Origin of the sequence: Fodinibius salsisoli, assembly GCF_026229185.1 — a bacterium.
Classification (GTDB): Bacteria; Bacteroidota; Rhodothermia; order Balneolales; family Balneolaceae; genus Fodinibius; species Fodinibius salsisoli.
In genome coordinates this window covers 230685-288355 of sequence record NZ_JAGGJA010000008.1, presented here as the reverse complement: position 1 = coordinate 288355, position 57671 = coordinate 230685, and the positions used below count along the sequence as shown (strand labels likewise).

Genomic DNA, 57671 nt, shown 5'->3' with positions numbered 1-57671 from the left:
AAAGATTTAGCTGAACAATTAGTCAATTTAACAGTAAAAGAAGCAAACGAACTCGCTAACGTTCTTGAAGAAGAATATGACATCAAGCCTGCGGCAGGACCTGCTGTTGTTGCTGGTGGCGGCGAAGGCGGTGGCGAAGAAGAACAAACGGAATTCGACGTTATTCTTAATGGCCCCGGCGACAAGAAGATTGCCGTTATTAAAGAAGTTCGAAGCATCACAGGACTTGGTCTCAAAGAAGCCAAAGAACTTGTTGACAATGCACCAAATCCCGTTAAGGAAGGTGTTGACAAGGCTGAAGCAGAAGACCTGAAGTCTAAGCTTGAAGATGCCGGTGCTGAAGTTGAGCTTAAGTAATTAGGTATCAACAAACACAATTTGTCATTAGCCAATATCGTATTAACGGTATTGGCTATTGGCGTCTATTTGCATGCTACCTCCACTTTGTAAAAAGTGAGTTTTAGAAGCGGCAAATTTGGCTCATCACCATCTAATTAATTTTAAAGGAGAGGTTCCTTTGAGTACACAAAGTAACATGGAGAAAATCCCTTTCACCGACCGCTTAACATTTGCCAGCACGGAACATGTACTTGACTATCCTGATTTTTTAGATATTCAGTTACAGTCATTTAATGATTTTACCCAGCTGGATATAGCTCCTGAAGACCGAAAGGTACAAGGGCTGCAAAAGATATTTAAAGACAATTTCCCAATCCAGGATTCTCGTGAGACCCATATTCTGGAATTTTTGTATTACAGCGTAGACACTCCAAAATATAGCATGAAGGAGTGCCAGGATCGTGGTCTATCCTATGCTGTCCCCCTGAAAGCCAAGATCCGCCTTTCCGCTGTTGATGACGATGATGAAACAACGGAAACCATTGAGCAGGAAGTCTTTTTAGGGGACCTTCCCTGGATGACCGAACGCGGTACATTCATTATTAATGGGGCTGAACGGGTTATCGTAAGTCAGCTGCACCGTTCACCAGGAGCTTTCTTTGGTCAGAACGTACACCCTAATGGCACACAGCTGTATAATGCGCGTGTCATTCCATTTAAAGGATCCTGGATCGAGTTTTCTACGGATATTCGCGATGTATTGTGGGCCTATATCGATCGTAAAAAGAAGGTTCCCTTTACAACCTTACTGCGTGCCCTCGGTTATTCAACGGATGAAGAGTTATACAGCCTCTTTGAACTCTCCGAGAAGGTTAAGGTTGGTTCGAAGAAAAACTATAACGACAATATCGTTGGTGAGCGCCTTGCTGTCGATATTATCGAAGAAAAAATGGAAGAAGTAGTCGATGATGAGACCGGCGAAGTAACAGAGGCTCTGAGCAGAAATGTACTGTTAGAGATTGACCATGAGCTCACAGAAGATGATTACGGTCTGTTGCAAGAAGCTGAAGTAGAAGAAGTTCGTATTCAGCAAATGTCGCCGGAAGACTCCGAGCGGGATGTGTTTATGAATACACTCCGTAAAGATCCAACGCACGATGAGGAATCTGCCTTGGGCGAAATTTATCAGCAGATTCGTACTGGTGAAATGCCTGACCCAGAAACAGCCCGTCAGGTATTAGAACGGCTGTTCTTCAGTGACAAAAAGTACGATCTCGGTGAAGTTGGTCGATATCGGCTTAACAAGCGGTTGAAGATCGATGTCGATATGGACACCCGATATCTCGTGAAAGAAGATATTGTGGCCATTATTAAAGAGGTGATTCGCCTTAAGAATATGAAGTCTCAGGTGGATGATATTGATCACCTCAGCAATCGTCGTGTGCGTACTATCGGTGAACAGTTGGGTCAGCAGTTTTCTATTGGCCTAGCGCGTATGTCGCGTACCATTAAAGAGCGAATGAACTCTCGCGATGCTGAACAGTTGACGCCACAAGATCTGGTGAATGCACGGACCATCTCATCCGTCATTAACACTTTCTTTGGTACGAATCAGCTGTCACAGTTTATGGATCAGACCAATCCGATTGCGGAACTGACCCACAAGCGTCGTATGTCGGCATTAGGGCCTGGAGGCCTGACCCGTGAACGAGCCGGTTTTGAGGTTCGTGACGTCCACTATACGCACTATGGCCGTCTCTGTCCAATTGAAACTCCTGAGGGGCCAAATATTGGTTTGATTACCTCACTCTGTGTGCATGCCAAGGTGAACGATTTCGGATTCCTCGAAACGCCTTATCGTAAAATTGAAGAAGGTAAAGCCACAGAGGAAATTGAATACCTTTCTGCCGAGCAAGAGGATGAGACCATTATTGCTCAGGCTAATGCGCCTCTTGAAAAAAGCGGTGTGTTTAAGAATGACAATATTTTCTCTCGTTTCCGTGATGGAGAAGTTGGTTTGGCCAAGCCGGAACAGGTTGAGTATATGGATGTTTCTACCAACCAGTTGACTTCGGTTGCCGCTGCTTTGATTCCGTTTATTGAGCACAACGATGCAAACCGTGCTTTGATGGGATCTAACATGCAGCGTCAGGCGGTACCACTGCTTCGACCTGAAGCCCCTGTAGTAGGAACAGGTCTTGAATATCGCGCAGCAAAAGACTCCCGTGCGATCATCACCGCAGAGAAAGATGGCGAAGTAGTTTATGTAAGTTCCAAAGAAATCCACGTACAATATGAACGTACGGAAATGGAGCAAAACTGCTACTTTGATGAAGGTGTTAAAAAGTATGACCTGACCAAATTTGAGCGGACTAACCAAAGTACCACGATCAACCAGAAGCCTATTGTAGAAGTAGGTGATAAGGTTGTTAAAGGTCAGACACTGGCTGATGGTTGTGCTACGGATCAAGGGGAACTTGCCCTTGGACGTAACCTGTTGGTTGGTTTCATGCCTTGGAGAGGTTATAACTTTGAAGATGCCATTGTGGTTAGTGAGCGGGTAGTACAGGATGATATGTACACCTCTATCCACATTGAAGAATTTGAACAGGAAGTTCGCGACACCAAGCGTGGTGAAGAAGAGCTGACCCGCGAGATTCCCAATGTAAGTGAAGATGCTACCAGAAATCTTGACGAGCATGGAATCATCCGAACGGGTGCTAAGATTAATCCGGGTGACATTCTGGTCGGTAAAATTACGCCTAAAGGCGAAACGGATCCGACGCCGGAAGAGAAACTGCTCCGTGCTATTTTCGGTGACAAAGCCGGCGATGTTAAAGATGCTTCATTGAAAGTACCACCGGGTGTTTCCGGAACGGTAATCGATACCAAGCTCTTTAGCCGTAAGCGTGATGAGCAGATTTCCCGAAAAGAGGAGAAGAAACAGGTTGAGCTGGAGAATGAGCGTCATGCCGAAAAGGTGGACGAACTAAACAGCAAAATGGTTGATAACCTTTACAGCCTGCTCCGCGATAAAACTTCGCCGGGTGTCTACGACTTTAACGGCGTGGAATTGATTCCGAAAGGAGAAAAATACCGAAAGTCTGATTTTGAAGAGCTTGATCCCGTACGAATTAATGAAAACATTCAATGGGCTACCGATGATGAATTGGTAGAACATGTACGTCTGCTCTTTAGTAATTATCGAGATCTGCGAAGAGAAATCGATACTGAAGCCAAGCGACGTAAGTATCAGATCCAGGTTGGAGACGATCTGCCACCTGGCATTATCCAGAAAGCTAAAGTCTATGTAGCCAAGAAGCGTAAGCTTCAGGTTGGTGATAAGATGGCCGGCCGACACGGTAATAAGGGTGTGATCGCCAAAGTGGTTCCGGTTGAGGATATGCCGTATATGAAAGACGGTACTCCTGTTGATATTTGCCTGAACCCACTGGGTGTACCATCACGAATGAACCTTGGCCAGATTTATGAGACCATCCTGGGATGGGCTGCGAAGAAGATGGGTGTGAAGTTTGCTTCCCCCATTTTTGATGGCGCTACTCAGGAACAGGTTCAAGAGCAGCTTGTAAAAGCTGGTCTGCCTAAAGATGGCCGGGTCAGACTTTATGATGGCCGTACTGGTGAGCAAATGGACCAAAAGACCACCGTGGGTTATATCTACATGCTGAAGCTCAACCACCTGATTGAGGATAAGATGCATGCACGATCCATTGGACCATATTCACTTATTACGCAACAGCCGCTGGGTGGTAAAGCTCAGTTCGGTGGTCAGCGTCTCGGTGAGATGGAGGTATGGGCACTGTATGCTTACGGTGCATCCAGCATCCTCAAAGAGATGCTCACTGTTAAAAGTGATGACGTTAAAGGCCGATCACGCGTGTATGAAGCCATTGTCAAAGGCGAGAACTTGCCTGAGGGCGATGTACCTGAATCATTTAAGGTACTGCTGCGCGAGATGATGGGTCTTGGCCTTGAAATACACATAGACTAATTAGAACAACAGAATTTATACTGTTAAATAAAGTCAATCCGGAGGTACTTCCTTGCCGACTACTAACACATTAACAGTTTCGAAAGACTTCGATAACATTGGAATTTCTCTTGCGTCCCCGGAGACTATTCTCTCCCGGTCGCATGGCGAAGTCTTAACGCCCGAAACAATTAACTATCGTACCTTTAAACCGGAAATGGACGGTCTTTTCTGTGAAAAGATTTTTGGTCCGGTTAAAGATTATGAATGCCATTGTGGTAAATACAAGCGAATCCGTTACAAAGGGATTATTTGTGATCGTTGTGGTGTTGAGGTAACCAGAAAAGCGGTACGCCGTGAACGTATGGGACACATTTCCCTGACGGTGCCCGTTGTTCATATCTGGTACTTTAAGTCATTACCCAATAAACTGGCATATTTGCTCGGATATTCTTCCAAAAATCTTGAGAAGATTGTTTATTACGAGACCTATGTCATTATGAATCCCGGTGTTGCCCGTGATCTTGGTTACAAGAAAGGCGACCTGATATCCGAAGAAGAGTATTACGATATCCAGGAACAGTTGCCCGAAGATCAGTGGGAGATGGATGATGAAGATGCCGATAAATTCCGTGCCAAAGAAGGGGCGGATGCTATCGAAGAACTGCTGGCTACACTGGATCTGGATTCGCTGGCTTACCGACTGCGATACGAAGCGCGCAATGAAACATCGCAGATGCGTAAGAAGAAAAAACTGAAGCGACTGCAGGTTATTGAATCTTTCCGTGCAGCAAACCAGCACACTGAGAATCGTCCCGAATGGATGGTGCAAAGTGTTATTCCGGTCATTCCACCGGAACTGCGTCCACTGGTACCACTGGAGGGTGGTCGATTTGCAACATCTGACCTTAATGACTTGTATCGTCGTGTTATCATCCGGAACAACCGGTTAAAGCGATTGATTGATATCAAGGCTCCGGATGTGATTCTCCGTAATGAAAAGCGGATGCTTCAGGAAGCGGTCGATTCGCTTTATGACAACTCACGTAAATCCAACGCTGTACGGAATAATAACCGTCCTCTGAAGTCTCTCAGCGATATGCTGAAAGGAAAGAGCGGTCGATTCCGTCAGAACTTGCTGGGTAAGCGTGTTGACTATTCCGGTCGTTCTGTAATTGTGGTAGGTCCGGAACTGAAGCTCCACGAGTGCGGCTTGCCGAAAGAAATGGCTGTGGAGCTGTACAAGCCATTTATTATCCGCCGATTGATTGAGCGTGGATATGTGAAAACGGTTAAGTCGGCAAAGAAGGTTGTTGACCGACGCGATCAGGTCGTTTGGGAAGTCCTTGAGAATGTCATTGACGGACATCCAATTATGCTGAACCGTGCTCCAACGCTTCACCGTTTGGGTATACAAGCTTACCAGCCGGTTCTTATTGAGGAAAAGGCCGTACGCCTGCACCCACTATCTTGTACAGCTTTTAACGCTGACTTTGATGGTGACCAGATGGCCGTTCACGTCCCTTTAAGTCACGATGCGGTCTTAGAGGCTTCGGTCTTAATGCTCGGATCACATAACATATTGAGCCCTGCAAATGGTGGACCTATTGCGGTACCATCACAGGATATGGTCTTGGGTATTTACTATCTGACCAAGATGGCCGGAGATCAGAAGGGCGAAGGTAAAACGTTCGCCAATGCCGATGAGGTTTTGATTGCGTACGATCGAGATCGTCTCGATATGCATGCCAAGATTAACCTCCGGATTCCAAAAGAAGATGAGGAAGGACATGAAATTATAAAGACCACTACCGGTCGGGTTATCTTTAACCGTATTCTCCCACCGGAGATGGGCTATATCAATAGAACGCTTGGCAAGAAAGAGCTGCGTTCGCTGATTAGTGATATCCATTACAAAGTGGGTACAGCCCGAACTGCCGAATTCCTTGATGAAATGAAGAAATTAGGTTTCGAGCAGGCAACTACAGGTGGGCTTTCGTTTAGCCTTGAGGATATTGTTATCCCGGATGAGAAAGAAAAACTTATCCAGAACGCCCAGAATGAAGTAGCTGAAATAACCGACCGCTACGAAATGGGTTTCATTACCGATAATGAGCGATACAATCAGGTTATTGACAAATGGACCAGCACGACCAATCGTGTTTCTGAGTCGCTTTTCAGTGCACTGACAGCCGACCGGGAAGGGTTTAACCCGGTATTTATGATGGCTGATTCCGGTGCTCGTGGTTCGAAAGAACAGATTCGCCAGCTTGGTGGTATGCGTGGACTGATGGCTAAGCCTCAAAAGAGTTCCATGCAGGAAGGTAATGAGGTTATTGAGAATCCCATTCTTTCTTCTTTTAAGGAGGGATTGACGGTTCTTGAATACTTTATTTCAACACACGGTGCTCGTAAGGGGCTGGCTGATACCGCTCTTAAAACGGCTGATGCTGGTTATTTGACGCGTCGTCTGGTAGATGTTTCTCAGGATATTATTATCAATGAGAAAGACTGTGGAACGCTTCGCGGAATTAAGATGAAAGCTCTGAAGGACAATGAAGACGTTATCGAAAGTCTGGAAGATCGTATTTTAGGTCGTGTATCACTGCACGATATTTACGATCCGCTGAATGATGAGCTAATCTGTGAAGCAAACCAGATGATCGATGAAAATGTTGCAAAAAGTATTGCAGAGACATCCATCGAGGAAGTTGAAATTCGATCGGTGCTTACTTGCGAAACCGAACGTGGTGTATGTTCTAAATGTTACGGTCGCGACTTGTCGCGTGGTACGATGGTTCAGGTTGGTGAGGCTGTGGGTGTTATTGCAGCTCAATCCATTGGTGAGCCAGGTACTCAGCTTACGCTTCGAACATTCCACGTAGGGGGTACAGCTTCTCGCATGGAGTCTGAATCGCAACACAAGGCGAAGTTCGAAGGCACAATTGAATTTGAAAATATCCGGGTCGTTGAATATGACGATGGCGAAGAGATCCACGATGTGGTATTGAGCCGTGCCGGAGAAATCAAGATTGTTGATGAAGAGGGCAAAGTACTGACGACGTACAATATCCCTTATGGATCTGAGCTGCTGGTTGAAGAAGGCGATGAAATTCCAAAAGGAGTGCCTATTTGTAGCTGGGACCCTTATAATGCGAATATTTACGCGGAAATCGACGGTACGGTTGAATACAAAGATATCCTCGAAGATATTACCTTCTCTGAAGAGACGGATTCCCAAACCGGTCACCGTGAAAAAGTTGTTATCGATTCTAAGGATCGCTCGCTGGTACCAACGCTGTTGGTTAAAGGCAGTGATGATCGTATCCGTGAGAAAACATTGCCCGTTGATACGCACATCGTTATTGAAGACGGTGAGGATGTATCGGCAGGAAAAGTGCTTGCCAAGATTCCTCGAACTACGGGGCAATCGAAAGATATTACAGCGGGTCTGCCGCGTGTAACGGAGCTTTTTGAGGCTCGTTCACCAAGTGATCCTGCTGCTGTATCCGAAATTGACGGTATCGTTAGTATGGGCGGACGTAAGCGTGGTAAGCAAGAGGTCATTGTAGAAAGTAAGGATGGTCAGACCGAGAAGACTTATCTTATCTCCTTGTCTAAGCACATTCTTGTACAGGAGAATGATTATGTGGAAGCTGGTCAGCAGCTTTCTGATGGTACTATCCCGGCTGAAGAAATCCTTAATATTCTCGGACCATTTGCGGTACAATCGTATCTCGTTAATGAAATCCAGGAGGTTTACCGACTGCAGGGTGTACAGATCAATGACAAGCACATTGAAACGATCGTACGCACTATGATGCAGAAAGTAGAAGTTACCGATTCCGGTGATACGATGTTCCTTGAAGGGGACAAAGTTGACCGATTTGAGCTCAATAACAGAAATGATGAGCTGATTGGTAAATATGTTGTCACTGAAACCGGTGGAAGTGATCTGAAGCAGGGCACCATTCTTGATCGTCGTGAAGTTCGTGATCTTAATAACGAGCTTATTAGAGCAGGCGAAGAAGAAATTGAAACACGTGAAGCAGAGCCGGCTATCTCGAAGCCGATCTTGCTCGGAATTACACGTGCGGCCTTGTCAACAGAAAGCTGGTTATCGGCTGCATCCTTCCAGGAAACCACAAAGGTACTGACACAGGCATCAATTGAAGCCAAGAAGGATCACCTGCTTGGACTGAAAGAAAATGTCATTGTTGGACATAAAGTACCTGCAGGTACCGGATTGCGTAAGTACGACGATCTTATCGTCGGCAGAAAACAAGAGCTGGATGAAGATGAGCAAGAAGTAGCAAAAGTCTTTGAACAGCTTAGTGGCGCCGGCGAGCCTACAGAAGGAGCTCAAACAGCAGAAACTGCTGAGGCAGAAGAAGATGAGTCGTAACTTTTCTCATAAATAGATATAAAGAAAAAGCGCCCGATGTTAAAGTCGGGCGCTTTTTTTATGCTGAAATTATTTATGTAATAGCGTTAATCGTCTTCGCGTTCGGTCACGTCTGCGCCCGGCACGTTTTCTTGGATGGATTCAATAGAATTTTTTAATGAACTCTTTGATGCATATCCCTGGCTGGAGAACATTGTTTCCCCATTGGGAGCAACGAAGTTAAACCGAAACTTTCCGCCTTTATCTTCATATATCTCAAATTTGTAAGCCATAATAGTATCAGGATTAGTTTAAGATTTAGGAATAATATTCCTTTAAGAAATTAAATCTGTAAAAAATTATTCATAATTGCTACGTTTTCTTCAGTATTAACAATAGTTTTATGGAAAATTAAAAATAGAAATGCATAGATGGGTAAGAAAAACAATTATACAGTAGAAGACGTCGCAAAATTAGCTGAAGTTTCGACAGCTACTGTTTCGAGAGTTTTTAATAAATCTGCCAAAGTAAATGAGCAGACTTCACAGAGGGTATTAGAGGCTGCAAAAGAACTAAATTATCGTCCCAGTAGGGTAGCCCAACGATTGCGGGGCAAGCGGAAACATTCAATGATCATCGGTTTGATCGTAACGGATCTTGAAAATCCCTTTTTTTCAGAAATTGCAAGGGGGGTTGAAGACATAGCATATCAAAATAAGAATGCCGTGATGGTATGCAATTCAAATGAAGACAAAGCCAAGGAAAAATTTTATTTGGAAGCACTTATTGCTGAGCAGGTATCAGGATTCATTTTAGTACCGACAACCCATAATAACAAACTCATAACAGAGATAATAAACGATGAATATCCCGTAGTTTGTGTAGATCGTAAACTTAATATTGGAGACATAAATGTTGATAGTGTAACTGTAAATAACAAGCAGGGAGCCTATCGTGCCGTTGAGCGACTCATAAAATTAGGTCATCAAAGAATTGCTATCATTAATGGACTTGAAGAGCTTTCTACAACAGTAGAACGCTTTGAGGGATATAAGCAGGCTCTTGAAGACTATGATATTTCATTAGTCGATGAATTAATACTCTATGCGGATTCCAGGGAGGAGGGAGGCATTAAAAGCACAAAACAGTTGCTGGAACTTAAAGAACGACCTACCGCTATTTTTTCTATCAACAACTTGATGACCCTCGGATGTCTGGAAGAATTAAACACACAGGGAATTAATATTCCCGGTGAAATTGCTCTAATCGGTTTTGATGATATGCCCTGGTCAAAAGCATTAAACCCACCTCTTACCGCCGTACGGCAGCCAGGCTATGAATTGGGTGTATCAGCAGCTGAGCTTCTATTAAAACGTCTTTCTAATCCTTCACGTAATACTTCGGATATCGTACTAAATCCGGAGCTTATAGTGAGAGCCTCCTGTGGTAATTAAGTGTTAGCGGGTGTTGAGTTTAAGCCTAAATCCCTCACTGTACCGCCACATTTCTCAAGGTTCACTACTCCAAGTGGCGATGGAAGTCGTCCCACCGCTGGAGGAAATCAGCTTGTCATCTCCCAAGCGATCATGAGGGGGCGGTACAAACAAACGCCTTCCTGGGCGAAGCCAGTACGTAATTATTCCATTTGAAGACTATATCCTTTTTGGACTCATTAACCACGCGAGGGATTAGTAGTTATTTATATCTGTCTTGTTATTTCTGGAAATAATTTTAGGTTCTTATGTAAACGTATACATTATTTGCGGAATAATATTAAATAATTTGACAATTATTTGCATAATTCGTTACATTATCGATGTAAACGATTACATAGAAATGTAAATACAGTCTCCTTGGCACGAATAAAACCTTTAAATATTTGAATGTAGTTCGAGATAACTACTATGCTTAGAGATAAATATCCGAAATGTATATCAATACAGCTGAAGAGGTTTTGGGAGATTGGCAATCTTAGGAGATAAAAGGGAAAAGCTTATGAAAAAAAATATAACACTTCTTTTCATACTTATAGTAGGGCTCATGATTAATGTGAGGGTATCGGTAGCAAAGTTTGTGCAATCCGCGCAAAGTAGTGAACAAGTAGTGCAGGGCAAGGTAACAGATGAAAAAGATGGTATGATTTTACCGGGTGTGAATATTTCGGTAAAAGGGACGACCATAGGCACCTCTACCGATGCGCAGGGGGCTTATCAACTTACGGTTCCATCAGCCAATGATACCCTCATTTTTTCATTTATTGGGTATAAAACACGAGAAGTACCAATCAACGGACGTTCGCAAATTGATGTGGCGATGGTATCGGAAGCGCTTGTCGGCGAAGAGTTGGTCGTGACGGGATATCAAACGCAGCAAAAGGCAGATCTGACTGGATCAGTTTCAGTAGCTAATGTGGATGATATCCAGTCGGCTCCTACCAGCAATGCGATGAAATCGTTACAAGGTAAGATTCCTGGCTTATCAGTGACAACAGATGGGGCTCCTAACGGAAATGCAACCATCCGGATACGTGGAGTCAACACACTGGGCAACAACGACCCGCTTTTTGTTATTGATGGGGTTCCTACCAAAACAGCAGCATATCAGCAGTTAAATCCCAATGAAATCGAGTCTATACAGGTTCTTAAGGATGCTGCGGCAAGCTCAATTTATGGAGCACGCGCTTCGAATGGAGTTATCGTTATTACTACAAAAGGAGCGGGCTCTGATGTTAAAGTGGACTTTAATAGCAATATTTCAATGCAAAACTATGTAACGAAGCTGGATGTCTTGAACACCCGGCAGCGTGGACAAGTATTGTGGCAGGCAGCTATCAATGACAATGTAGATCCCTCTGTTATTTCACTGTATGACTATGAGTGGCATGAAGAAAATGGAGAAGCAGTACTCGACGAAGTCATCGTTCCGGAATGGGTAGATCAGGAAGCCGGAATTCGATCGGCCGATACGGATTGGTATGATCAAATTTCAAGAAGGGGAATGATTTCTTCCAACAATATTTCAGTTTCATCCGGTAATGACAGGGGCGGAGTCGTCTTGTCCCTGAGCTATCATGACAATGCCGGAATTATCAAGGAAAATGATTTCAACCGTATCTCCGGGCGCATCAATTCAGACTATAACTTTTTTGACAATCGCCTGAAATTGGGAGGCAATGTACAGCTTTCTAAAACCAAAGAAACACCGGTTCCCAGCGGATTGGGCGGAACCCCGATGTGGCTGGGTTTAATAGCTCAACCCATACTGCCGGTCTATACTGAAGGTGGAGGCTGGGCCGGTCCTTCGGGCGCTGGGTTTTCTGATCGGGATAATCCAGTGCGGCTTATCCAGCACAACAGGTGGGATAAAAACCATGCGCTTATTTTATTCGGCAACGTCTTCGCCGACCTGGAAATTGTAGAAAACCTGAGGTTGCGCAGTAATTTTGGAATCGACTATGAGGATGCCTATTTCCGGAATATTACCCGGACCTACCAAAGTGGATTTTTAAGCCGAGATATCAATTCACTCAATACAGCGCAAAATCATAATATCAACTGGACGTGGTCCAATACGTTGAATTATGCGTTGAACATCAATGACCACAATATCACACTGCTGGGAGGTATAGAAGCCACTAAAAATGCATTTAGCACTTTTACTGCCTATAGCGAAGAGTTTGCCATCGAAGAGAATGACTATTTCACGCATGATGCGGCCACAGGCAGAAGAGTTAACTCGGGGAATGACACAGGCTTTAATTTATTTTCCTATTTCGGTAAGATAGATTATGCCTATTCAGATAGATACTTGGCTTCAGCTACCTTAAGATATGATGGCTCTTCCCGTTTTGGCCAGGATCAGCAATATGGATTATTTCCGGCTTTTTCTGCGGGTTGGCGATTAGCTAATGAGTCTTTTTTCAGAAAGAATATTGGATTTATTTCTCAACTAAAACTGCGGGCTGGATGGGGAAGAGTCGGTAATCAGGAGATTGCCAATTATGCCGCCTATCCGTTGTATCGCGCCAACTATGGGGATGATAAAACATGGGCGACCAGCGATGGTACCGCCTATGACATTGGCGGAAGTGATAGTGGTACGCTACCATCCGGATATGTGGCTACCCAGACCGGAAATCCTAATCTTAAGTGGGAGGAAACCGCTGAAATAAACGCTGGAGTCGATTTCGGCATACTGGAAGATAAGATCACCGGATCTTTTGATTATTTCGTACGGAATACCGAAGACATACTAATCCAGCCGGCTTTTATTGGTGTTGTCGGTGATGGTGGCAGCCGCTGGTTGAACGGGGCATCAACGGAAACATCTGGTTATGAGATCGTACTGAGCTACCGGGATAATACCGGGGACTTCAGCTATACTATTTCCGGCAATGTGGGAGCATACTCGGATAAAATAACGCACCTTCCGGAATCTGTCGTAGATTCCTATCCCGGTAATTCGGAGAAGAACATACTGGGACGATCACAGTTTTCGCTCTTCGGCTATGTGGCCGACGGACTCTTTCAAAGCGAACAAGAAGTGGAGGAGCATGCCGTGCAGCCGGGCAAAGCCACTGGAAGAATCCGCTACAAGGATTTAAACGGTGACGGCACCATCAACTCGCTGGATCAAAAATATATAGGCGTAGCAAGCCCGGATTTTGAATACGGACTAAATACCAGCCTGGGATATAAAAACATTACGCTGGATCTGTTCTTCCAGGGCGTTCAGGGCATTGAGGTGTATAACGATATGAAGTTTAGAACTGACTTTGTGGGACAATGGTCCGGGGCTAACTTCGGAGCCCGCACCCTGGATGCCTGGACTCCGCAAAATAGCGATTCAAGAATACCAGCGGTCTCACTTTCGGATAACAATTCCGAAAGCCGCCCCTCAACCTATTACATAGAGGATGGCTCTTATCTGAAATTGCGGACCGCAAAAGTTAGCTATTCCGTTCCATCCGACGCATTAGAGTCTGTAGGGTTACGCAATGTGAATGTTTATATGCAGGGGGAGAACCTTTACACCATTAAGGATAACAGCGGAGCAGATCAGTTTACAGCCACAGACCCTGAAAATCCCGCCAACGCTTATCCCCGTCCATTAACCTTAACGCTCGGCTTAAATGTGTCATTTTAACTACAAAAAGGATTTTATTATGAAACGGTTTAATTTAATTATAGTTGGATTAGCAGTTTTAGCCACACTTTCATCTTGCTCCGACAGTTTCCTGAATAGTAATCCGAAAGGAACCGTGAGTGGTGAACAACTAAATACTCCCGAACGTACAGATCAGATGGTGACGGTGGCTTATGCCTCACTGGGAAATGATCACTGGACGGCCCCGTACAGCAACTTATGGTCCTCCGGCAGTGTTCGTTCGGATGATGCTTATAAGGGGGGCGGCGGAACTGGTGATGTGGCAGAAGTCAATCAGTACGAACAGTTTTCTTTTGTGACTCCGGATATCGGCCGAGCAGACGCTATTTGGTATGAACTGTATGTTGGTATTTCTCGTACCAATGATGCTTTGTCGAGGTTAAACAACCTGGAGGAAGGTGAGTTTGCCTTGAAAACCCGCAGGCAGGCGGAGATGCGTTTTTTGCGAGGACATTTTCATTTTGTGCTAAAGAAATTGTTCAAACGTGTTCCCTATATCAATGAAACGATTCCGGAAGATAGCTTAGCTACCGTTTCCAACCGGCGATACTCAAATGACGAACTCTGGAATAAAATTGCCGAAGACTTTGCCTTTGCGGCCGAAAATTTGCCCGAAAGTCAGCAGGACGTAGGTAGGCCAAATACCTATACCGCCAAAGCTTACTTGGCTAAAGTCCGGTTATATCAGGCATATGAACAGGATGAGCAGCATAATGTGGTGAATATCAATACTGAAAGGCTGCAGGATGTGTTTGATTTAACCAGCGAAGTCATCAATTCTGGTCAATATGCGCTGCACGATGATTTCGCCAAAAACTTTCTGTGGGAGTTTGAAAATGGAGAGGAATCGGTCTTTGCGGTTCAAAATTCCATTGATGACGGCACCCCTAACGGGCGGCTGGATATGGCTAACGGACTTAATTACAACATGGCCTCCGATTATGGCTGCTGCTGGTTTCATATCCCAAGTCAAAATTTGGTTAACGCTTTCAAAACAGATGACAGCGGCTTACCCATGTTTGACAGCTTTAATAATGCTGACATGAATGAACCCGCTGAATTTCAAGAGAACTCTGTTGATCCCCGACTGGATCACACCGTGGGCATCCCGACGCACCCCTTTAAGTATGATCCCAACTTTGTGTACCAGGAAGGTTGGGCACGAACTCCATCCGTCTATGGCTATTATTCCACGATGAAGGAAACCCAACATCCGGATAGTCCCAGTCTTAAAGCAGTGGGACCATTTTTCGCGAGCTCCAAAAATACCATCATTATACGGTATGCGGATGTGCTGTTATGGAAGGCAGAAGCACTCATCGAATTGGGCCGACAGGGTGAAGCACTGCCGATCATCAATCAGATACGAGAGCGAGCCCAAAACAGCAGGGAACGACTGCGGAATGCCGACGGTGAATATGTATCCAATTATGGCATTGAAACCTATGAGCCCGGCGTTAATATCCAGTGGACCCAAGAGAATGCCCGAGAGGCTCTGCGATGGGAGCGACGCCTTGAATTTGCGATGGAAGGCTCTCGTTTTTTCGACCTGGTACGCTGGGGTATTGCAGCTGATGTTTTGAATACCTACTTCGAAGAAGAAAAAACGAAACGAAGCTATTTGCAGGATGCTCATTTCCAGGAAAACAGGGATGAGTACTGGCCGATTCCACAGCAACAAATTGATTTCAGCAATGGGTTGTATGAGCAAAATTACGGCTGGAACTAATGGTTAGCTCACAACCTAAGGTTCATAGATTGATTCCGTTGATAGGCTTATGGTTGATAGGCTTATGGTCATTTTTGACGATAAGCTGTCAACTGGGAGACCCAAACCTGTCTGATCGGGATACGGATGAGAAATCAGAGCCCCTTCAGTGCGAGACCCAAACTGAGGAGACAGGCTATACCTTATATAAAAGGAATACCGATGCAAGGATTGGGGACGTAATGCCATACTATGATTCCCAAAGTGGAACATTCTATATTTATTATTTAAAAGATATATGGAATGATGCCACTCATGAACGCCATCCCTGGTATGGTTTTACAACCGAAAATTTTTATGACTACCAGCAAATATCGGCGGGTGAAATTTTGGGTTCAAGCAGCGAGGGCTGTGATCAGGATTATGCCCTGGGAACAGGAGATATTATCCAAAAGGGAGATACGTATTATGCTTTTTATACCGGACATAATCCCAATTATCCATCCGATTGTGTTTCAAAAAAGGAAGGCGTAATGCTGGCTACATCCGGAAGTCTTGACCAGGCATTCTCAAAAGATAGTACCTTTGCTACTATTCATGCCCCCACGGGTCAGGGCTTTGACGAACAAGATAATTTCAGAGATCCATATATCTATTATGACAGCGGAAGTGAACAGTATTATATGATAGTGAGTGCACGAAAAGATGTAAATGGCACTTGGAAAGGGGTTATTGCTCAATATTCTTCTTCAGATCTGGTCACATGGGATTATGAGGGTGTCCTATACGATGGAGGTCCTGATAATTTCTTTATGCTGGAGACACCTGAAATTTTTAAGATGGGTGATACCTATTACTTGTTATTCTCGGACATCGACTCAAGACATGTTGTATATCGGAAAAGTTCGTCCATTCATGGTCCATGGCACAAACCGGATGGCAATGAGAGAATTGTTGGGAATGGAATCTATGCTGCGAAAACAGCAGCCGATGACTATGACAGATATATTTTGGGCTGGACTTATGTCAACGAGAATCATTCGGATTCGGGATCTCCTCTTTGGGGTGGAAACTTAGTGGCGCATAAATTATATCAAAAAGAAAATGGTGATCTGGCTGTCACTATCCCCCATACATTGGAATCATTTGTGGAGACTCAAGATTACACAATAGAAGAGAATAGTACATATGGCAATGTACAAAATACAGGCCAAGAGTCTCATAATTACCAGCTTATCAGTGGAAAAGAGAGTGAGATTAGCAGTGTGATATTTGAGCCTGTGGAGGCTGAACGCTATCAAATCGATGCTACTTTTTCTTATAGGCAGACATCAGGCGACTTCGGATTTTTAGTAGGAGCCTGTGATGGAACGAATGATTTTGTCAGTCTAAGACTACTGCCCGATCAAGGCGTATTTAGGGTTGATAAGAAGCCCAGAGATCAACTTGTCACAACCACAGAGCCGACTAATGATGTCCCCATACAGCTGTCACCTGATACTAATTATAATATCAGAATTGTCATTGAAAATTCCATGGTAGTGGTGTATATAGATAATCATGTGGCATTAAGTACCAGAATCTACAGTGCTCCAGGGAATCACTGGGGTATTTTTTCTGACAACAGTAAGGCCAATATATCCAATATAACAGTGACAACACCATAGAAGGGCTTTGACTATCCGCGGAAGCAAACTTTACCTATAAAAAAATAATTTTTAGATGTTATGAAATATACTCTTCTTGTTAGCACATTCTTGTTGTCTGGCTTTTTATTCGTTTCGTGTCAAAAAGTTGAGCAAGAACAGGATATAGAGGCCGAACCACAAACTGCAGCTTATGATGAGCCATACCGTCCGCAATTCCACTTCACCCCAAAAGAAAACTGGATTAATGACCCTAACGGATTAGTGTATCATGAAGGGGAGTATCACCTGTTTTACCAGTATAATCCGTTTGGCGATCAATGGGGACACATGAGCTGGGGGCATGCCGTCAGTACGGACTTGATGCACTGGGAAGAGCTGGACGTAGCCCTGCCCGAGGAGGACGGAGTCATGATTTTTTCCGGTAGCGCTGTGGTCGATAAGCAAAATACTTCTGGATTGGGATCTGAAGATAATCCGCCGATGGTAGCCATTTATACCGGCCATCACACAGATGAAGATAATCCCAAACAAGATCAGCGTATCGCTTACAGCACGGATAATGGCCGCACGTGGACCAAATACGAAGGCAACCCCGTGATTGATGAGGATATGAAAGACTTCCGGGATCCCAAAGTAATCTGGCATGACCAGACCCAGAAGTGGATAATGGTTGTGGCGCTGCCAACCGAATACAAAGTACGTTTTTACAGCTCATCCAATTTGATTGATTGGGAGCTGGAAAGCGAGTTCGGTCCGGCCGGGGGTACTGAAGGCATTTGGGAATGTCCCGACTTATTTGAATTACCGGTGGATGGCAGTGAAGAATCAAAATGGGTCCTGCAGGTAGATCTTAATCCCGGTTCGGTAGCGGGTGGTTCTGGTGGACAGTATTTTGTGGGCCACTTTGACGGATCCACATTTACCGAAAGCGAAGCGACCAAAGGCGAAACGAACTGGGTCGATTATGGCAAGGATTTCTATGCCGTTCAGTCATTCTCTAATGTTCCGGATAACCGGCGTATTTGGCTGGCCTGGATGAATAACTGGCAATATGCCGGTGATATTCCCACCAAGCCGTGGAGAGGAGCCATGACCATACCCCGTGAACTTGGATTGACAAATGACCTGCGCTTATATCAACATCCGATCCAAGAGGTTGAGAGTTTGTATAAAGATCACCGGGAGTGGAACGATCTATCGGTGTCGGCAGGCGAGCCCTTCACTCATAAAGCATTGCAGGGTAAAGCCTATAAGCTAAAAGCCGATATTTCAGTAGGTGACGCCGATCAGTTTGGGTTTAAAGTACGAAAAGACGAACAAGAAGAAACGATTATCGGCTATGATGCATCAGAAGAGCAGCTTTTCGTAGATCGCAACAAATCCGGATCGGTTAGTTTTCACGAAAAGTTTGCCAACCGGATACAAGCAGCTCCACTAAAGGCAGAAAATGAGCAAATTATCTTAGAGATTTTAGTAGACCGTTCATCGGTAGAAGTATTTGCAAATGATGGAGAAAGGGTCATTACGGACCGGATTTTCCCGGATTCATCATCCAACCGGATTGAATTTTTTAGCAACGGTGGATCTGTACAGATCAATCAGTTAGAATTTAGAAATTTAAAATCGGTTTGGAATAAAGCTAACAATTCACAATAAAAAGTTATGTTTAAAACAAGATCTATACTACTGTCAGCCATTGTTGCATCGCTGGCAGGGTTTTTATTTGGCTTCGACACCATTGTGATTTCCGGAGCGGACCGTCCTATCCAGGAGCTATGGGAAATGAGCGATCTGTTTCATGGCACCTTTATTATGTCGATGGCGCTTTGGGGGACGGTTATTGGTGCTCTTTTTGGGGGTATCCCCTGTGATCGATTTGGTCGAAGGCCAACGCTCTTTTGGATTGGAATCTTGTATTTATTATCGGCTTTGGGTTCTGCCCTGGCACCGGATCCCTATATTTTTTCCATCTCAAGATTTATCGGCGGACTGGGGGTTGGTGCTTCTTCGGTAGCGGCTCCGATTTATATTTCTGAGATTACTCCAGCGAATAGTCGGGGGCGATTAGTCGCATCTTATCAGTTCAATATTGTACTGGGCATCCTGCTGGCCTATATCTCAAATTATTTGATTGGAACCTATTTTGATGCAAATGCCTGGCGTTGGATGTTGGGTGTTGAGGCCATTCCTGCGGCAATCTATGCGTTATTGGTTTTGGGCGTTCCCGAAAGTCCCCGGTGGTTGGCACTGCGGAAAAAGGATGAGCAGTCAGCCAAGACTATTCTGAAGCAGCTGAATCCCAAAAAGAATATTGAAAAGCTGCTCCAGGAAATAAAAGTTTCTGTAGATCAGTCATCTACAAGCACGTTTTTTTCTAATAAATATCGTTTACCTATTATCTTGGCGTTCCTGATTGCTTTCTTCAATCAGTTCTCGGGTATCAATTTTGTATTATACTATGCCCCGCGGATTTTTGAGAAAGCCGGTTTGGCCGCAGGAGATGTGTTAGGAGCCTCGGTGCCTATAGGTATTTTCAACCTTGTCTTTACGTTGTTAGGCATGTACCTGATCGACAAAGTAGGTCGAAAAAAGTTAATGTATACTGGATCGGTTGGCTATATTTTATCTTTATTAGGGGTAGCCTGGACCTTTTCTACCGGAGCAGAAGGCTCATTCGTGGTGGTTTTTATCAGTGCTTTTATTGCATCGCATGCCATAGGACAAGGGGCTGTGATTTGGGTATTTATCTCCGAAATATTTCCCAACTCGGTTCGTGATTACGGCATGTCTCTGGGCTCCGGTACACACTGGGTGTGTGCTGCCATCATTACACTGGTGACCCCATCGGTATTAAGCGCATTTTCAGGTGGAACGATCTTCGTCTTTTTTGCCGGAATGATGGTATTGCAGTTGTTATTTGTCTGGAAGCTGATGCCGGAAACCAAAAATAAGACCCTTGAAGAGTTAGAAAAAGAGCTGTTGCCGGCTGATGCAGAATTTGATAAAGAATACAAAGTGAGCAGTTAGATATGGAAGATGAAACTCGAATATTATGCATTGGAGAAATTTTGTGGGATGCCTTGCCGATGGGCTTATTTCTCGGCGGTGCCCCTTTAAATGTTAGTTGTCACCTTCAGCAGTTAGGAGAAGATGTTAAGATGATAAGCCGTATTGGCAATGATCGGTTAGGCAAAGAAGCGATGCGGAGAATTACACATAAGCAGCTTGCTACCGATCTTATCCAATGGGACCAAGAGCTTGAAACCGGTTTTGTTGAAGTACAGTTAGATAAAAAAGGACACGCAGAATATCAGTTTATGGATCCTGTAGCCTGGGATCATATCGAACTGACAGAGCAAGTAGAGCAAGAGGTTGAACATGCCTGGGCACTGGTTTTTGGGAGCTTGGCGCTACGGCACAGAAAATCCCGCCAAACTATTAAAACTCTCCTTAGAAACGATCGTATTTTGAAAGTATGTGATATAAACCTGCGGGAACCTTTTTATGATCGTAAATCAATTGAATATGCGCTAAAAGCTACCGACATTCTAAAGGTGAATGAGACCGAGCTTGGGCAGCTTATCGATTGGTTTGACCTTCCACAAAAAGAACAGTTGGCAATCGAGAAGGTTGCTCAAATATTTAAATGTGAAACGGTAACCGTTACCAAAGGCTGTAAAGGGGCCTCATTATATCATCAAGGGCAATGGGCCGAACATGCTGGTTTCCAGGCTGAGGTTAAAGATACGGTAGGGGCGGGGGATGCCTTCTTGGCCACACTATTAAAAGGATTGCGGATGGGTAAGGATGTTCGGGAAGTGTTAATACTGGCAAATGCCAGCGGGGCCAGTGTGGCTTCGCAGTTTGGGGCAACACCAAAATATAGCTTTCAGGATATTATAGCTTTAGCCCAAAAGAATGAGGTTCCGGAAAAGACAAAAAGAGCAGAGAGGTAAAAGAGAAACAGATAAGTCTAAAAGGCTCCCTGTTGGAAGCCTTTTAGAACTAATTGACAAACTCTTTACTCAGAAGAGTTGGCAACATTCTTTTTGGTTTCTTCTATAGAACCCAAGAGGTCTTCTGCCTCATGAATCAGATCTTCTGCTCGTTTTCGCGCATCTTCAACAACTAAGTCTCCTTTTCGTTTAGCTTCCGAAATGGAGGCCTTTTCTTCGGATAGCTTATCGATAAGATCCGTTAATTCATCCAGGTAGGTACTTAGTCTGTAAGATAGAATATCGCGGGTATTACTTCCTTTGTCTGGTGCATAGAGCAAAGCGATGACTGATCCAACCAGTGCCCCTGATAATAATCCAAGCGTAAAATCTTTTGACTTACTCATAATATCATAATTTAAATTTTAAAAATCTCTTTTAGTATTTCGTCATAAATATACAATCTTTTTCGACAAAATCTCCATCCTGATTATATAACTTATTTACCCATGCACTTCAATAATACCGGAACGTTGAGATGGGTTTTTACTTAAAGAAGTAATATTGTATAAGTGCAAGGGAGCTATTACCTTTGGGCAACAAATTTGATTAAAGAGTTCCCTGACGCTTAGCCTCAGGGGCTCAAAATATTGTCATCCCGAACTCCAGAAGTAGTCGGTACAGGCTTTGTTTTAGATTGTTTATAGGCTATTACAAAAAATAGAGTAGATAAATCGTGAAAATAGTAAAGTATGTTTTTTCTTTAGTTGGACTGGGACTGCTGGTCGGTGCTTTCTTCTGGTATAATAGTAATACTGCTTTTCTTGAAAAAGCAATTACTGCGGAAGGGACCGTTGTTGATCTTGTTGTGAACAGGTCAAGTGATTCCCGAACCTATAGTCCAGTGGTAGAATTCTTGACTCAGGAGGGAGAATCTATCGAGTTTGTATCAAGAACAAGTAGCAATCCACCAAGCTATTCCAGAGGAGAGCGTGTAGAAGTATTATATCTTCTCGGCGAACCGAGGCAGGCCAAAATAAATGGCTTCTTTTCGCTTTGGGGTGGCATATTAATAGTAGGTGGGCTTGGACTTATATTTTTCTTAGTTGGTGCGGCCTTGGTAATTGTTCCTATCGTAAAAGGAAGAAAGGACGAACAGCTACGAAATAATGGATATCCCATTAAAACTAAATTTCAAAGGATTGAGCTTAATGAATCTTATTCAGTAAATGGCCGGCATCCGTTTCAGCTCATTACACAGTGGCAGGATCCATCTACTTCTCAAATACATGTTTTTAGAAGCAATAACCTATGGTTTGATCCAACAGACTATATTGACCGGGATCGTATTACGGTTTTCATAGAAAAGGATGATCCGGAGACATACTACATGGACATTTCTTTTCTGCCTGAACTTGCTGAGTAGATTCTTAATATGAGCAGGACTAAAAGATTAAGCAACCGCTATCAATTTAAACCTAATAAAGCGTTATGATATTTTTTTTCGGGGTAAAAGGAAAGTCAGTACATAACGAACTTCTCAAAGATCAAGAGTGCACACACTGTGGGCAGGTGAATACGACCTACTTGGATTTCACCTCGCGTTATGTTCATTGTTTTTGGATTCCGTTATTTTCTATTGGCAAAAAAGCTTTCACATACTGTAGCCATTGTAAACAGGCTCTTAGCCAAAAAGAGATGCCCGTTGTATATAAATCTGCCGTTGAACGACATAAGGATAATGCCCAAACACCCATCTGGCATTATTCAGGCCTTTTAATCTTTTGTCTGCTGGTATTTTTATTCTTTAGTGTTATTTAAACATGAATTCGGGATCAGGAATTGAAAGCAATAAATGGCTTTGTTTTCCCCTAAAAAAATCAGGAGAAGAGCTATTGTTGAGGGATTAAAACAGGTATCAAATAGGCTTTTCAAGTCCTTCCCTATTCATAGGGAAGGATTTAGGATGGGTCAAGAAGTAGTGTTGACCCTCTTTTGATTTCTCCCTACCCGGCAGGGAGAGAAACTCTTTTAAAAAAGTCTATGTGCCATTGAACCTGCTGCCCGGCACTCCCCTCGAGGGGGGGGATTTTTAAAGCTTATCTCTCTTATATAGAACTGACGTTATTTAGGTACAGATTCAGGATTTTTCTTGTTGTATTGCTTTACGCCTTGTTTTGCTTATTCCCATCACAAAGATTGGGACCACATAGAGGGTAAGAATTGAACCAAAGAAAAGCCCACCAATTACCGATCGGGCTAACGGAGCCCAAATTTCTGCTCCCGTTCCAATACCCAACGAGAGCGGAACCATAGAACAGATAGTGGTTAAGGCGGTAAGCAGTATGGGCCGCATGCGTCGTTTACAGGCTTCAATAACATTATCGAGCAGGGAAGATGATTCGCTGTTATCGGCAGTGTAAAGATGCATATAATCTACCAGAACGATACCATTATTGACAATAATGCCTACCAGCATGAACATACCGATGAAGGCAGTAGCAGTAAGAGGAGTCAGGGTCATCCAGAGGCCCACTAATGCCCCGAAGAAGGCCAATGGAATTGAGAACCAGATTACAAAAGGATCGCGGAAGTTCTCAAACAGGGAAGCCATAATCATATAGGTAAGCGCAATTGCAAAAAGGAGCGACCACATAACTTCGCTGCTCCCTTCATCTGCATCACTGGTTCCCCCTGTAAACTCATAGCGATATCCTTCCGGCAGCACGACTTCCTGCTGGATAAAATTAATGATATCCTGCCGGTACTCGTTAGCATTCCCGGCCAGTTGTATGTTTACATCGAGCACGGTTTCTCGGTCCCGTCGCTGGATTTCATTAACACCTTCTACACTTTCAAAATGGCCAAGAGCTGCTACAGGAACGCGCTGGCTGTCAACCTCTATGAGCTCAAGATCGAAGAGCTCGTCTCGACTGGTCAGCGCTGCTTTCTGAGCCTGAACCATAATAGGAACTTCACGGCCTTCCTGACGCAGATATCCTACACGCGTTCCCTGTACCTGGGTTTTGAGAGAGGTGGCTACCTCATTTAATGAGCTTCCCATCCGGTTAATCCGCTGCCGATCTACATGAAATTGCAGCTCTGGGGTAGGGTCAGTACGGCCGTTATCCACCGAAATGACATTCTCGTCACTGAGCATCTTTTGTTCAATACGGTCAGAGATGGCTTGTAACACTTCAATGTCAGGACCGACCAGACTAAGCCTTATTCCACTGCTGAAGCCACCGAATCCACCACCACCCCGGAAGTTTAACTCGACTCCCGGTTCCGAAAGTTCCCGCCTAAGCTGGGCCGAAAATTCATTAGTAGTAACATCTCGGTTACCTTGGTCAACGAGATTCACGGTAATCTCACCGATATTTGAACGGCTGTTAAAGCGTTGTCGGCCAATGGTTGTAATGACCGATGACACAGGGTCTTTTTGTTGGATTTCGTGGCCAATGCTACGAATAGCCTCTGCAGTACGAACCAGCTTGGTTCCAGAAGGCAGCTCCACTTCCATAGAAACCTGTCCAGAGTCTGATTCGGTAAAAAACTGAAACTCTAATGTGTTATAAAGTCCGTATGTACCACCCAGCAGAAAAATGACAAAAACCAAGACAATCCATTTGCGGAACATAAACCAACGAAGTGACTGCGAATACCATTCCTCTAATTTGTGGATGGCTTTGAACGAGCCGCTGTGCCGTTGGAATTCCTTTTTATCCAACAGTAACAGCGACAGCACAGGAACCAGAATGATGGAAGCGATAAAAGAAATACTGATCGCGATACTGATGGTAAGGGCAAACTGAGCAAAGAACTGTCCCTGCACTCCTGAGATCCCAACAATGGGTATAAAAACCCCCAGCGTTGTAAGGGTGGCTCCTAAGAGGGCCCCAATCACTTCGTTGGTGCCTTCCAGGGCCGCCTGCATCTTTGGGATATTTGCTTCCAGCTTCCGTGCAATACTTTCAGCAACAACGATAGCGTTATCCACAAGCAGGCCAATGGCAAGCGCTAAGGCCGTGATGGTAAGGATGTTCAGGGTAAGTCCTGCAGCATACATGCCCGCAAAGCTGGCCGTCACGGAAACAGGAATAGAGGCTGCTACGACCAGTGCAATACGCCAGCCGCCCATAAAAATGAGAAGTACGATAATAACAACAACTAAGGCTGCCAACGCCGATTGCGTTAAATTGGAAATAGAGTTTTCAATGTTCTCCCCGTCATTTGTGCGAATCTGCAGATTGACTCCGGGTGGCAGGTTATTATTAATCGTCGGGAGTTCTGCCAGCACGGCGTTAGCTACATCCAGGGTGTTGGCATCCGATTTCTTTTGGACTTCCAGCGTAACACTGTTTTTGCCATTAATTTCTACGAGCGTCGTAACTTCGGCAAAGTTATCTTCAACCTTTGCCACATCTTTAACCCGGATGGGGACACCGGAGTCCGTCATCTTAATAATGGTCTGCCGAATTTGATCCACATCCTGATACATCGATTGAGCCACCAAGCTATAGCTATTTTTATCAGCTATGATATTACCCATGGGTACCTGGACGTTATTGGAGCGTAGCGCTTGCTCAATATCACTGGGCACCATGCGGTGCTGGGCAAGAGATATCGGATCCACATGTACATAAATTTGGCGCTGAAGCCCTCCCCGAGTATCGGCGGATGCTACCCCATCGAGTCGTTCAATGCGGGGCTCAATAAACTCTACGCCAAGGCGACGCAGTTCATCCAGCCCCCGGTTTTCGGCATCGAGGCTTAGGCGCATAATGGGAAAGTTTTCCGGGTCGAACTGGAAGATGACAGGCTCAGATGCTTCTTCCGGCAATTCATTTCGTATGCGCGATATGGCTTCCCGGACTTTCAATTCAATGTTCCGGATATTTACGCCATTTTGTAGCTCCAATACAATAAAAGCGCTTCCCTTACTGATGTCTCCTTCCATTGTGTCGATACCCTCAATGGCCGAAATAGCTCCTTCTATCGGTTCTACAACCAGTTTCTGCATGTCTTCCGGAGCTACATTGCTGTAGTTGGTTTGTACCGCAAGTATGGGGATATTGAATGATGGATAAAGGGTTATTTTCAGATTTGACAACGAAAACGCACCAAAACCGATAACAACCAGGGTGATCATAATAACGGTGATCGGCCGATTTAAAATCTTGCCTGCTACGCTAAATTTTTTCATGGCACTTTCCCTCAGCTTGTTTCGGTTTCTATTAAAGGATCCACTTTGTGGACGGAGTCGAAGCCCATATTTTCAACTGTAGCATTGATCAGGTTGTAAAGACAGGGCACTACAAAAAGCATAAGCAACGTGGACATTGTGAGCCCGCCAATGACCGTTCGGGCCATAGGGCTCCAGGTTTCAGAACCAGATCCCAGCTCTAAGGCAAGTGGGACCATACAGAGAATAGTAGTAAGGGCGGTCATCAGGATGGGCCGCAGACGGCGTCCTGCTCCTTTAACAATCGCCTCACGGCGAGACATATTACGAGCCTGCAGAATCTTGATATAGTCAATCATCACAATTCCATTATTCACTACGATACCGGAGAGCAAAATAAGCCCTACCATAGATGTAACACTAATGGAGGTTCCGGTGATCCATAGCACCAGCAACACGCCGGTGAGGGCGAGAGGAATGGTAAGAATAATGATAAATGGTTCTACCAGGCTTTCGAACTGCGAGGCCATCACCATATAGGTTAGAATGCCGGCAATAATAAATGCGATCAACAGGTAGTTAAATGACTGCTGCTGATCTTCGGCCGAACCGGCGATCTGGTAGCGATAGCCCTCCGGCCAGTCAATACCGTCGAGCTGGTCACGGGTCCGGTTACTGGCTGCGCCCAGATCAATACCTGAGAGATCGGCTGTAACTTCAGTCACACGCTCTTGGTTGACGCGCAAAATATTGGTGGGCCCACTGTACCGTTCAATACGGGCCAGGTTGGATAGCGGAGCCCAGCTACCCGAAGAAAGTTGCACCTGCAGGTTGCGCAAGTCACTGACCGAGGCTTTATCAAGCTCATCCAGTTGAACACGTACTTCAAACTCAATGCCCTGGTCAACATAGGTGGTCGCAAGGTTGCCCTGCACGGCATCACTGATAGCATTAGCCACTTGAGAAGTGTTCAGCCCAATACGTGAAATACGTTCCCGATCCATGATGATACGCAGTTCGGGGCGGCCTTGGTCTGCCGTGCTCGTCACGTTTACAATGCCTTCGATGTTATTCAGACGTTCCTTCACGCCATTCGCCAGTTCTTCTTTGGTCGATGGCTCAAAGCCAAAGATTTGTACAATGAGGCCACTTTCTGTTTCAGGACTCAGCGGATCTTGCTGAACCTCCTTGATTTCTGTTCCCGCTACGGCTTCGAGGTCTTCCAGCAGGGTGCCGGTAATCTGAGACTCACTGCGCCGGCGTTCATCCTGAGGCACCAGTTCAACCCGGATAGTCCCTTGGTAACCGCCCGGATTATCAGCTCCTTCGATTCCTTCCTTGTCTCCAAAGTCTGAGACAATAAGGCGCGCTTCGGGCACATTCTTTTTGATGGTCTTTTCAACTTGCGAGATAGAACGCTCTAATTCTAATAAACTCACGCCGGGTGTTCGCTGAACATCCAGGATGAAAGCATTGTCATCCACTTTTGGGAAGAATTCGCCTCCCAGAAAATTATAGATCGGAAGAGTAATAAGAAAAAGAAGGACAGCGGCAATGACGGTAAGGCTGCTTCGGTTCAAAATTCGATCGAGAGTGGTTTCATATTTATTCTCAAGCCGATTCAAGTAATTGTTGATGGCTGGAGCCACTTTTTGGGAAAGATACCCACCGGTTTTTTGACCTATCCACTTGAAGAGCCAATACACTGGGAAAACCAACGCCCCTAAAAGAAGCAGGGGAGAGGCCATAATTCTTTTATAGATGCTGTCACGGCTCCAATCTAACAGGCGCTGCAGATAATTCCTGGAATCCTCGTTTTGTTCCTGGTCCGTATCCAGCATAAGGGAGCTCATCATGGGGATGAGGGAGAGAGCAACCAGCGAGGATACTGAGAGGGCAAAAGAGATCGTCAGTGCCAGGTCTCGGAATAGAAAGCCTGCGATGCCGGGCACAAAAAGAATAGGGAGGAAAACAACGAGCGTAGTAAGGGTGGAAATAACCACCGGAACCGCTACTTCTTGCGCTCCAAAAATAGCCGCTTTTTCACGTTCATTTCCTTCTTCTTTAAAACGGAATATGTTTTCTAACACAACCACCGCATCATCCACCACCATACCCACAGCCAGCGTGAGCCCGGAAAGGGAAATAATGTTTAAGCTTAAATCAGCCCAGTCCATAATACTAAAGGTGGAGATAATAGAAACCGGGATCGATATGGCAATAATCAGGGCGGAGCGGCCACTATGGAGGAATGCCAACAGAATGAGTACCACTAAAAGTACGGCCTGAAGCCCTGTCCACAACAGGTTATCGATTGAGCTTTCTATAAATTCTGCTTCGTTCGTCAATACATCAATTTTGATATCATCGGGGAGCACACGCTCAAGGTCACCAATGCCGCTAACCACCGAGTTGGCCGTAGTTACGACATTAGCATCACTTTGGCGATAGACATTGAGAATAACGCCTTCTTCACCATCTACATGTACATTGCCAATAGGCTGGGCTACACCATCTTCGACGGAGGCTACGTCCTCCAGCTTTAGCGGCTCGCCCTCGCGGACTGCCACAATCATATCTCTGATCTGGTCAACATTTTCAAATTCTCCCAGCGTGCGCAGCGAATAGATAGTACGTCCTTCTATCAGCTCTCCGGCCGGAACCTGGATGTTTTCCTGCTGCAGCTTGGTTGCAATATCCGAGATGTTCAGGTTGTATGCCCGCATCTGCTCGTTGCTAATATCGATATTTATTTGTCGCTCATACCCGCCGGATGTTTCGCTGGAGGCTACCCCGGAGATACGCTCCAACTGCTGCTCTACTCGTTGTTTCGCCACGGTCCTAAGCTCCCGTGGACTCCGGATGTTGGAGGTCAGCGTCAGAACAATAATCGGTTCCTGGTTAGGGTCGTAAGAATAGACAATAGGCTGTTCCGCATCGTCGGGGATGGTCCTCCGGACAAAGTCGAGCTCTTTGCGAACATCCGATTCCGCCACATACAGATCGGTTCCCCAATCGAAGTCAAGCTTGATGATAGAAGCCCCCTGATTCGATATCGAACGTACCCGTTGGACTCCACTGATACTGCCTACCTGCTCTTCGATGGGGCGGGTAATCAATGTTTCAATATCTTCCGGTGCTACTCCCTCGTAAGAAGTATAGACGGTTATCGTAGGGAAAGAGACATCCGGATACAAGTTCAGCCGAAGGTTAGAGAGCCCGAACAAACCAAAGCCAATGACAATCAGGCTGGTCATGAAAAAAGTGACCGGGCGCTCAACCGCTTTTCGTGCTAAAGCTTTCATATAATAATGTTGGTTCTAAATCTGGATTAACGTGAGGTTGAGCTCGTATCTGCGGTACTTTGCTCCGAAGCTTCAATTGGGATCTCTTCGGCTGGCTGAAAATCTTCCTGGCCGGCTACACGCACTTTGGAGCTGTCATTAAGACTATTCTGGCCGGTAATAACAACTTCATCGCCCGCGCCAATGCCTTCCAGAATTTCTATTTCATTGCCTTGCTCAATACCCAGCGTCAATTCACGGCGTAGGGCAAGCGAATCGTTCTGAACAACAAAAGCGGAGTAACTGCGCTCCAGTTGTATAGTGTTGGATTCAGGCTCAATCAAGGTTTGTACGTTTTCTACCAACGCAGATCTGGGAATCGTCACTGCATCTTGATGTGTCTCCACATTGATAATAGATTGAACGAGCACACCTTGATAAATGGAAGTTCCCCGGTCGGTAAGACTGATTACCACTTCGCCCAGTCCCGTTGTGGGATCGATGCGAGGACTAATTTGGGTAACCCGTCCTTCGCCTGTAATATCTTGCTGGTTGGAAACCCGAAAGCTTACCGGTTGACCGATCTCAATTTTCCGCCATTCCTCCAGTGGCAGGTAAACCCGTGCCTGGTAGCCCGTCAAATTTCCAACCTCGTAGGCCACCTGCCCCGTTGAAGCTAAGTCACCGGTTGAAATATTCCGGGTTAAGACCACGCCATAAACCGGAGAAGTGATTTCGGTATTTTTTAGGTCTTCACGGCTTTGGGTAAGGTTTGCTCGTGAAGCTTCGAGTTGAGCCTTACTGTTTTGAAAAGTAGCCCGGGCATCATCAAATTCTGTTGAGCTAATAAGTTCTTTCTCATGCAGTGTTTGTTGGCGATAATACTGAAGGCTATCCCGCACATAAGCTGACTTGCTTTGTTCCAGCTGAGATTTCGCCTGCTGATATTGATCGCGAAAGGGGACGTCATAGATTTTAGCCATTACCTCTCCCTGTCTTACGGTATCGCCGAGATCGGCATAAATGGCCGTTACTCTATTGGAAACCTGAGGGGTTACATTGACAATTTCAGCGGCCCTGATGTTTCCAAACGATTTAATCTGTTCGGAGATATCACTGGTTGATGCGACAATGGTCTCTACGCTGATCCCCGGGTTAGCTGCTGGATTCATCCCTCCACCCGGACCAGGATTATTGGGTCCTTCGGTATTTCCACCACATGCTTGAAAAAATATGATTGCAACGACAATGGAATAAGGTAATAATTTCTTCACTTGGATAGATTTTTAAAATAAAGTCTGGGGTTCCACATTTATAAACGTGTATAACAGCATGCCTAAATAAAGAGTAAAAGTTTGACTCTTGAACGCTCCTTGCTGTTATTTTTAGGATATTAACTGTCCCAATACGAGATCGTAACCTAAATGATACAGAGAATCTGCTAAAACTCAGTAAATAGTGGTGTTTTTAACTTTTTTAACATTTAGGAGCCTGTCTAATGGCTTTAAATCTTTTGGTTGGAGTTGAAAAAGCCTCAAATCAAACAGGAGCTCAATGTTAGCCCAAAGATAATTCAGAATATAAAGAAACAATGGCATGTTTCTGTTAAGAAAGAGAAACTTTTTTTGTATTTTAAAATCTATTACAAACCAATCAACTAAGCCTACATTAAACTATGAAGTTTTTTATAGACACCGCAGATCTTGATGAAATTCAGGAGGCCCATGATTTGGGCGTACTGGATGGAGTAACAACCAACCCCAGTTTATGTGCTAAGATAGGAGTTGCCGATTTTGAAGGACACATCGCCAAGATCTGTAACATTGTCGAAGGTGATGTTTCTGCAGAGGTAGTCTCAACCGAGTATGACGAAATTATGACGGAAGCTCGCCACCTGGCCAAAATTGCTGATAATGTAGTGGTCAAAGTTCCGCTGATTAAAGATGGCATCAAGGCTATTCGAAGCTTGTCTGATGAGGGCATTCGTACCAACTGTACCCTTTGTTTTTCCCCAACACAAGCTTTGTTAGCTGCCAAAGCCGGGGCTACTTATATATCTCCTTTTATCGGTCGTTTGGACGATATCTCTGATGATGGTATGCAGCTTATTGAAGACATCGTCACTATTTACGATAATTACGGCTTTGAAACAGAAATACTTGCTGCCAGCATTCGCCACCCAATGCACGTACTTGAGTCTGCCCGTCTCGGTGCTGATGTTGCTACAATGCCGCTCAAAGTGATTGATCAGCTGTTGCACCACCCCAAAACTGACAGTGGACTGGAGCGTTTTCTGGCTGACTGGGATAAACTGCAGGAAAAGTTAAAGGAAACGGCCGAGTAAACGTTATTGAGCTTGGTTCTTAATGACAGGTGGTCTTCGAATTTGGGTCACCTGCTCAAAGGCAAAAGCGATTTCTATAAGCTCCGGCTCACTCCAAGCCTTTCCAAAAAAGGAAATGCCCACGGGTAAGTTGTCGATAAATCCCATGGGGACCGTAATATTGGGATAGCCGGCTCTTGCTGCTGGAGAGCTTGAAGAAACGGAAAAGTTATCGCCATTTATTAAATCAGTTTTCCAGGCCGGTGCGCCGGTTGGACTGATAATAGCATCAAGGTTATGTTGGTTCATCACCCGGTCGATACCTTCATCGCGGGTATGCATTAGCATTCGGTTAAGCGCCTCGGTATACTCTTCGGATTTGAGATCCCCTTTCTTATTAGCAGTGATCAGTAAATCGTGATCGAAATAGTGCATCTCTATAGAGTCTCTAAGCGTTACATCCACCAATTCATCCAGGCTTTTAACCGGAGCATCGGCTCCGAGTGATTTGAAATAGGTATTCAGCCCATCTTTGAATTCGTATAACAAGACCTGGAAGGAGGCATTCCCGATATTTTCTCCGGATATATTCTCCAGTTCAATAATTTCGGCTCCTTGCTCTTCCAGCAAGCGGGCGGTCTGCTGCATAAGCGTATCCACCCGGTGATGTTCGCCGAGCGGTTCTTTCCAAAAGCCAAGCCGTTTGCCTTTGAGACCATCCTCATTGAGAAATTGGATATAGTCTGTTGTAAAATGATTTTTACTTGGGGTCGTCTTGGCATCCTCAGGGTCTACGCCAACCATCGTACCCAAGGCAACGGCAGCATCCGTAACAGTACGGGCCATAGGGCCGGGCGTATCCTGCGTAAAAGAAATGGGAATGATACCCGACCGGCTGAGCAACCCCACCGTAGGCTTAATGCCGACGAGTCCATTGGCCGAAGACGGACAGGTGATAGACCCATTGGTTTCAGTACCAATCCCGAAGACCGCCAGGTTAGCAGCTACAGCAGCGCCCGGACCAGAACTGGATCCACAGGGATTGCGGCTGAGATCGTAGGGATTTTTCGTTTGTCCACCAAGGCCACTCCATCCACTGGAGGAGAAGCTACTGTGGAAATTGGCCCATTCGCTTAAATTACTTTTCCCCAGGATTACAGCACCGGCTTCCCGTAGTTTGGCGGTAATGAAAGCATCATCAGGTGGTATCGATCCCTTCATAGCTCGTGCACCGGCCGTCGTTGGCATATCATGGGTGTCGATATTGTCTTTTAAGACAATGGGAATGCCATGAAGAGGCCCCCGTTTATTGCCATTAGCCCATTCTTCATCCAGTGCTGTCGCTTTATCTAAAGCATCCGGATTGGTGTAAATCATAGAATTGAGTTCCGGCCCGTTTTGATCAATCTCCTTAATGCGTTGGAGGTAGGCCCTGGTGACTTCAGCAATAGAATAGTGGCCATTCCGGTAGCCCTCTTGCAGCTCAGTAATAGTGATTTCCTCGAGCCCTAGTTGCTCATATTGAGACTGTTGTGGTTGACAGGAGGCAAGAGTCAGTATAAAAATCAGAAGGAGATAGTTATTAAATCCCATAATCCAAGGAGCTTAAGTTGAGGTAATCAATATAGCAATATACAATTGAGAAGAACTACTTCCAGCCTTGTGGTGAAAACTAATCCTTGCAAACTAGTTGTTCTATGATTTTAGCTGATGACAAAACGCCTGGAATACCCGCCCCGGGATGCGTTCCCGCGCCGGCAAAAAACAGATCTTCAACGTCTTCCGATTTATTATGCGGACGAAACCAGGCGGACTGGGAAAGGATAGGTTCCACTGAAAAAGCGGATCCCTTGTAGCTGTTTAGTGTCTGTTGAAAGTGAAGAGGGTCGATATGATGTTCCACCACAATATTTTCCTGGAGGTCGGGCAGGTAATGTTCTTCCAGAAAGTTCATAATTTTGTCACGATAGGGCTTGGCCTGTGCTTTCCAGTCGGTGCCGCTGTCTAAGTGGGGTACGGGTGAGAGAACGTAAAAGCTTTCGCAGCCTTCAGGAGCCAGCGAGGGATCGGTTTTAGTAGGCATATGCAGATAAAGGGAGAAGTCTTCAGCCAGCTTTTTATCATGGAAAATATCTGCCAATAGCTCTTCATATCGTTCGCCCAGGATGATATTGTGATGCTCTAACTTGGAATCGAGGTATCGTTTCTTCGTTCCAAAGTAGATCACAAAGAGGGACATACTATACTTCATGCGCTCAACTTTACGATCCGTATAGGTGCTGCGATGGTCCCGGGCAATCATATTGCGATAGGTAAAAGCTACATCGGCATTACTGACCACCTGATCTGCTTGATGCGTTGTTCCATCCTTCAACCGTATGCCAGTGGCTTTGCCGTTTTGGATGGTAATTTCATCAACTTCCGCATTAAGATTAATGGTACCGCCTTGCTCCTCAATAAGCTGTACCAGCGCTTCAACGATGGCTCCGGTTCCACCCATAGCATAGTGTACCCCCCATTCGCGTTCCAGGTAATGGATCATGGCATAAATGGAAGTGGTATCAAAGGGGTTGCCGCCAACCAGTAACGGATGAAAGGAAAAAACTTTTCGGAGGAAATCGTCATCGATGAATTTTGAGACGTACTGAAAAACGGTTTTGTGAGACTGCAGGCGGATTAGATCAGGAATGATTTTAATCATATCCCAAAGATTATGAAATGGTTGATCGGCTAACTCAACAAAACCTTTATTGAATATGGCTTTCGTGGTCTTTAAAAATCGAGTGTAGCCTTCTTTATCCCCTGGATTCCATTGATCAATTTCATTAAGTACAAAGTCGTGGTTCCCATTATAGTCAAACTTTTCTCCACGATCATTAAATATTCGGTAGAAGGGATCACAGGGCACGAATTCTACATAGTCTTTTCTTTTTTTTCCGGCCTCCTCGAATATTTCATCAAACAAAAACGGGGCTGTAATTACCGTAGGACCGCCATCGAAGGTGAAACCATCTTGCTCATACACATAAGCACGACCACCGGCTTTGTCACGTTTTTCAAAAATTTCTACTTCATGGCCGGCTGACAACAATCGTGAAGCCGTTGCAAGACCCCCAAAGCCACTACCAATAACGATGATCTTTTTCTTCATACAGTATAATATACATCTAAATAAGTCAGCGAATAGTCTGTTAAACCAAAAACAGGGGGGCATCCATTCCCCAATGGGATAATTAATTCTGGATCTGCTTCACGTATCCGTTAAAACCCCGATTGTTCAGTTCTTGTGCTTTTTGGCGTGCCTTATTTTTATCTACAAATGTACCATAATAAACACGGTATAATTTTTTATCGCCAAGAGTTACAGTTTCTACGCGAGCGCCTTGTACCTTCCGAGAGTGTTGAAAGGCTTTGGATCGCTTCTGGAAGGAAGCCAATTGAACAGTGTAGGTAGGTACTTTGAGATTATCTGTACGTGAACTTTGTAAGTCATGCCCCATAATCATGAGTGCAACACGGGCAGTGCCGGTGCCAATCATATTTATTTCTTGAGCAGCCTTCTTGGATAGGTCAATGATTCTGTTTTTAGCAAAAGGTCCACGATCGTTAATACGGACAAGCACATCTTCTCCGTTATCCAGATTTCTAACCTTGATAATACTGTTAAAGGGGAGCGTACGGTGGGCCGCCGTAAATTGATGCATGTCATACTCTTCGCCATTCGCTGTCAGCTTACCATTGAATTTTGGGCCATACCAGCTGGCAATGCCTTCTTCAATTTTGGTCCCGGATTTACTGGCATCCGGGAAATCAATATTGGGAGGAGCCTTTGGGCTATCCTCTTGTGTACGGGAAAGAGTGCCACAGGAAGAGATGAAAATCGCAATGGCAACAAGGATAGATGTAGAACCAAGTTTCTTAGACACGTTATATAAGGTAGCCTGGAAAGTTTGTATTAATATATTTTACCTAAGCTACAAAATCTATAGTTGAGTTTGGCGGGAGAGGCAAGCTATCAGGTTGAAGGGTGAGCCGAAGATCGGATTTGAACCGACGACCTATTCTTTACGAGAGAATCGCTCTACCCCTGAGCTACTTCGGCTTAACTTCACAACAGATAACAAACTTAAATATACGAATTGTTAGGCAGCGATAGCAAATATGTTGAGAAATTTATGAATTATATTAGCGTTCGAATCAACTCTTGGCTATTTTCAGCATTCGAAAAACTAATTTGTATATGCAAAACTTTCTGTCCAACAGTCCGGTTACCTTTTATTTAGTAGCAGCGAATGTAATTATTTCGCTGGCAGCACTTTATGGCTATCCAGCCATGCTGCAAACGGGATATCTAAAGCCGTACCGAACGGTGCGGCAAAATACGTGGTATGAATTGCTTACCTCCGGCTTTTTACACGCAAACCTGGGGCATCTTTTCGTCAATATGTTTACCCTCTACTTTTTTGGTCCGGTGATGGAACAGGTCGTAGGGCCTTTTTACTTTTTAGGGCTGTATATTACCGGCTTGATTGTTGCCGCCTTGCCTTCAGTCATAAAATTCCGGGATGATCCCAATTATGCCACCCTCGGGGCTTCGGGAGCGGTAGGATCGGTGTTATTTGCGTTTATTTTCCTATTTCCGATGGAGAATATTTACTTATTTTTAATTCCTGTTCCTATCCCGGCGTTTATATTTGCCATTTTCTATTTGATCTACAGCATGTACGAAAGCAAACAGGCCCGGGGACGCATAAATCACGAAGCCCATGTAGCAGGAGCCTTATGGGGGATCATTTATTTAGTGGTATTTGTGCCCAACACCATAGATCATATCTTGACAGTTTTCGGACTTTTATAATGAAGGCTTTGCTACCTTTGGCAGCCTTTTCGAAGGTGATCCTGATCCCGATAATTTGGGACAGGATGACAAGCCCAGTTTTGTAAAGCCCCAAAATATAAAAATAGCGGGTTAGTTTGTTTCACCAACCCGCTATAGCTATCAAGAATGTTATTCGCTCCAATGTATTAGCCGTTTTCGGCGCGGAAATCTTGCATGAAGTTTACAAGCGTTTCCACACTTTCACGGGGACATGCATTATACATGCTGGCACGAATACCGCCAACACTACGATGGCCTTTCAATGTGAAAAGATCCTGCTTTTCAGCTTCAGCCACGAACTGGGCTTCCAGCTCTTCGCTTGGCAGACGGAAGGTTGCATTCATGAGCGAACGGGAATCCTTCTCCACCGCGCCCCGGTAGAAATCATCTTTGTCGATTTCATCATAAACGAGGGCACCCTTCTCTTCATTAAACTTCTTGAAGTAATCCAGTCCGCCTTTTTCCTGTACCCATTCGAGTACCAGGTTTACCATGTACACATTAAAGACCGGGGGCGTATTGAAAATCTTTTCTGTGTGTGTTTGGTACTGAAGTATCGTTGGAACATCCGTAGTATCAGCTTTAGCCAAGAAATCTTTACGGATAATCACAATCGTTACGCCCGCAGGCCCTACATTCTTCTGAGCACCTGCATAAATAATGCCATACTTTGACACGTCGATAGGCTTGGAAAGAAAATCAGAAGAAGCATCACATACCAGTGGAACCCCGTTCGTTTCCGGTTCAGTAGCAAATTGAGTACCAGCTACAGTATTGTTGGAAGTGAAATGCACATACTGTGGATTATCACTGAAATTGAGCTCATCATCAGTAGGTACGCGATCGTAGCCTGTTTCACTGCTACTGTAAGGTCGATGCACATTACCAAAAATCTTAGCCTCTTTAATAGCCTTATTCGACCAGCGTCCGGTATCAATGTAGTCTGCGGTTTGTCCTTCCGACAGGAAGTTATAGGGCGCCATCATAAACTGTGAGCTGGCACCGCCCTGAAGGAACATAATCTCAAAATCATCACCAAGCCCTAACAGTTCTGTCAGTCGATCTTTTGCCTGCTGGTCAATAGCTTCATATTCAGCACTACGGTGACTCATCTCCATGATGGAGCGGCCTTTATTTTGATACTCGGTCAATTCAGCCTGTGCTTTTTTAAGAACCTCAGCTGGTAAAACAGCGGGTCCTGCACTAAAATTGTGAACGCGATTCATAATAGTTAAGAGTGTTTGTTGGGTTAAAAAGTGTGGACAAGAAGTCCAGATCGTAATTTGGGTTCAAACCAAGTTGATTTAGGAGGCATAAGCAGCCCCTCATCAGATACTTCAATAAGTTCTTCAATACTCGTTGGATACATGCTGATGGCCATGCCTGCTTTGCCTCCATCCACAAGGCGTTCCAGTTCTTCGGTACCCCGGATGCCTCCGACAAAAGAAATGTTGTCATCCCGCCGCGGATCATTGATATCCAGCATAGGGGAGAGGATAAATTCTTGCAGTCGATGTACATCCAGTGTTTCAACACTATTTGGATTTTCGGCCACAGGCAGGCTTATTCCATACCATTGCCCTCCAATATAAATGGAAATATCACCTTTGCTAGAAGGGCTCGGCTCGGCACTTTCCGTGAGATCAAATTTTTGCTTCAGCTGTTGTAGGAATCCGTCCGGAATGTCATAGACTACCCGATTGTAAGCCATAATATGCATGTCTGACATCGGGAAGACGACCGCCGGGAAAAAATTATATTCTTCTTCGCCCGTATGGTTCGCATTCTTTTTCTTCGCTTCCGCTGCAGCGCGCGAGGCACTCTTACATCGGTGATGCCCATCTGCGATATAGAGATTCGAAATGTTCTCGAAGGCTTCCTCAAAAGGAGCGGTATCTTCCACTTTCCAGAGCTTATGGATGACCCCATCGGAAGCCACAAAATGATAGAGCGGATCCTGTTGGACGGTTTGCTCGATAAGCGCTACCGACTTCTCATCATCTTTATAAGTAATCATGACGGGCTCGGCATGGGCCTGTTGCGTCACAATATGCCGGGTACGATCGTCCTCTTTGGTTGGGCGTGTTAGCTCATGCTTAAGAATCACTTCGTCATCATAGTCTTGCACCGAAACACAGGCAAAAATCCCGGTCTGTGTACGCCCTTCTCGGATCAGGCGGTACACATAGAGGCAGGGTTCATCTTCCTGCTGAAGTATGTCCTCTGACAAAAAACGCCTTAAATTTTCTGCTCCCTTTTCATACACAACATCATCATGTGGATCGGTGCCTGCTGGTAAATCAATCTCAGGACGTATTACATGGAGAAAGCTGTTAGGTTTGCCTTTAGCCAGTTCTTCTGCTTCGCTAACATTAATCACATCATATGGAACACAGGCTATCTCTTCAAGATCTTCAGGAGAAGGGCGCCATGCTCTGAAAGGGTGTAAGTGGGCCATTGCAATTAATAAGTGTAATAAATTGTAAGTATAATAACAGCTACGAAATGTACCCTATTGAGAGCAATAATTAAAGTTGTATATCAAAATAAAGAGGTGCTTTGCAAACCCCCAGGAATTCTAACTTGTCTTTCTCCTTACGGCTAAGGAAAGCAACCTTTCAGTTGATGTCTATATAAGGAGATCGCCACACACCATTCCGGTGACAATCAGGTTTTGCAACGCCCCAAAGCTTACTCCAGAACTTTTACCCGGAGGTTTTTCCATCGTACTTTTACTTCATTTCCTTCAGTAGCAGAATGAATTTGTAAGGCAATAGAACCCGTCGCATCTCCAATCTTTTCATCCGTTAAGTCAACCATTACTTCGTCGTTGAGCCAGGTAATGACCTGGTCGCCTTCCACGCGGATACGCAGACGATTCCATTCACCCGTTTTTAACGCCTTTTCATCCTCAGGCGCCGGTTGTTTAAGCCAGCCTCGGCCATAGGATTCATATATGCCGCCGGTATGTGATCCCGGTGGGGCCACTTCTACTTGCCAGCCGCTTACTTTAATGCCTTCTACACTTGACCGGATAAATACCCCACTGTTCCCATTGGATTCCTGCTTGAAATCAAGGGTTAGAATAAAATCTTTATAGGTTCTGTCGGTGGTAAGATAACCATATTCCATGTCGGGGCCGCTCTCGCAAACCAGTTCACCATCCTCAACATACCACTTCTCGGTGCCATGGATCGTCCATCCGGATAAATCTTTTCCATTAAATATAGGTTGAAAATCCTGGGCAACAGCAGAACTGCTGAACATAAGTGCTAAAACAAGCAGAAAATATTTCATGACTTCTTATTTATATATTTGTGATTAATTTTTAGGTTAACGGCATTCGAATACAATATCGAATGGAAAGATTAATTACAAATTAGACTGGTTGAGATTTTAAACCAGTTAACTTTTGAAGAAACATATTACTATGGACCAAATTAATTTGGACGCAGATAATCTGTCAGACGATCAACAGCAGCAACTACTGTTTATGATGCTTGTACAACAGCATCAGCAGATTGCAATGATGGGCATGGGGAAGATTGAGAATCCTAATACAGGGAAGGTCGAACGGGAGCTGAAATCAGCTAAATTTGCGATTGATACGCTGGTGATGCTGCAGAAATTTACAAAAGGAAATCTGCCAGCAGAGTTAAAAAACTATCTGACAGAGACACTGAATAATCTTCGCATGAATTATGCTGATGAGACCCAAAAGTCTGATGGAGAAGATGCCGCAGAACAAGAATAAGACTATCACTCCGGTTACAGCGGCAGGTGGGGCGGTAGTCCGCAAGGCTGAGGACCAGTCGGAACCCCAAGTGCTGTTAATTTTTCGGCGCGGAGTATGGGATCTGCCGAAAGGAAAATTGGAGGAATCCGAAACGGTTGAGGAATGTGCCGTACGCGAAGTAGCCGAAGAAGTGGGCCTTTCCGGGAAGCCTCAAATTATTTCCGCATTGCCTGAAACATACCACGAATACGAACTGGAAGAGGAGTACTTTGGAAAGACAACCTACTGGTACTTAATGATGTTAGATTCGGATACGGAAACCTTTAAACCGGAGCATGAGGAGGGCATTGAAAAAGTGCAGTGGCATCCGCTGTCTGATGCAAAGCAAAAAGTAGGATACGATAATCTTTTAGAAGTGTTGGAGGCCGTAGATTGGTAGTTTAGCCGGCCGGCTAAGATTATTCGCCGCTCTTGTACTGGGCAATGACAGAAAAATCCTACCCATAAATAAAAAAGGACCTGCCGAAAGACAGGTCCTTTTCTTTTTTAAGAATATATGGTCGTTAGTTCTGCAGACGGAAAATAATCGGCAGACTGTACTGTACTCGTACCGGCTTACCCCGCTGACGGCCAGGCTTAAATTTGGCCTGCTTAACAACACGCAGTGCTTCCTTGTCGCAGCCACCGCCAATACCACGGATTACTCTGGGATCTTCAACATTCCCCTGCTCGGTCACGATAAACTGAATGATTACACGTCCATCGATACCGGCTCGTTTTGCTCGCTCAGGATATTCGATTTTTCCCTGCAGTTCACCTAAGCCACCAATAAGTTCAGGCATTTGCTCTACCGCAACGAAGAAATCTTCTTCCTCCTCTTCTTCGGCCTCTTTGGGAGGCGGCGGCATATCCAGCGGCTCATTAAAGTTCATATCGGCATCCAGATTAATCTCCTGGTCTTCGATAATTTCATCATTGGGTACTTCTACGGGGACCTGGGGCTTGGGAGGAGGGGGTGGTGTTTTCTTTTGCTTGGTCTGAATAACTTCCTCCATCTCAACGACCTCTTGTTCTTCAACCAGGTCAACTTCCTTTTGCTCTGAAACAAATTCCATTTTCATTGCCACAATAAAGAGCAGCAATACGGCTATAATACCCAACTGAAGAAAGACTGTATAGTACTTTCTTAAATCAGATGTTGGTTTTTTTCGTTCGGAACGCATATTAGCCTCCACATTAGTTTAACGTAAAATTGTTTTATTTGCCTTAATAAAACGAATAATTATTCACAATCTCTACTTTAATAACAGAAAAATTCAAAAATTATTTTATCCCAATTGATTTGCCTTTTGCTGAAGGCTTGGAGGGATAAATAGGTTAATTCTGCAGGCGAAACAGAATCGGTATACTATATTGAACCCGTACCGGCTTACCCCGCTGGAGACCGGGCTTGAACTTTGCTTTTTTTACAACGCGAAGCGCTTCTTCGTCACAACCGCCACCGATACCACGAATGACCTTGGGATCTTCAACCGTTCCCTGTTCAGTTACAATAAACTGGATGGTCACACGTCCATCAATACCTGCCTGTTTGGCTCGTTCAGGATAGTTGATCTTTTGCTGTAGTTTGGCCAAACCACCAATAAGCTTCGGCATTTGTTCTACTGCAACAAAGAAGTTTTCTGTGACCTCCTCCTTGTTATCAGCTGGTTCCGGTATCTTGCCTGGGGTAGAAGTTGACCAGTCGGCACTGAAGTCAAGGGGTTCAGCTTCTATGGGCTCGTTATTAGGCACTTCTACCGGAGCAATTGGTTTGGGAGGCGTCGCAGGTTTTTCATCGTGGGTGGTTTGAACGATATCCTCAATTTCAGTTACCTCCTGTACGTCCGTAAAATCAATTTCACGATCTGCCGACCTGATATCAACTTTCGTGGCTACAATAAAGAGTAGTAAAACGAAGATTACGCCACTTTGAAGAAATACTGAATAATACTTGCGAAGGTTGATGCCTGGATTTTTTCTCTCAAATTTCATAATCACTGGATTTGGTTAGAATTCCCTCGGATAATTAAATACAACTTCTCTCTTTTACACTATTTAACATATTTATAGAGATAAATCAACAAAGGTGGATGGAAGCATCCAGTAGATCATATGGAAAGAAGAGATATAATAGGAGGGGCCTTTTCTCCATCCAGCAGAGAACCGGTTATTTTTCCGGGATGACTTTTTTGAGTACAACAATAGCCAACAGGCATCCGATGGCATCAAAAAGGACGTCATAAATATCGGCATGACGGTTTATCGATGGTAAGCTATACTGCAAAAATTCAATGAGTACACCGAAGCCCAGGCCTAATAAAAAGATAATCCAGAAGTTGGTATTGTTCTCCTGAGAGATGTTATGGTAGAGCCCCAAGAGCAGGGTCCAGCTCCCGAATAAAAGCAGATGTCCAACCTTGTCATAGCTCCAAATTTTATTTTGGGAAAGCATCTCTGCGGGTACCAGCGTTAGTGCAAAGGTTATAAGTGTGAGGGTGATGATGCCTGCAATCAACAGATAGTCGTTACGTTGCAGAAAAGAATAGAGAACGTTGGTTTTCATATAAAATCTTTCGGTTCTGGTAAATCGGATGAATCTTGTAAGTAAGAATCTAATTTCTGTTTGCCTTGTAACAGCGCGTTGGCACAACTTTGGTCAGGTTCCTGGCCTAATGCCACATAAGCTGCTATCTTTCCAGCCAGTACATCACCATTGCCCGCCCGTGCAAAGTAGCGGGTGTTGTAGTTAGTTAAATAGCATGGACCTGAGGATGTCCCGATTATGCCCGGCATGCCTTTGGAAAGTACTGTTATTTGTTTGTCTGATGAAAAGTTCCGCACAAATGTTAATCGATTATAATCATCTGCAACAGCTTGATCGGTGAATCGCCCCAATTCTCCGGGATGTGGCGTAAGAATCCATTGAGTATTATCGGGCTTCCTCCATCCATCTTTTTGCTGAGCAAGGGCCCATAAGGCATCGGCATCAATGATGGCATCTCTCGTATTCTGAGATAAAAATTCATTCGTAAATTGAATGGTTCCTTCCTGGCGTCCCAGGCCCGGACCAATGAGGACTGCTCCTTCTTTTTTACCGATAATCTCAAGTACGTTGGCAAGATGTTGTCTGGTAAAATGTTCGTCGCTCTTGCTGCCCACCGGTTTTTTGATGATTGAGGGAAGTGTTTGCTCATAGATGGAAAGCAGGCCCCGGGGACAAATGAGGATGATCGCCCCCAATCCCTCGGCCCAGGCGCTGCGGGCAGCTAACTGGGCGGCCCCGGTGAGCCCTTCGGAACCGGCAATGATATAAAGCACCCCGGATGCGTACTTGTGCTGGCCGGGCTGCAGGGTGGGGCGTGGAACCCAGGATTCATCCAGCAAAAAAGTGTTGGAAGAAGATTTGAATTGATTTGGAAAGGGAAGTTCACAGTAGGTTACATCACCTGTTTGAGCAGGGCCTACTTCCAGATAAAACCCTTGTTTATGCCCCCCAAAAGCAAAGGTGCGATCTGCTTGAATGCTCTCGCCCATGATTTGCCCGGTGTCGGCATGGAGGCCGGTGGGAATATCCATAGCGAAAACAGAAGTGGATTGTTCGTTGGCCCACTGAACGGCTGAGGTATAGGAGCCGCGGAGATCACTATCGAGCCCGGTACCTAGCATGCCGTCAATGATGAAGCTGTATTCAAGGTCAGTCTCCGTAAAAGCTTCCCAGCTTTTGTGATGCTGTAGCTGATCCTGATCGTCAAACTGCTGGAGCAGCTCCCAGTTTTTTTGTGCATCCGGGGAGAGGTCATCAGTGCCGCTCAGGAATACAATGGTGGCTGCGATATCGTGCTGCAGCAGGTAGCGGGCGACGACCAGCGTATCACCGCCATTATTGCCCTTGCCGCAGAGGTAAAGTCCGTGCGACCATCCTGCATGTTTGTAATCTTTGAGCAACTTTTTGGCAGCAGAAGAGCCCGCCACTTCCATCAGCGTAAATCCATCGATATCCACTTCTTCAATGGTTCGGTGGTCCACTTCTTGACTAAGTGAGGCGGTAAGCAAGTAATGTGAAGGTGGAGCTTGAAGCATAAGGTTACCACATGATGTTAAATAAATAGAGCTCAATAATGGTCAGTAGAAATCCGGAGGCGATTCCGCCCAACAGTTCGGCATAGGAATGAGCCCCCAACCGGTAGCGTGACCAGATCATCAGTGGTAAAAGTAGTAAAAGGATGGTTAAGGATAAAATAAAGGTATCAGCGGTAAATTCTGTAAGGCCGGGGAGCGTAAGGCCCAGGAAAATGGCGCCGGCCGATGAAAGCGCTGCTGTGTGAATGCTGACTTTCCATTTTAAGTTAATGAGCAGTCCAATAACAGGATTGACCAAGTAAATAAGCGCGACCATCGCAATGAGTGGATGCGTTACCGGAACAGTTGCCCCCAATCCGACAAAGGCGATAAAGCAGCTGGCGATGGAGTAGCCAAACAGCCGGGTTCGGGCACTACGCCTGGGTAAATCCGGGGAGGTAATATGGCCGTTTTTAAGGAGGTAAAAGGTGACTGCAAGCGGGATGGCCGTATGGAAAAGGAGGGAGAGCCCGGTAATCCAACTGATGGTACTTCCGGGCAGTCCCAGCTCCCAGCTTAGGATGGCCAGAACCAAGGGCGGTAGAAAAAGGGGATTCATTAGATCAGAGATCAGCCGCGCTGGGCCCCGGTACTGCAGGCGCCCGGTTAGTGGTAAGCCGCTATCAGCTGATATCCGATCCAAATGCTTGTCTTTGATATATTCAGGAGTTGTGAGGCAAGAAGTACTAAGCTTTTTATGATGCAAGGGTCATCCCCTTTGCACGGAAAATCACCGTGCGTTTCCCCCTTCGAAGGGGGGACAGGGGGATGATCATCAACTCCAAATACAGTTCAAATTTGTAAATTTGAGCTATTTTTAGTCGATTAGAGCATTAATAAGCGCGGGCAAAAAGAACTTTCTGCTTCGAGGGCTTGCCCGTCACCATGCATTCCCCTTCTTCGCCATCTTCCAGTGGAATACAGCGGATGGTCGCCTTGGTTTCGTCTTTAATTTTCTCTTCGGTCTCGGCCGTGCCGTCCCAGTGGGCATAGACAAAGCCGCCCTCATTTTCGATGATTTCCTTAAACTCCTCGTACGAATCTACGGAATGCGTGTTGTTTTGGATTCGTTCTTTAGCCGTTTCAAAGAGTTCATCCTGGATGGTATCAAGCAGCGTATCCACGCGTTCAGCCAGTCCTTCACGGTCCACAATATTCTTGTCACCGGTATCTCGGCGGGCCAATTCTACGTTGCTGTTTTCCAGGTCACGGGGACCAACAGTCAGTCGAACGGGGATGCCGGCCGCTTCGTGCTCGTTAAACTTCCAGCCCGGACTCATGTTTTCGCGGTCGTCAAGCTTCACGCGGATGCCGAGCTGCTTCAGGTCGCTGATAATATCGTTGCAGTAGTCCAGTACGGCTTCTTTCTGTTCATCATTCTTCCAGATTGTTACAATCACCACTTGGTTGGGCGCCAGTTTAGGCGGCAGTACCAAACCCTGGTCGTCGGAGTGCGTCATAATTAATCCACCGATAAGCCGCGTAGAAACGCCCCAGCTGGTAGCCCAGACGTATTCGTGCTGACCTTCGGAGCTCTGGAACTTCACGTCAAAAGCTTTGGCAAAATTTTGTCCCAGGAAGTGAGAGGTTCCGGCCTGCAGTGCTTTGTTATCCTGCAGCAGCGTTTCGATGCAGTAGGTGTCCTCAGCGCCGGCAAAGCGTTCCGACTCCGTTTTGACTCCGGTGATCACGGGCATCGCCATATATTCTTCGGCAAAGGTTCGGTAGACTTCCAGCATCTGCTTGGTTTCCGCTACCGCTTCTTCCTTGGTGGCGTGTGCGGTGTGACCTTCTTGCCAGAGGAACTCCATGGTCCGCAGGAACAGCCGCGTGCGCATCTCCCAGCGCACCACGTTGGCCCACTGGTTAATCAGGATGGGCAGGTCGCGATAGGACTGAATCCAGTTGCGGTAGGAGTCCCAGATAATGGTTTCCGAAGTGGGGCGCACAATCAGTTCTTCTTCCAGCTTCGATTCGGGATCCACTTCTACGCCACCATCCACGCTTTTGAGCCGGCTGTGAGTTACCACCGCGCACTCTTTGGCAAAGCCCTCAACGTGCTGGGCTTCTTTGGATAAAAAGGATTTCGGGATAAACAGCGGGAAGTACGCATTCTCATGGCCGGTATCCTTGAACATCTGGTCGAGCTCTTCTTTCATGTTTTCCCAGAGCGCAAAGCCATTCGGACGAATGACCATGCTGCCGCGCACCGGGGAATGGTCGGCCAGCTTGCCTTCACGAATTACATCTTGATACCATTGTGAAAAATCTTCGGATTTGGAGGTGATTTTTTTAGCCATGTGAATATGTAAGGGCTGGATTTAAATAAATTTTTAGGTGTCTCAAAATACGGAGGCTAAAAATAAGGCGAAAATGAAGACCCTCAAAAAGTTTATCAATTTCATCCGGTCCCGAATGCTCGGGATCGTCCGATGAATAAACCACCACGCAGATGACAGTCAAACACCCTTGATTATTCATCCGACTTCAAATACAGAATTCGGATGAAATTTCTGATATTTTTCACTTAACTTTTTGGAATAAAAGTTATATATTTGGCAACTCTTGATTCAAATAAATGCCGTGGTAGCTCAGTTGGTGAGAGCGTCGGATTCATAACCCGGAGGTCGGCGGTTCGATTCCGCCCCACGGTACTCGGTAAAATCCCTAAGTGGTTGATAACAACTGCTTAGGGATTTTTTGTTTTATCCTCCCTTTAATTAAATAAGGCTAAAGATTCTCAAATCTGCCCCAATTCTCCCTTTCATTTAAGTGAATCCTGTCTATATTTGTACTTGTAGTTATAGCTGACGTCATTCAATCCTTTTTAACTAACGTTTTGTGTTATGTCTGATTCCATATCCAGGAAGGATTTTCTCAAGCAGGCCGGATCCGCACTCGCTGTTACCTCGGTTGGATTTCCCTCCATTATTTTACCACGAAAAAAAGAGAAGCTAGGCGTGGCCCTGGTGGGGCTGGGCGGCTACAGCAGGGGGCGGCTGGCACCCGGACTTCAGAAGACTGAGCATTGCGAGCTTCGGGGCATCGTAACCGGGTCGCCCGAAAAGATACCGGTCTGGCAGAACAAATATAATATCCCCGACGCCAATGTCTACAGTTATGATACCATGCACGAGCTGGCTAACAACGATGACATCGACATCGTCTACATCGTAGTGCCTACCGGACTGCATGCCAAATACAGCATCCGGGCAGCTGAGGCGGGTAAGCACGTGTGGTGCGAAAAGCCCATGGCCATGGATGTGGAAGAGTGTCAGTCGATCATTGATGCCACCAACAAAAATGGAGTGCAGCTGTCTATTGGATATCGGATGCAGCACGAGCCGAATACGAAGACCATCATGAAATATGCCGAAGAGGAAACCTACGGGGCCGTGACGGGCGTCAAGACGGGGGCCGGCTATAATGGCAGTCACCCGGAAGGGGATTGGCGGCTGGATGCCGAGCTGGGCGGCGGCGCGCTCTACGATATGGGCGTGTACCCGATCAATGCGGCGCGTTATTCCACCCAAATGGAGCCCATCGCCGTGAGCGGCAAACAGAGCACCAAGCGTCCCGAAATGTTTCACGAAGTGGACGAAACTACGGTCTTTGAGCTGGAGTTTCCCGGCGGCGTGATGGCCCAGGGCGAAACCAGCTTCGGCAAGTCGATGAACTACCTGGATGTAGACTGCACGGATGGATGGTACAATTTGCGTCCTTTTCAATCCTATTCCGGGGTACAAGGGGAGACGAGCGACGGTATGCAGCTTCCACCGGATCCCAACCACCAGCAGGCCCGACAGATGGATAATGAAGCCCTGGCTATTAAAGAGGGGAGAGCTCCTATCGTGCCGGGTAGTGAAGGACTGAAGGATATCCGTATTGTCCGGGCGATCATGGAATCATCGGAAAAAGACGAGGCTCGTATTGAGCTCTAAGGGAATAACTTTTATTACCCATTAATCGATTGTGGTGAAATGATCATTGGGCATGCTTTACCCACCCCTGTCCCCTCCCAAGGAGGGGAACTCCCTTTTCTCTGGTAACTCCTTGGTTTTTCACGTCCAGCTTGTCTGGTCTCGACCCTTTGGAAGGATCAAGTCCCCGTACCGACGGACACGGCAAAAGGTGAAAAGTCACCTCTAATTTTTATTTCTATTCAAAGGGACAAGCCCCACCGGAAGAATTTCTGTTTGACGAGGTGCTGCCTCCAAGCCGTGATCAGCGGCGGTATAATTTACCAGCACCGAGGAGTTAAATTCTTCTTGGCTTTTTACGAGCCTTTTGTGCTAAGACAAAAGGCGAAGCTTACAAAATAAGCTGTTCCATCTTTTGGATGACCAAAAAACGAAACGCAAAAAAGTCACCGGCTGAATAAGTTCTTGCTGTCGTTCCCTTCGCCTCCGCTAAAATCATTTAACTCAAGTTGCCAAAAGCGGCAACTTTCAGACAGAAATGATTTCTTTACGCTTCGGCTACGGTCACATTCCCAGCAGAATTTATATTAGGCCGGAGGAGAAAGCTATGTCTATTTTTTATTTCTATTCAAAGGGACAAGCCCCACCGGAAGAATTTCTGTTTGACGAGGGGCTGCCTGCAAGCCGTGATCAGCGGTGGTATAATTTACCAGCACCGAGGAGTTAAATTCTTCTTGATCTTTTATGAGCCTTTTGGGTCAAGCCCCCGTATGGATGGGACACGGCAAAAGGCGGAAAGAAATATTAATTTAATAAAAACTACTGGTTCCATTTCTGAAATAACCTCATACTCTTATCACTTTTTTTGTATGACCTAATTCCGAAGTATCGGGATCAGGCAAGCTGTAACCCAAAACTCATCGACCCCGTGGAATCTTCCGAATTCTTGGAGGGTCACAAGATGGCATTCCACAGGGCCGGCTGAATAAATTGCTGCTGTCGTTCTCTCCACCTACGCTAAAATCATTTAAAGCCAACCGCTAAAGGGGTTTTAACCAATCCGTTCATACCGGAGCACCTTTTTCAAGTACTCAAGTCTATTGTTTCTCCGTCCTCAGGGATCCATACTTTTTTCTCCAGGTCATTGTTAGCTACTTTTTTCTGCAATTCCGCCCGGGTGGTAGGGCAGTGGTTAATTGCCTCGAGGTGGTTTGCGATGACTTTGCCCGGGGCATGGTTGAAGAACTTCAGGATATCGTCCATGGTCATAAGCAGGGGACCAAAAATATCGAACTGTGCAGAGCCGCAGGCCGCCACACTAATGTCAGGCTGAAATTCTGTTAACACTTTATGGACGGCTTCGGTGTAAATGGTATCAGAGCTTAGATAGATGGAGGGTTCTTCCGGAGGTTCGAGATAGAATCCGATGACATTGCCCATCAGTTTGGTTATAAATCCATAGCCGTGCAGGGCCGGAGTGCCCGTCACGCGAAGGCCGGCAAAATCAGTGGTTTCCCAGTAGTTGAGACTTGTTTGGACGTTCAAGCCTTCGTCGGTGAGATCCTGCTCATCTTTTGTGCTGCACAGGATGGGGATTTGCCTATCTTTGAGGAATTGTATGCCCTGCTGATCAAGGTGATCCGGGTGTTGGTGGGTGATCAGGCAGTGGGTGACTTTTTCCAACAGGCGGTCCATATTATTGGGCAGAGGGACCATCGGATTTTTTCGGGGCTTGAACCTGAATAGCGTAAGCGGCGGCAGGTTTCCTTTGGAGCCCAGCATGGGATCGACCAATAGCACCTTGCCGGCAGTTTCTATGATCATGGTCGCATTTCTGATATGGTGTATCTTCATCACTTCTGTTTTCTATTTTAGAGAGCTTTGTAAAACCGAATATTCACTCTTCGACTACATTCGCTCCGATTAAAATCGGTGTTCATTGCGCTCAGACTGACGTCATATTGAGCGCAGCGGAGTGAAGTCGAAATATGTGTCGGTATTTCAAAGGCCTTTTTTAGGTTTGGATCAAAGAACGAGAAGGATGACACCAAAGTCATTGATTTGAATCAAGAAATGCGGCTTCGGATTCGGCTCAGGGTCTCGGGCGTAATACCAAGGTAAGAGGCAATGTGGTACTGTGGAATGTTCTGCAGCCACTCGGGTTTATAGATCCGTAGTTCCTGGTACAATTCCTCAGGCGATTTGGTCATCCGGTTATATTCAAATTGCTCCCGCACTTTAAGGAGGCGTTGAAAAATTTCATCCATCATATTTTGCGCGCATTCATAGCTGTTCAACAGCCGCAGAAATGGTTCCCGATCGAGCTCAAAAAGTTCAACATCCGTTACGGTAGCTTGGTTTTTCTTGGTCCGGCTGGCATTTATGAACGAAGAAAAATCCGTAATAAAATTCGGCTGTAGATAAAAGTTGATGTTCCTCTCTTTAGTTTCACTAAGGTAGTATTCCCGGACAATCCCTTTATTTAAAAACCGCAGCTTACCATCCGTCATTGACTCGCTGAGGATGATGGTATCCTTCGGGATCTTTTTGGAGATGAACGCCGATGATAACTCATCAAGCCCGTCATGGTTATACTCCGGATAATGTTTCTCAAAGAAAGCCGTAATATTTTTCGTGATATTCATGTATGATAGACCTGGATGTATCCTAATGGATGTTGCGGAATAGGTGCAGACTACCAATTTAGCACTGGTAAGGCAATACCTCAAAAAACTGATTTTCCAAAGGCACGGCTTAGTTAGTGATTAACCGTCTCCATTTTTTGGTATCGGCTGTAGATGAACCAGGCGATCCAGAGGACGGCCGAGAGCGAGATAGCCGCGTAAATAGCCGGCATGGGGTTGTCGATAGAACTTACCGAACCCGCATAGGAAGCAATGGAAGCGTACGGAACGCTGCTTAGCAACCAGGCCCCCAGGAACCGAGAAAACTTCATCTTCGTCATTCCGGCCAGGCAGGCCGACACTTCCGGAAAAATAGGGACCGCCCGACTCATCAGGATCATAGCAAAGCCGTAGCTTTCGAAGGTTGATACTGCTTCTGCTCGTCGGTCGGTATCTTTAATCAGGAATTTGAAAACGGAGTCGCCGTATTTTCTGCTCAGGGCATAGCCCGCAAATCCGGCCAGCGTCATCCCGGTAATGGCCGTGATTGCGCCCAGGGGAAACCCCAGGAAATATCCGGATAAAATGGTGATGGTAAGCGTGGGAACAGCGATAAATAAATCACAGAAAAGTAAGAGAATGACTACCGATCCTACATAAAGGGGAGAAAGCTGATGGGCCATCTGGAGCCAGCTTTTAATTTGTTCAATGGATAGTAACCTGGTTAGGTTCGCTACGAGGAAGGTGGAGGCAAAGACGAGAGCCAGCACAACAATTATTTTGATCAGATCTTTCATAAGAGAATTCTTTGTTATGGGAGATTAATTTTCGCTGCCGTTTTTTAGCAAACGGTCGGCCAGTGCTGGACTCAGTCGCCGGAGCAGTTTGAGCCACTTAACTTTGCCGATGGCTATCTCATACCGGTTTTTTTGAAACTTTTTGATGAATTCACGGCTGAGCTGTTCAGGAGATATCTTGCCACGACCGCGTCCCTGGGTCATGCCCGTATCAACGAGGGGAGGGATCACTTCAAAAACATGGACATCGCTTTCTTCCAGCTGGTACCGCAGCGACTTTGAGAAGTTATGGATGGCCGCTTTGGATGCACAGTAAACGGGTGCTTGTTTCTTGGGAGCAAGGGCCAGACCGGATGAAATATTAACAATAGCCGGCTGCTCGTTGAGTGTTAGAATGGGCAGCAGTAAACCGGTGAGTGCAAGCGGGGCATAGAGATTGACCTCCAGCTCGTGTTTAATCCTATCGGTGATATGCTGTTCGTCGGCAAACCGATAATTATATTGAATACCGGCATTATTGATAAGGATATTCGTATCCGGATGTTTTTGCTCAATGAAGAGTACGAGTTCTTCCAGCTGCAATGAGTTAGCCAGGTCGCACTGAAAAGGAATGATGCGGTCCGAAATAGCCTGCAGACTTTTGAACTTTCTCTTATCACGTCCGACGGCAATGATGGTATTGTTATGTTTGAGGAATTCCTTGGCTATGGCTTTGCCTATGCCGGCTGTAGCTCCGGTAATTAATATCTTGTTGTTCGCTAATTCCATAAAGATGGTTTGTTGGATTTGTTTATCTCTATGGAAAGCTATGGCCGGCCTATCCAAACCTCATGTACATATGTAAATAAATTGAGCTAAGTTAACGGAAGAGCTGGGAGACTCTTCGACAAGCTCAGAGTGACAAACTTGATTGGCTTTGCAAAGCCTCCTATTGTTTCGCTCGTATTCTGCTCAATTGGGTGGGGGTAACGCCCAGGTAGGAGGCAATGTGATATTGCGGGATTTGCTGTTCCACCTCCGGATGATTTTTGCGGAAGAGCTCATAGCGCTCGGCAGCGTCGAGGGTGACCAGCTGTATCTCTCGTCGTTCTTTATGGACAAAATATTGTTCGGCCAGGATGCGCGAAAAGCGTTCTACACTGGGATAGTCGTCATATAAGGCTACAAGATCCGCATATGAGCCCTCCAGCAGCATTACGTCTGTCAGGCATTGAATGTTGATAAGATTCTTTTTTCCAGTGACCAAAGAGGAGTAGGCTCCGACAAAAGAGCCTTCGGTAAAAAAGGTTTTATTATAATACTCACCTTCCTTCGTGGTATGATATGCCCGAAGCACACCCTCAACGACAAAACCCATCCTCGTTGCATATTCACCGGTTTTTGCATAATGAAAACCTTTGTCAAAATGATTGACTTCAAATAGATTCATCAGCTCAGAGAGGCTAGGCTCATCAAAATTGATGATTTTGTTTAATCGATCAGACAACAGCTTTTCAGGCTTTGGCATGGTTTTAATAAGATTAGTGATGATAAATCATCCCCAGCATTTGCAGCATAATGTTATACATCTTGTCATGATATGCAAAGGCCAGATAAGTTCGGCTCAAAAAGGGCAAAATTTTTTTACAACATCTGAGATATCTTTTTTTGACATTTTACAGCAAATAAGCGAGACTTACGACGTTCTGCATAGAAAAGAAATTGTTAATTAAACGATAAAAATTATGGCACGTCCAGTAACATTATTTACCGGTCAATGGGCCGATATGTCGCTCGAAACGCTCGCTGAAAAAGCTTCTTCTTGGGGCTATGACGGCTTAGAGCTGGCCTGTTGGGGAGATCATTTTAACGTACAGAAAGCGCTCAGTGAAGAGGGCTACTGCGAACAGCGCAAAGAGCTGTTGGCAAAATACGATCTGAAGGTGTGGTCTATCAGTAATCACTTGGTGGGGCAGGCGGTTTGCGATCCTATCGATGAACGACACAAGGCGATTGTGCCCGAACATGTGTGGGGTGATGGTGATCCGGAAGGCGTACGTCAGCGGGCTGCTGATGAAATAAAAGATACGGCTCGCGCTGCTGCCAAGCTGGGCGTGGATGTGGTCAATGGTTTTACAGGTAGCTCTATCTGGTCCAAAATGTACTCCTTTCCACCGAACACGCCGGGACTCATTGAAGAAGGGTACCAGGATTTCGCGGATCGATGGAATCCTATTTTGGATGTGTTTGATGAAGAAGGCGTTCGTTTCGGGCTGGAAGTTCATCCCACAGAAATTGCTTTCGACATTTCATCTGCACAGCAGGCCGTTGATGCCCTGGATGGGCGAGAGGCCTTTGGCTTTAACTACGACCCCAGCCACTTTGGATATCAGGGAGTGGATTATATTGAGTTTATCCTGGAGTTTAGCGATCGTATCTATCACGCTCATATGAAAGATGTTTGGTGGTCGGATGAACGCAAGCGTGCTGGTGTCTTTGGTGGGCATCTGAACTTTGGTCACCAAGATCGCTGCTGGGATTTTGTTTCCATCGGTCGTGGACGTATCGACTTCGAACAGGTAATCCGGGCACTGAACCGTATCAATTACCAAGGACCGCTTTCCATTGAGTGGGAAGATAGCGGTATGGATCGTGAGTTCGGCGCGGAAGAATCCTGCCAATACACGAAAGATATTGATTTTCCACCCTCTGAGGCTGCCTTTGATTCTGCCTTTTCGGATGATGATTAAGCAGTCTGTTTAGCACGGATATAGAGCCTCCATGTTCAGCTGTAAATTTGAATGTGGAGGCTTCTTTATGAAGTGATATAAGGTAGATAAAAAAATAGCAGCCACCCAGTCACGGTATGGCTGCTATATATCATCTACAGACGGCTATTACCCCATTTGCAATAGATAACTTAACCTCTGGACCTACGCTGATCAATAGCGATAATTATGTAATTTTGATGGGTAATATTACGTAATTGCTTAAGTCAGGCGCACTAACTTGTGTGTAATGGCAAAGCGAACCAGGTCGGCGGTATTATGGAGATCGAGTTTTTCCATTAGGTTGGAGCGGTGGGTATCAACGGTACGGGGACTGATATAAAGTTCCTGGGCAATTTCTTTGCTGGTCATTCCCTTAACGATAAGTTCAAGAATTTCCTGCTCGCGCTTAGAGATATCTGTTTGAATATCAGGGTCTGGCGGAATTTCTTGATCCAGGAAAGAAGTAATCATCATTTCAGCAATAGGTTTGCTGAACACTTGATGGCCTCGCATAATGGCCCGGATACCATGTAGAATATCAGCCTTCTCAATATTTTTTAGCAGGTAGCCATCAATGCCCGCCTTTAAGACATCAGTCAGCTTCTGCCGATCTGTATGCATCGAGAGAATCAGAATTTTGACTTCCTGGTCGATCTTGCGAATAAGTCGGGCTGCTTCAATACCGTCTTTATGCGGCATACTAATATCGAGCAGGCATAAATCCGGCTTTGTTTTCTTGAATAAGGTTAGGCATTCATCTCCGGAGGAAGCTTCACCTACAATCGTAATATCTTCTGCTGAAGATAGATAAGTGCTGATACCATAGCGCACAATCTCGTGATCTTCAGCAATTAAAACTGAAATTGGGGTCATAGATATTCGGCTTTTATGTAGTGCCGAGGCAACGTAGCATGTATTTTGATATAACTAAGGTAAGAGAATAAGGGAAGCTGAAAAATTATATTGATCTAATATGATTAATTAAAAGAACAGGGAGCGATTGGTCATTAGAATACTTATTTTCAATGCTTCTGAAAACAGATCACCAATTCAGTAAAGATATTTTTTAGTTTATGACGTGGAAAAGAACCCACAACTGTGGAGAATTAACGGCAAAAGATACAGGCGAAGAAATTGTTTTAAACGGATGGGTCGCAACCCGTCGCGATTTGGGAGGTGTTATTTTTATTGATCTTCGCGACCGGCATGGGATTACACAAATTGTGTTTAATGAAACGGATAAAGAACTGCATAAGAAGGCCGAGCAGTTGCGCACAGAATATGTTATCGGGATAAAAGGAGTGGTCGATCGGCGTGATGAAGAAAATATCAACCCGGAAATTAAAACCGGCGATATTGAAATTGTTGTAGATGAGTTGATTATCTATTCCGAAGCAGAAACTACGCCCTTCGAGATCAAAGAAGATATTGAAACGGGGGAGGAAATCCGCCTGCGCTACCGCTATCTGGACTTGCGGCGCCCGGATCTGCAACGGAATATGATACTCCGGTCTGATTTTTACCAGACGGTTCGTTCTTTTTATCACGATAATGATTTTGTGGAAGTTGAGACGCCGGTGCTGATGAAAAGTACCCCGGAGGGGGCCCGAGACTACTTGGTGCCCAGCCGCGTAAATCCTGGCCGGTTTTTTGCCCTGCCACAAAGTCCACAGACCTATAAGCAGCTGCTGATGGTTTCCGGTTTCGATCGCTATTTCCAGATTGTGAAATGTTTTAGGGATGAAGACCTGCGGGCCGACCGCCAGCCGGAGTTTACCCAGATTGATGTGGAGATGTCGTTCGTGGACGAAGAAGCCATAATGAGCAGCACCGAGCAGCTGATGCAGAAGCTGATGAAGGAAACCGTCAATGAAGAGATTGAAGGTTCTTTCAAGCGAATGACGTATGATGAGGCTATGACCACCTACGGCACCGACAAGCCGGATACGCGTTTTGGGCTGGAATTTGCTGACTTTTCGGAGCTGGTTAAAGATTCTGAGTTTAATATTTTTTCCAGCACGGTAGAGAAAGGCGGGGCCGTCTTGGGTATTACGGTGCCGGACCAGGGAGATATGGGGCGTGGCGCTATTGACCGGCTGACCGAGCGTGTTCAGGATGAAACCGGTGCCGGTGGGTTGATCTACATTAAGCTCAATGAAGATGATGGCGTAAAATGTAGTGTTGGTAAGTTTTTAAAAGAGGAAACCGTGGAAGCAATGGTCGAGAAGGCCGAAGCCGAAATGGGCGATCTGGTGCTTATCCTGGCGGGCCCGAGCCCTGATGTCTACAAACAAATGGGCAAGTTGCGTCTTATGATGGGCGAAGACCATAACCTGATTAACAAAGATGAGTTTAACTTTCTGTGGGTTACGGACTTTCCACTGGTAGAGTGGAGCCGCGAAGACCAGCGATACCATGCGCTGCACCATCCGTTTACTTCGCCTCATGAAGAAGATGTTGATAAGCTGGATGATGATCCGACTTCCGTACGTTCCCGTGCCTACGATTTAGTACTTAATGGCTATGAAATTGGTGGGGGATCTATCCGTATTCATAATCGGGACCTTCAGAGTCGCATGTTTAAGCTGCTGGGCATTGATGAAGAAGAAGCCGAAGATCGGTTTGGCTTCCTGCTGGAAGCCTTTAAGTACGGCGCGCCTCCGCACGGCGGTATCGCTCTTGGCGTTGATCGTATCATCATGATTTTGGCCGGCGGCACCAGCCTGCGGGATGTCATTGCTTTCCCCAAGAATCAGAAAGCACAAAGTACCATGGATAACAGCCCCGACCATGTAGATCAAGAGCAGTTGGATGAGCTTCATATCCGCTTAAAAAGAGGA

At 45.5% G+C, this 57671-nt stretch carries 42 protein-coding genes and 2 tRNA genes (2 of these 44 cut by a window edge); 20 read left to right on the top strand and 24 right to left on the bottom strand.

Going from position 1 to position 57671, the window contains the following annotated elements; genetic code table 11:
• The 3 genes from rplL to rpoC form a co-directional block, all read left to right on the top strand.
• Positions 1–357 carry the 3' portion of a 50S ribosomal protein L7/L12 gene (rplL, locus tag J6I44_RS13565; protein WP_265766689.1) on the top strand. It extends 12 nt beyond the left edge of the window, so 357 of the gene's 369 nt are visible here — the last part of the coding sequence; its start codon lies beyond the left edge, outside the window; the stop codon is at positions 355–357.
• Positions 358–535: 178 nt separating this feature from the next.
• On the top strand, positions 536–4351 hold the full coding sequence (gene rpoB, locus J6I44_RS13560; protein WP_350356708.1) for a DNA-directed RNA polymerase subunit beta: 3816 nt from the start codon (positions 536–538) through the stop codon (positions 4349–4351).
• 52 nt (positions 4352–4403) lie between these two features.
• Positions 4404–8735, top strand: coding sequence for a DNA-directed RNA polymerase subunit beta' (rpoC, locus tag J6I44_RS13555; RefSeq protein WP_265766687.1), 4332 nt, complete (start codon positions 4404–4406; stop codon positions 8733–8735).
• 86 nt (positions 8736–8821) lie between these two features.
• Here the strand turns inward: rpoC and J6I44_RS13550 are convergent, their stop codons facing one another.
• Positions 8822–9007, bottom strand: a complete 186-nt coding sequence (locus J6I44_RS13550; protein WP_265766686.1) for a YegP family protein — start codon at positions 9005–9007, stop codon at positions 8822–8824.
• A 138-nt stretch (positions 9008–9145) separates the two neighbouring features.
• Here J6I44_RS13550 and J6I44_RS13545 point away from each other — a divergent pair, with 138 nt between their 5' ends.
• The 7 genes from J6I44_RS13545 (at position 9146) to J6I44_RS13515 (ending at position 21193) form a co-directional block, all read left to right on the top strand.
• Positions 9146–10168 (top strand): LacI family DNA-binding transcriptional regulator, encoded by a 1023-nt coding sequence (locus tag J6I44_RS13545; RefSeq protein WP_265766685.1) that lies wholly within the window; start codon positions 9146–9148, stop codon positions 10166–10168.
• Positions 10169–10709: 541 nt separating this feature from the next.
• Entirely contained in the window at positions 10710–13859 is a 3150-nt protein-coding gene (locus tag J6I44_RS13540; protein WP_265766684.1) for a SusC/RagA family TonB-linked outer membrane protein, read from the top strand.
• Positions 13860–13878: 19 nt separating this feature from the next.
• Complete coding sequence (locus J6I44_RS13535) at positions 13879–15609, top strand: RagB/SusD family nutrient uptake outer membrane protein (protein ID WP_265766683.1); 1731 nt, start codon at positions 13879–13881, stop codon at positions 15607–15609.
• Between the two features lie 74 nt (positions 15610–15683).
• A complete protein-coding gene (locus J6I44_RS13530) occupies positions 15684–17255 on the top strand; it encodes a glycoside hydrolase family 32 protein (RefSeq protein ID WP_265766682.1) in 1572 nt (523 codons plus the stop codon).
• Between the two features lie 60 nt (positions 17256–17315).
• Complete coding sequence (locus tag J6I44_RS13525) at positions 17316–18893, top strand: glycoside hydrolase family 32 protein (RefSeq protein WP_265766681.1); 1578 nt, start codon at positions 17316–17318, stop codon at positions 18891–18893.
• A 6-nt stretch (positions 18894–18899) separates the two neighbouring features.
• Entirely contained in the window at positions 18900–20264 is a 1365-nt protein-coding gene (locus J6I44_RS13520) for a sugar porter family MFS transporter (RefSeq protein WP_265766680.1), read from the top strand.
• A 2-nt stretch (positions 20265–20266) separates the two neighbouring features.
• Positions 20267–21193 carry a carbohydrate kinase family protein gene (locus J6I44_RS13515; protein WP_265766679.1) on the top strand — a complete coding sequence of 309 codons (927 nt, stop codon included), beginning with the start codon at positions 20267–20269 and terminating at the stop codon, positions 21191–21193.
• A 65-nt stretch (positions 21194–21258) separates the two neighbouring features.
• On the opposite strand, the gene J6I44_RS13510 is transcribed toward J6I44_RS13515, so the two are convergent.
• On the bottom strand, positions 21259–21579 hold the full coding sequence (locus tag J6I44_RS13510; RefSeq protein WP_265766678.1) for a YtxH domain-containing protein: 321 nt from the start codon (positions 21577–21579) through the stop codon (positions 21259–21261).
• A gap of 329 nt (positions 21580–21908) precedes the next feature.
• Between J6I44_RS13510 and J6I44_RS13505 the strand changes: the two genes are divergently transcribed.
• Positions 21909–22598 carry a DUF3592 domain-containing protein gene (locus J6I44_RS13505; protein WP_265766677.1) on the top strand — a complete coding sequence of 230 codons (690 nt, stop codon included), beginning with the start codon at positions 21909–21911 and terminating at the stop codon, positions 22596–22598.
• A 65-nt stretch (positions 22599–22663) separates the two neighbouring features.
• The gene (locus J6I44_RS20915; RefSeq protein ID WP_350356705.1) at positions 22664–22993 is read left to right on the top strand and encodes a zinc-ribbon domain-containing protein; all 330 of its coding nucleotides are present in this window, start codon (positions 22664–22666) and stop codon (positions 22991–22993) included.
• A gap of 319 nt (positions 22994–23312) precedes the next feature.
• On the opposite strand, the gene J6I44_RS13500 is transcribed toward J6I44_RS20915, so the two are convergent.
• The 3 genes from J6I44_RS13500 to J6I44_RS13490 are packed head-to-tail and all read right to left on the bottom strand — an operon-like array spanning position 23313 to position 30915.
• Positions 23313–26378, bottom strand: a complete 3066-nt coding sequence (locus J6I44_RS13500; RefSeq protein WP_265766676.1) for an efflux RND transporter permease subunit — start codon at positions 26376–26378, stop codon at positions 23313–23315.
• An 11-nt stretch (positions 26379–26389) separates the two neighbouring features.
• A complete protein-coding gene (locus J6I44_RS13495) occupies positions 26390–29662 on the bottom strand; it encodes an efflux RND transporter permease subunit (RefSeq protein ID WP_265766675.1) in 3273 nt (1090 codons plus the stop codon).
• 26 nt (positions 29663–29688) lie between these two features.
• Complete coding sequence (locus tag J6I44_RS13490) at positions 29689–30915, bottom strand: efflux RND transporter periplasmic adaptor subunit (protein ID WP_265766674.1); 1227 nt, start codon at positions 30913–30915, stop codon at positions 29689–29691.
• Positions 30916–31316: 401 nt separating this feature from the next.
• On the opposite strand from J6I44_RS13490, the gene fsa reads away from it, so the two are divergent.
• The gene (gene fsa / locus J6I44_RS13485; protein ID WP_265766673.1) at positions 31317–31985 is read left to right on the top strand and encodes a fructose-6-phosphate aldolase; all 669 of its coding nucleotides are present in this window, start codon (positions 31317–31319) and stop codon (positions 31983–31985) included.
• Between the two features lie 3 nt (positions 31986–31988).
• Here fsa and J6I44_RS13480 read toward each other — a convergent pair whose 3' ends face one another.
• The 4 genes from J6I44_RS13480 to J6I44_RS13465 all read right to left on the bottom strand — a co-directional run bounded on the left by J6I44_RS13480 (position 31989) and on the right by J6I44_RS13465 (position 36066).
• A complete protein-coding gene (locus tag J6I44_RS13480; protein WP_265766672.1) occupies positions 31989–33557 on the bottom strand; it encodes an amidase in 1569 nt (522 codons plus the stop codon).
• 79 nt (positions 33558–33636) lie between these two features.
• Positions 33637–35115, bottom strand: a complete 1479-nt coding sequence (locus J6I44_RS13475; RefSeq protein ID WP_265766671.1) for a phytoene desaturase — start codon at positions 35113–35115, stop codon at positions 33637–33639.
• A gap of 82 nt (positions 35116–35197) precedes the next feature.
• Complete coding sequence (locus J6I44_RS20910) at positions 35198–35890, bottom strand: septal ring lytic transglycosylase RlpA family protein (RefSeq protein ID WP_265766670.1); 693 nt, start codon at positions 35888–35890, stop codon at positions 35198–35200.
• 104 nt (positions 35891–35994) lie between these two features.
• Positions 35995–36066 (bottom strand) — tRNA-Thr (locus J6I44_RS13465).
• A 138-nt stretch (positions 36067–36204) separates the two neighbouring features.
• Here J6I44_RS13465 and J6I44_RS13460 point away from each other — a divergent pair.
• A complete protein-coding gene (locus tag J6I44_RS13460) occupies positions 36205–36822 on the top strand; it encodes a rhomboid family intramembrane serine protease (protein ID WP_265766669.1) in 618 nt (205 codons plus the stop codon).
• A 167-nt stretch (positions 36823–36989) separates the two neighbouring features.
• Here J6I44_RS13460 and serC read toward each other — a convergent pair whose 3' ends face one another.
• The 3 genes from serC to J6I44_RS13445 all read right to left on the bottom strand — a co-directional run bounded on the left by serC (position 36990) and on the right by J6I44_RS13445 (position 40140).
• The gene (serC, locus tag J6I44_RS13455; protein ID WP_265766668.1) at positions 36990–38069 is read right to left on the bottom strand and encodes a 3-phosphoserine/phosphohydroxythreonine transaminase; all 1080 of its coding nucleotides are present in this window, start codon (positions 38067–38069) and stop codon (positions 36990–36992) included.
• A gap of 23 nt (positions 38070–38092) precedes the next feature.
• Positions 38093–39301 carry a DUF1015 domain-containing protein gene (locus J6I44_RS13450; protein ID WP_265766667.1) on the bottom strand — a complete coding sequence of 403 codons (1209 nt, stop codon included), beginning with the start codon at positions 39299–39301 and terminating at the stop codon, positions 38093–38095.
• Positions 39302–39534: 233 nt separating this feature from the next.
• Entirely contained in the window at positions 39535–40140 is a 606-nt protein-coding gene (locus tag J6I44_RS13445; RefSeq protein ID WP_265766666.1) for a 3-keto-disaccharide hydrolase, read from the bottom strand.
• Between the two features lie 133 nt (positions 40141–40273).
• On the opposite strand from J6I44_RS13445, the gene J6I44_RS13440 reads away from it, so the two are divergent.
• Both J6I44_RS13440 and J6I44_RS13435 read left to right on the top strand, forming a co-directional pair.
• A complete protein-coding gene (locus J6I44_RS13440; protein WP_265766665.1) occupies positions 40274–40597 on the top strand; it encodes a DUF1844 domain-containing protein in 324 nt (107 codons plus the stop codon).
• Positions 40551–41018 carry an NUDIX hydrolase gene (locus J6I44_RS13435; protein ID WP_265766664.1) on the top strand — a complete coding sequence of 156 codons (468 nt, stop codon included), beginning with the start codon at positions 40551–40553 and terminating at the stop codon, positions 41016–41018. The genes J6I44_RS13440 and J6I44_RS13435 overlap by 47 nt, the downstream gene beginning before the upstream one ends.
• Positions 41019–41142: 124 nt before the next feature.
• Here the strand turns inward: J6I44_RS13435 and J6I44_RS13430 are convergent, their stop codons facing one another.
• The 6 genes from J6I44_RS13430 to proS form a co-directional block, all read right to left on the bottom strand.
• The gene (locus tag J6I44_RS13430) at positions 41143–41802 is read right to left on the bottom strand and encodes an energy transducer TonB (RefSeq protein ID WP_265766663.1); all 660 of its coding nucleotides are present in this window, start codon (positions 41800–41802) and stop codon (positions 41143–41145) included.
• A 154-nt stretch (positions 41803–41956) separates the two neighbouring features.
• A complete protein-coding gene (locus J6I44_RS13425) occupies positions 41957–42613 on the bottom strand; it encodes an energy transducer TonB (protein WP_265766662.1) in 657 nt (218 codons plus the stop codon).
• A 175-nt stretch (positions 42614–42788) separates the two neighbouring features.
• On the bottom strand, positions 42789–43184 hold the full coding sequence (locus J6I44_RS13420; protein WP_265766661.1) for a VanZ family protein: 396 nt from the start codon (positions 43182–43184) through the stop codon (positions 42789–42791).
• Positions 43181–44701, bottom strand: a complete 1521-nt coding sequence (locus J6I44_RS13415; protein WP_265766660.1) for an NAD(P)H-hydrate dehydratase — start codon at positions 44699–44701, stop codon at positions 43181–43183. Before J6I44_RS13415 ends, J6I44_RS13420 begins: the two co-directional genes overlap by 4 nt.
• Before the next feature lie 4 nt (positions 44702–44705).
• A complete protein-coding gene (locus J6I44_RS13410; RefSeq protein WP_265766659.1) occupies positions 44706–45446 on the bottom strand; it encodes a hypothetical protein in 741 nt (246 codons plus the stop codon).
• A gap of 127 nt (positions 45447–45573) precedes the next feature.
• Complete coding sequence (proS, locus tag J6I44_RS13405) at positions 45574–47040, bottom strand: proline--tRNA ligase (protein ID WP_265766658.1); 1467 nt, start codon at positions 47038–47040, stop codon at positions 45574–45576.
• 280 nt (positions 47041–47320) lie between these two features.
• Here proS and J6I44_RS13400 point away from each other — a divergent pair.
• Both J6I44_RS13400 and J6I44_RS13395 read left to right on the top strand, forming a co-directional pair.
• A tRNA-Met gene (locus J6I44_RS13400) sits at positions 47321–47394 on the top strand.
• Positions 47395–47586: 192 nt separating this feature from the next.
• Positions 47587–48681, top strand: a complete 1095-nt coding sequence (locus J6I44_RS13395; protein WP_265766657.1) for a Gfo/Idh/MocA family protein — start codon at positions 47587–47589, stop codon at positions 48679–48681.
• Between the two features lie 1062 nt (positions 48682–49743).
• On the opposite strand, the gene J6I44_RS13390 is transcribed toward J6I44_RS13395, so the two are convergent.
• From J6I44_RS13390 to J6I44_RS13370, 5 genes are all read right to left on the bottom strand, one after another.
• Complete coding sequence (locus J6I44_RS13390) at positions 49744–50514, bottom strand: MBL fold metallo-hydrolase (RefSeq protein ID WP_265766656.1); 771 nt, start codon at positions 50512–50514, stop codon at positions 49744–49746.
• 212 nt (positions 50515–50726) lie between these two features.
• Positions 50727–51305: a Crp/Fnr family transcriptional regulator gene (locus tag J6I44_RS13385; RefSeq protein ID WP_265766655.1), complete on the bottom strand. Its 579-nt coding sequence runs from the start codon at positions 51303–51305 to the stop codon at positions 50727–50729.
• 113 nt (positions 51306–51418) lie between these two features.
• Positions 51419–52081, bottom strand: coding sequence for a TVP38/TMEM64 family protein (locus tag J6I44_RS13380; RefSeq protein WP_265766654.1), 663 nt, complete (start codon positions 52079–52081; stop codon positions 51419–51421).
• A 24-nt stretch (positions 52082–52105) separates the two neighbouring features.
• Entirely contained in the window at positions 52106–52849 is a 744-nt protein-coding gene (locus J6I44_RS13375) for an SDR family oxidoreductase (RefSeq protein ID WP_265766653.1), read from the bottom strand.
• A 160-nt stretch (positions 52850–53009) separates the two neighbouring features.
• Positions 53010–53588, bottom strand: a complete 579-nt coding sequence (locus tag J6I44_RS13370; RefSeq protein WP_265766652.1) for a Crp/Fnr family transcriptional regulator — start codon at positions 53586–53588, stop codon at positions 53010–53012.
• 217 nt (positions 53589–53805) lie between these two features.
• Here J6I44_RS13370 and J6I44_RS13365 point away from each other — a divergent pair, with 217 nt between their 5' ends.
• On the top strand, positions 53806–54810 hold the full coding sequence (locus tag J6I44_RS13365) for a sugar phosphate isomerase/epimerase family protein (RefSeq protein ID WP_265766651.1): 1005 nt from the start codon (positions 53806–53808) through the stop codon (positions 54808–54810).
• A 240-nt stretch (positions 54811–55050) separates the two neighbouring features.
• Here J6I44_RS13365 and J6I44_RS13360 read toward each other — a convergent pair whose 3' ends face one another.
• On the bottom strand, positions 55051–55704 hold the full coding sequence (locus J6I44_RS13360) for a response regulator (protein WP_265766650.1): 654 nt from the start codon (positions 55702–55704) through the stop codon (positions 55051–55053).
• A 200-nt stretch (positions 55705–55904) separates the two neighbouring features.
• On the opposite strand from J6I44_RS13360, the gene aspS reads away from it, so the two are divergent.
• Positions 55905–57671: the 5' portion of an aspartate--tRNA ligase gene (gene aspS, locus J6I44_RS13355; RefSeq protein ID WP_265766649.1), read on the top strand. Its footprint extends 15 nt past the window's final position; the window shows 1767 of its 1782 coding nt (coding positions 1–1767); its start codon is at positions 55905–55907; its stop codon lies off the right edge, out of view.

What these genes read in the sequence shown, in the direction of transcription:
- J6I44_RS13535 (WP_265766683.1), top strand. Translation starts at nt 13,879, where the DNA reads ATGAAACGGTTTAATTTAATTATAGTTGGATTAGCAGTTTTAGCCACA.
- J6I44_RS13550 (WP_265766686.1), bottom strand. Translation starts at nt 9,007, where the DNA reads ATGGCTTACAAATTTGAGATATATGAAGATAAAGGCGGAAAGTTTCGG.
- J6I44_RS13425 (WP_265766662.1), bottom strand. Translation starts at nt 42,613, where the DNA reads ATGAAATTTGAGAGAAAAAATCCAGGCATCAACCTTCGCAAGTATTAT.
- J6I44_RS13375 (WP_265766653.1), bottom strand. Translation starts at nt 52,849, where the DNA reads ATGGAATTAGCGAACAACAAGATATTAATTACCGGAGCTACAGCCGGC.
- J6I44_RS13420 (WP_265766661.1), bottom strand. Translation starts at nt 43,184, where the DNA reads ATGAAAACCAACGTTCTCTATTCTTTTCTGCAACGTAACGACTATCTG.
- J6I44_RS13415 (WP_265766660.1), bottom strand. Translation starts at nt 44,701, where the DNA reads ATGCTTCAAGCTCCACCTTCACATTACTTGCTTACCGCCTCACTTAGT.
- J6I44_RS13365 (WP_265766651.1), top strand. Translation starts at nt 53,806, where the DNA reads ATGGCACGTCCAGTAACATTATTTACCGGTCAATGGGCCGATATGTCG.
- J6I44_RS13430 (WP_265766663.1), bottom strand. Translation starts at nt 41,802, where the DNA reads ATGCGTTCCGAACGAAAAAAACCAACATCTGATTTAAGAAAGTACTAT.
- J6I44_RS13475 (WP_265766671.1), bottom strand. Translation starts at nt 35,115, where the DNA reads ATGAAGAAAAAGATCATCGTTATTGGTAGTGGCTTTGGGGGTCTTGCA.
- J6I44_RS13525 (WP_265766681.1), top strand. Translation starts at nt 17,316, where the DNA reads ATGAAATATACTCTTCTTGTTAGCACATTCTTGTTGTCTGGCTTTTTA.
- J6I44_RS13380 (WP_265766654.1), bottom strand. Translation starts at nt 52,081, where the DNA reads ATGAAAGATCTGATCAAAATAATTGTTGTGCTGGCTCTCGTCTTTGCC.
- J6I44_RS13370 (WP_265766652.1), bottom strand. Translation starts at nt 53,588, where the DNA reads ATGCCAAAGCCTGAAAAGCTGTTGTCTGATCGATTAAACAAAATCATC.
- J6I44_RS13390 (WP_265766656.1), bottom strand. Translation starts at nt 50,514, where the DNA reads ATGAAGATACACCATATCAGAAATGCGACCATGATCATAGAAACTGCC.
- J6I44_RS13395 (WP_265766657.1), top strand. Translation starts at nt 47,587, where the DNA reads ATGTCTGATTCCATATCCAGGAAGGATTTTCTCAAGCAGGCCGGATCC.
- J6I44_RS13510 (WP_265766678.1), bottom strand. Translation starts at nt 21,579, where the DNA reads ATGAGTAAGTCAAAAGATTTTACGCTTGGATTATTATCAGGGGCACTG.
- J6I44_RS13460 (WP_265766669.1), top strand. Translation starts at nt 36,205, where the DNA reads ATGCAAAACTTTCTGTCCAACAGTCCGGTTACCTTTTATTTAGTAGCA.
- J6I44_RS13540 (WP_265766684.1), top strand. Translation starts at nt 10,710, where the DNA reads ATGAAAAAAAATATAACACTTCTTTTCATACTTATAGTAGGGCTCATG.
- J6I44_RS13500 (WP_265766676.1), bottom strand. Translation starts at nt 26,378, where the DNA reads ATGAAAAAATTTAGCGTAGCAGGCAAGATTTTAAATCGGCCGATCACC.
- J6I44_RS20915 (WP_350356705.1), top strand. Translation starts at nt 22,664, where the DNA reads ATGATATTTTTTTTCGGGGTAAAAGGAAAGTCAGTACATAACGAACTT.
- J6I44_RS13450 (WP_265766667.1), bottom strand. Translation starts at nt 39,301, where the DNA reads ATGGCCCACTTACACCCTTTCAGAGCATGGCGCCCTTCTCCTGAAGAT.
- J6I44_RS13440 (WP_265766665.1), top strand. Translation starts at nt 40,274, where the DNA reads ATGGACCAAATTAATTTGGACGCAGATAATCTGTCAGACGATCAACAG.
- fsa (WP_265766673.1), top strand. Translation starts at nt 31,317, where the DNA reads ATGAAGTTTTTTATAGACACCGCAGATCTTGATGAAATTCAGGAGGCC.
- rpoB (WP_350356708.1), top strand. Translation starts at nt 536, where the DNA reads ATGGAGAAAATCCCTTTCACCGACCGCTTAACATTTGCCAGCACGGAA.
- J6I44_RS13385 (WP_265766655.1), bottom strand. Translation starts at nt 51,305, where the DNA reads ATGAATATCACGAAAAATATTACGGCTTTCTTTGAGAAACATTATCCG.
- J6I44_RS13480 (WP_265766672.1), bottom strand. Translation starts at nt 33,557, where the DNA reads ATGGGATTTAATAACTATCTCCTTCTGATTTTTATACTGACTCTTGCC.
- J6I44_RS13520 (WP_265766680.1), top strand. Translation starts at nt 18,900, where the DNA reads ATGTTTAAAACAAGATCTATACTACTGTCAGCCATTGTTGCATCGCTG.
- J6I44_RS13445 (WP_265766666.1), bottom strand. Translation starts at nt 40,140, where the DNA reads ATGAAATATTTTCTGCTTGTTTTAGCACTTATGTTCAGCAGTTCTGCT.
- J6I44_RS13360 (WP_265766650.1), bottom strand. Translation starts at nt 55,704, where the DNA reads ATGACCCCAATTTCAGTTTTAATTGCTGAAGATCACGAGATTGTGCGC.
- J6I44_RS13515 (WP_265766679.1), top strand. Translation starts at nt 20,267, where the DNA reads ATGGAAGATGAAACTCGAATATTATGCATTGGAGAAATTTTGTGGGAT.
- J6I44_RS13495 (WP_265766675.1), bottom strand. Translation starts at nt 29,662, where the DNA reads ATGAAAGCTTTAGCACGAAAAGCGGTTGAGCGCCCGGTCACTTTTTTC.
- serC (WP_265766668.1), bottom strand. Translation starts at nt 38,069, where the DNA reads ATGAATCGCGTTCACAATTTTAGTGCAGGACCCGCTGTTTTACCAGCT.
- J6I44_RS13435 (WP_265766664.1), top strand. Translation starts at nt 40,551, where the DNA reads ATGAGACCCAAAAGTCTGATGGAGAAGATGCCGCAGAACAAGAATAAG.
- J6I44_RS13545 (WP_265766685.1), top strand. Translation starts at nt 9,146, where the DNA reads ATGGGTAAGAAAAACAATTATACAGTAGAAGACGTCGCAAAATTAGCT.
- proS (WP_265766658.1), bottom strand. Translation starts at nt 47,040, where the DNA reads ATGGCTAAAAAAATCACCTCCAAATCCGAAGATTTTTCACAATGGTAT.